Here is a 57671-nt window from a genome sequence, read left to right on the forward strand (position 1 = left end):
GGCGGAATTGGCAGACGCGCTAGACTTAGGATCTAGTGTCTTTGACGTGGGGGTTCGAGTCCCTTCACCCGCACCATTCTTACTAACATTAGTGAATAGTACATAAAAGCAAAAAAGAGTTACCTCGTTGGAGGTAACTCTTTTTTCAGTAGTGCCAGGCACCCTCTTTTAGTCAAGTTGGTGAGGGGGGGCACCATTTTCGTGTTTTCGTGTTTTAGGTTCTGTAAAAAGTGTTGGCGTTGTATTTAAGTGGGTAATATTTGGGGGTGGTGGGCTTACTGGGTGGGTTGCATGAATATAATCCAATAGGGTCTGAATATCCTTTTTAGTAGCCAGTTGACTTTGTTCATCTAAAATGAGACCAAGCTGACCACTTACTTCCACAGTTGCCCATTTTACTTGACTGATGTGTTGGACATTCGATTGGCGTAAGCGCATTTCAAGTTGATCAACAGTTAGTCGTAATTTCTTTAAGTTTTTCGTATTTATAACACCGTCTTCTATAACAACGATGGCTTTTCCAGTAAAAAAGCTTTCAACCTTATCTGATTTCACTTGGAGAAATTCAATAAATATTAAAGTAAGAACGAGTAAAAGTGCTATTAAAAAGGTTATCCAAATATTGCGCTCACTTACAGGTTGAATCATTAAGTTTCCAATGGAAATCATAATTACTGTTTGTGAAACAGTCAATTGAGAGATTGATTTTCTGCCACCTAGTCTTAATATCATAATTCCAATAAAAACAATTATTATGGCTTTCCATACCCAATGAAAATCCAAAAAAATCCCTCCAACCCTCAAGTTCATTCGAGGATAGGTTATGCAAAAATAGTAAATTATACACAATGAGAGGTGGGAATAAGGTGTCACTAAAACTACGAAGAGGGTTATGTTATCTTATAGGACTTTTAATACTAGCAGTTGGAATTACATTTACGATAATTTCAAATCTTGGTGCAGGTGCTTGGGATGCACTAAGTGTTGGTTTGTCGACGCGTTTTGGTTTAACCGTAGGTACATGGGTCATCTTAATAGGAGTTATTTTAATTATAGTGAATGCTCTTTTGTCTTGGTCACGTCCAGAGATCCATTCATTAATTACTGTCATCATTTTAGGATATTTTATTGATTTTTGGCTTTTATTTGTGTTTCAAGATATCCGATTATCCGAGTTAGCTCTTCAAGCAGGTGTATTACTTTTAGGCGTTATTTTAATGGGAATTGGTATTTCTACATATCTACAAGCTGATTTTGCGATCATTCCAATTGATCGTTTTATGTTAAATTTAAAACGAATTTTTCGGTTACCATTAATGGGAGCAAAAACAGTAGCAGAGATAGTTGCTTTAGTCTTTGCCTTGCTTGTTGGAGGGCCAATTGGTGTTGGGACGATTGTTGTTACCTTAAGTATCGGCCCGCTTATACAGGTGTTCTTTAAGAGAGTAAAAAAAGTAGTTAATGTTTAATGTAAAGGCTTCGTAATGAAGTCTTTTTTAGATGGATAAATTTTTATAGATTGAAAAAACTAAGATCAAATCGCACAGTAGTTATCGAAAGAAGGAGGAAAAGTCGATGCGAAAGGTATCGCTATGTGTTTTTGTTTTACTTATATTTTTGTTGTTACCGTTAACGGGGTTAGCTGAAGAAAATAAAGAGGAAGAGAAGATTACAAAAATTCCTGATTACGTATTAGACATTTCAAAGGAAAATACGTATCCAAATCCTACACAAGATCTTCCATATTTACAACCAAGTGAATTAACGCAGGAGTTATTGGATTCATCAGAGGTAGAAATTACAAATCCAGAATTAATTCGATTATTAAACGAGTCATCAATTAATAATTCGAAAACAGCATTACTGTTCAAAGCGTCTATTTATTTAGGTCAATGGCCACTTAATTATGAATCAGGTAAGACGAACGTAAACTGGGAATATAACAGAGTGAATACTAACTATGTGGATAACCGTGGTGGACGTTCTCCGCAAAAGTTAACTTATACACAGGAGCAGCAAAAGAAAGTTTCAGGTGGATTAACGGCTGAAGTTCCGAACAGTGAAGAAGTAAAAAAGATGATGATGATGAAAGCAGCTGAAAAAACTGGCTTACCGTTAGCATTTGACACCATAATTGGTTACGGTACGAAAAAGGGACAAGTTTATAAAATTGCTCCTAAAAATGTAGGTTATTTATATTCTTATGTACCAGCAGCAAATGAAAAAGGTAAAGTTACGTATGGAGAGGTTTATTTAACAATTAAGAACGGGAAGAGAAAGCTTGAGGTAAAGAATGTGACCCAACAAGGTATTGGTGCTTGGATTCCTGTTCAGGATCATTTAAGCTTTAAGTTTTACACAGCTAATCAACCACGTTAATAATGTTTATATTCTTTATAAGCATATAATACTGGACGACGAAAAAGGAGTACCGACACATGAACGGTACTCCTTTTTAATTATATATTCGATTTATTGTTTTTAAAGGATACGTTTTGATAATAAGTATCTTTGACAAGAATGTTTGGCCCTAAGCATTTAACTGCTGGGCAATGACAGTTTAACTCGGCAGCGAGTGTAGAAGCATTCCACGTTTCATATGCTTTTTGTAATGGTGTTGTTTGGATGTTTCCTAATGGTGGTGCGTCACCAAAGTCTGTCACGATAATATTTCCATCGAAGATATTTACATTTAACCTTGAACGGCCATCTGGGTCGTTACGGACAGTGACATTTTTAGCAGAGTATAACCGTTTAAGTAGACGTAAATCTTCTTCATTGCTACTACACGCATAAAACGGTAGTGTTCCAAACAGCATCCATACAGCATCTTTTCTATAATCTAGAAGTCGATGCACGGCAGAACGGATTTCTTCAAGACTTGCTACTTGTAGACCACTCGCAAAGTCACTCGGATACATTGGGTGAACCTCATGGCGTTGGCAACCCATATCCACAATTTGCTGATGTATCTTTTCTAGATGTGGTAATGTCCGTTTATTTATCATCGTTTCAGCAGAGACCATGACTCCAGCTTTTGTTAATGCTTGTGTATTTTCAATCATCCGTTCAAAGTAGTTCGCACGTTGTTGATAACTAGGCTTTTTCTCCATAACAGCAAAGCCAATATCCACAAAGTCATCCACACTTCCATAGTTGTGTGAAATATGAAGAACATCTAGGTATGGAATAATTTTTTTGTACCTCGCCAAATCAAGGGTTAAATTTGAGTTTATTTGCGTCCTTACCCCACGTTCATGAGCATATTTTAATAAAGGAACGACGTACTCATTGACCGATTTTAAAGATAACATCGGTTCACCGCCTGTAATACTTAATGCCCTTAGGTGAGGTATTTCTTCTAGTCGGCGAATGAACAGATCTAATGGCAATGGTTCTGGATCTTTTGAAGTTAACGTATAACCAACGGCGCAATGTTCACAACGCATATTACAAAGTGTTGTTGTGGTAAATTCAACATTTGTCAGTAATGGTTTACCAAATTCCTCTATATCTAAATAAGCTTCCCAAGGATCATATGATGGTTGAATTTGTATCGTTTTTTGGTCAATCAAGTTAAGTAACTCCTTTTAATCGTTGTTTCATATCTATTAATCATAACTGAATTAAACAAATAGCAAAAGAACTATATTGAAAATACATTGAATTGCCAATACTAATACTGTATGAGAGAGTTTTTAACCAATTACAAGTGAAGCGGTATTTTCTTGAGTGTCTTTCATATTTTTGTTAAAGTTACGATGACATGAAATAAAGGAGAGATTTTGATGGGTGGAGCAGTAAACGATAAAAATGAGCAATTAAATTATTTAAATCAAAAAATACAAATGATTGGAGATTTACTGGATGCAATAGAACCAGAGGATACAACAGTTGAAGATATTGACCGTATTCTAGAGATGCTTGATCAACTAGAAGGCAAGTGTAAAGTGTTCCGCAATTCATGGGAATCAAAAGGAGCGGAGTAGGTTGTATTTATATTTTATTCGCCATGGTGAATCTGAAGGAAATAAATTAGGGATTATTCAAGGAACGAAGGACTTTTCCTTATCTGGCCTTGGTCAGAAGCAGGCAGAGCAGCTGGCTCGTTATTTAGAGAACCAGCAGCTTGATTATATCTATAGCAGTGATTTAACACGAGCTTATGAAACAGCTAGTGCTGTTGCAAATAGAAAGCAATTAACAGCTCATAAGTGGGATCAGTTAAGAGAGATCAATTTAGGTCCACTAGAGGGGAAAACACGTCAAGAGATATATGCCGAATATCCAGAAGTTAAGGAGCATTCAATTCTTACTTCGGGAGTGACAGGGACAGAAACTATAGCTGATATTACAGCGAGGTGTCATTATATAATAGATCAAATGAAGCTAGCTCATGAAGGTAAGCATGTTGCATTAGTAGCTCATGGTGGTTTAATTAGTATTGCGCTAATGTACATCTTATTAGGTGAGGACTGGCATTTGCACCATCGCCCTTTTCAAATCGAAAATACGAGCATTAGCTTAATAGAATTTAAGAGTGATCGACAGCCGCTCATTCATTATATAAATAAGACGATCCACTTAGAGCTAGATATTCTTAAAGGAAACGACTCATTACATAATAAAGAAGCCTAGCAACATAGAAGGGGGACGTTGTGAAAGCCTATGTGTTAATCATCATTGCCATCTTATTTTTTTCGGGGAACTTTATTGTGGGAAAGCTAATGGTAGGAAACATTCCTTCCTTTACTCTATCGTTTCTTCGATGTAGTCTTGCCTTCTTAATTATGGTTATTATTGCTCGAAATGATTGGAAGAATCATAGACAGATTTTACTTCTTAATTGGAAGCCAATCTATGCGTTGTCACTAACGGGAATTGTCATATTCATAGGCCTTGTTTATTTTTCTCTACATTACACAACGACTATTAATGCATCGATTGTAGAAGCGTCAACACCGATTTTTGCTTCAATTTTAGGGTTACTTTTATTAAAAGAGCGCCTCTTAGTATGGCAATATGTAGGTATTATCATTTCTTTTGTTGGCGTTCTTTGGATCGTGACAAACGGTTCAGTGCAACAATTGCTAGCCTTGCAATTTAACATTGGCGATTTAATGATGGTTGTTGCTGTTCTAGCGTGGTGCATCTATTCGATCCTCGTAAAAATACATATGGGTGGCCTACCGACGAAAGGAACACTGATGGTTATGCTTGGTATGGCATGTGTGACATTACTACCTTTTGTTGTAATTGAGTGGCTTATTTTAGACATCGCGATTGTATGGGATGCTCCGACAATTCTATCGGTTATATACCTCGGTATTTTCCCTTCTATTATTGCGATTATTTGTTGGAACAAAGGTGTCGAAGCTATTGGCGCCTCTAAGGCTGCAGTACTTTTAAATCTTATTCCTGTTTTTACAACGATCCAAGCGGTTCTAATATTAAAAGAAAGCATTTATATCGAGCAGTTATTTGGTGGACTTTTAGTTATTATTGGTGTCCTTGTAACAACAAAACTTAAATCGGAAATAAGGGTAAGAGAGCCGTTAAAATTAGGAAATTGATTAATGCGCTTTCATACCCCCTTTCGAAATTTTTTGACAAGGCGTATAATAGGAGATGTGTAAAAAATTCGTATCTGTAATTCCGAGGGGGAGAGAACAGGATGGAGAAATTTAAAGATAGTATGTACAAGCTGATTGTAGAGACATCTACGAATCTACCATACGATGTACGCCATGCGATCAAGGCGGCAAAAGCAAAAGAAAATGCAGGGACTCGTGCTGCATTATCACTATCAACGATTACTGAAAACATTCAAATGGCAGACGAGAAGATCTCGCCGATTTGCCAAGATACAGGTATGCCAACATTTGAAATTAAAGTGCCTGTTGGTGCTAACCAAATTAAGATGAAAAAAGCAATTAAAGAAGCAATCGTTCAAGCAACGAAAGATGGTAAGCTTCGCCCGAACTCTGTAGACTCACTAACTGGTGCAAACAGCGGTGACAATCTAGGTGAAGGAACACCTGTATTCCACTTTGAACAATGGGAAGAGGATTATATCGATGTTCGCTTAATTTTAAAAGGCGGCGGCTGTGAGAATAAAAACATTCAATACAGCTTACCGTGTGAACTTGAAGGGCTAGGCCGTGCAGGTCGTGATCTTGATGGAATTCGTAAGTGTATTATGCATTCGGTTTACCAAGCACAAGGACAAGGCTGTAGTGCTGGGTTCATCGGTGTAGGTATCGGTGGAGACCGTTCTGCTAGTTACTTATTAGCAAAAGAACAACTTTTCCGTACAGTTGATGATGTTAACCCGAACGAAGATCTTCGTAAACTAGAAGACTATGTAATGGATAATGCAAATACACTAGGAATTGGTACAATGGGCTTTGGTGGAGAAGCAACGTTACTTGGCTGTAAAGTTGGGACAATGCACCGTTTACCAGCAAGTTTCTTTGTATCTGTTGCTTATAACTGTTGGGCATTCCGTCGCTTAGGTGTGAAAGTTAATGCGGAGACAGGAGAAATTAACGAGTGGTTATATAAAGATGGTGAAAAAATCGACTTTGGTTCATTAGCAGAAGAAGAAGCTGCTGCAACAGCTGAAGTGACTTCTGATGTTCGTGAGGTGGTTTTACAAGCACCAATTACTGAAGAGCAAATTCGTGAGCTAAAAGTAGGTGACGTCGTTATTATTAACGGTATGATGCATACTGGACGTGACGCGATCCACCACCACTTAATGGACCACGATGCACCGATCGATTTAAACGGCGAAATCATCTATCACTGTGGACCAGTTATGCTGAAAGATGAAGAAGGCGAGTGGCACGTAAAAGCGGCTGGACCAACAACAAGTATTCGTGAGGAGCCTTACCAAGGTGACATCATGAAGAAGTTTGGTATCCGTGCTGTCATCGGTAAAGGCGGTATGGGACCGAAGACGTTAAAAGCTTTAGAAGAGCATGGCGGCGTGTACTTAAATGCAATCGGTGGAGCAGCTCAATACTATGCTGACTGTATTAAAAAAGTTAAAGGTGTAGATTTAATGGAATTCGGTATTCCTGAAGCGATGTGGCACCTAGAAGTAGAAGGATTTGCTGCAATCGTAACAATGGACTCACACGGAAACAGCTTACATGCAGATGTAGATAAATCTTCATTAGAAAAGCTAGCACAATTTGCTGATCGTGTATTTTAATAACGAACACACTAAAAAGTAGGTAAACATAAGTTTACCTACTTTTTTCGTTTAGGTGAAACCTTTTCTGAGATAATTCGTAATCAGTCATAAAGGGTTTTTCTTAATCTAAGCTTGGTTTAGTTTGAAAAGCGGAAAGGATATACCGATGGCACTTCAAAAGCACCATAAACAAATGGCGGTCTTTCTATTTTGGTCAGGTAGTATTTTATATTTTATAGGGTTGATCGTTCTATTCTACGGTACACAGGGTATATCTTTAGACAAGATTTTAATTTACTTTATTACGTTTGGTCTTGGGACGATCACATTGCTACTAGCTTATTGGCGAGTAAAGCAAATGAACGAAACTGCATCTCAGATGGATACTGTCGTGAATACGGAAGAATTTTTTAAAGCGAGACGGTTAATGTTTGTTTCGTCAGTAAGCTTAAGGGAGCCGTATACCTTTTACACATTAGATGGAAATGTCGTTGCAAAGTTTCAGGAAGAAGTTATGTCAGCACAACAATTTTTACGGTTGATTGTGAATATCGTCTTTCCTTTTAATGTGTTCCCGCTCGTTATGTATTTAAAGGCTGGCAAGCGGACACTAACGGTCGAGAAACGAGGTGGTTTTTTTCGTCCTTTTGAAGTTTACGATGAACACCGTAAGCTTTTAGGAAAATTTGAATTAGGTAAGAAAATTATTGCTCGTTACACATTAAATATCTTTGACGAAAAAGGCCAATACTTAGCAAATATAAATGATGTAAGTACACAATCAGCATATACAGTCAAATTAAAAGATGAAAAAGAAGCTATGTTTATTCGAATTGGCGGTATACCAACAGAGGCACTTCAATTGTTTGGAACGATCGAAGGGGATATTGTCGATATTGAACGCGAGCATTTAACTGAAGAAGAGTTCTTACTAATGATTATAACACCACTAATTATTAAATATACGACAGCAAGATAGCACACTTTCCTAAGAGCTGAACGAGGTTCTGCATAGTTTTTTATTTGTGTGAAAAGCTAATAAAAAACTTAGGGGAGTTAGGTGTTGAAAATGAAAAAACTACTTACGTTTATAGCTATCATCGCGTTCATTTTTACTGGTCTAGGTTCGGCACAGGCCTACGACACAAAAGTTTACCACTGGAATTATAAACCAGAGAAAGATAATAAACCAGTTACGACTGAACCCCATTACTTACAATTACTTGAAAAGTACGGTGGCTATTTTATTGGTGATACAACAAAGAAAGAGCTGTATTTGACTTTTGATAATGGTTATGAAAATGGTTACACGGCAAAAGTATTAGATGTATTAAAAGAAAAAAAGGTGCCTGCAACGTTTTTCGTAACTGGACATTACTTAAAAAATGAGGCAGACCTCGTAAAGCGGATGGTAAATGAAGGGCATATCGTCGGAAATCACTCTTGGCATCATCCGAGTTTGCCTGAAGTTAGTGAAGCGAGGTTAAAGGAAGAACTTGAAAAAGTAAAAAAAGAGTATGCAAACATAACTGGCCGTCATGATATGAATTATTTAAGACCACCAAGAGGTACATTTAGTGAAAAATCGTTAGCTCTTTCGAATGATTTAGGTTATACGAATGTATTTTGGTCAATGGCATACAAGGATTGGGAAGTCGATAAACAAAAGGGCGCCGATTATGCCTACAATCAAATCATGAGAAGAATTCACCCGGGTGCCATTATGCTTCTACATTCTGTTTCAAAAGACAATGCCGAGGCATTAGGGCGTGTCATAGATGATTGTCGTAAGCAAGGATACACGTTTAAAAGCCTAGATGAATTGTTATTAGAGAGATTGATGATGGAGCAAGCTCGAAATAATACATCTTCATAAAAATGATATAAGCTGATAGTTCAAAAAAAAAAGGCTGACAAATGTGTCAGCCTCTTGCTTATAGTAATCTCTAGTTGGCAAAGCTTTCTTGACCAATTGCTTCTGCAATCGTTTCTAATGTAGTAACATCGGTAACGTCAAAGGCAATCGCCTGCATGCTTCTAACAATCATGACTCCAATTTTTTGTCCCATTGAATTGGTAATTGGAAACTTTAATTCAGCATTACTTTCCCACTGGAGATCATCTTCGTCTGATGCAGCGACTAATTTGCTTGAACCCTCTTCGAAAATTAGGATACCGACCCAATCTATGTATGGGACTTCACTCACTAAACTTTCACAAGTTTTCTCAAAAACAGATTGAAGGCTCATTTTTTTGTATACATGGGCCATTATTTGTAGGGAAGCTACATCTGTTGCAATCGACATGAATATCTCTCCTTCGCAGAACGTTTTACTTCTCTTATTGTAGCAAATTCTATACGTTTACGAACTAGTAAGTTTAGGCAGTGTTGGAGAGGCATGCTATAATAATAGAACAATTTTCATGAAATGACGGAGTGAACCAAATGACAGATAAAAAAACTGAAACTATAACGATTAAAATAGGCCAACAATTTCCACTGACGATTAAGAGGCTCGGTATTAATGGGGAAGGGGTAGGCTTTTTCAAAAAAAAGATCGTCTTTGTTCCAGGAGCACTACCAGGAGAGATTGTAGTGGCTGAAGTAACGAAAGTAAACCCTAAATTTGCTGAAGCTAAAATTAAAAAGATGAGAAAACCATCAGCGGATCGCATCAACCCGCCTTGTCCAATATACGATAAATGTGGTGGGTGCCAACTTCAGCATTTAAGCTATGAGGCACAACTACGTGAAAAGAAAGATATCGTTAGACAAGCATTTGAGCGCCATACGAAGATCATCCCAGATAAGTTACCATTGAATGATACAATTGGAATGGAAGAGCCTTGGAATTACCGGAATAAAAGTCAATTACAGGTAGGAAAGCATAAAGAAAAAGTGTTAGCAGGACTTTACGGTATGAACTCTCATCAATTGATTGATATATCAGACTGTATGATACAGCACCCAATGACGAATACAGTCACACAACAAGTGAAGAGAATACTAGAGGATCTAAACATTTCAATCTATAACGAGAAAAAGCATAAAGGAATTATTCGCACGATTGTAACTCGTGTTGCTTTTGCGACTGGTCAAATTCAACTCGTGTTAATCACAACACAACAAGAAATTCCGAAAAAAGAGTTACTCATTGACGAGATCAAGAGGAGGATACCTGAAGTTACGTCCATCCTCCAAAACGTAAATGGAAAGAGAACATCATTAATTTTTGGCGATGAGACGATCCATTTAGCTGGAGAAGAAGTCATTCAAGAAACACTAGGTGATGTTTCCTTTGAGCTATCAGCTAGGGCCTTTTTCCAGCTTAACCCCATTCAAACTGTAAAGCTATATGACGAAGTAAAAAAAGCTGCACAGCTTACGGGTAAAGAAAAAGTCGTCGATGCCTACTGCGGGGTAGGTACGATCGGAATGTGGGTTGCAAAAGAAGCAGGAGAAGTAAGAGGAATGGACGTCATTGCTGAAGCAATCGATGATGCGAACGCCAACGCCAAAAAACATGGGATCAGTAACGCACGTTATGTCGTTGGGCCAGCTGAAAAGCTCCTTCCAAAATGGGTCAAAGAAGGTTGGAAACCAGACGTTGTCATCGTCGACCCACCTCGTACAGGATGTGACGATGCCTTGTTACGCACTATTATTGAGGTGAAACCGAAGAAAATGGTGTATGTCTCCTGTAATCCGTCTACACTGGCGAAAGATGTTAATCAGTTGATGAAGGCTGGGTTTAAGTTGAAGTCGCTTCAGCCAGTGGATATGTTTCCGCATACCTCGCACGTGGAATGTATCTCGCAACTCATTTTAAAAGAAGGCAACTAACCCTTATGGGCGTTGCCTTTTTACGTTTTTTGTAATGGATATGAAAAGAACTTGGAGAACTTCAAGGGAAATATGCTTTAACTCTAGGGATGCGACGTTATTTACACAGAAGGTTTCTCTTGTTCTATTTTTTCCGCCACAGCGATAGTCATTTTGATTTGCTTTAACCACATTCCCTTTTCGCATTTATAGAACATTTGTAAGGAGGTGTTTTTTTGGAGTAGTTGCTTTTCTTGTTCGGTTGGCCATCATCTCTTGAACAGTTTAAACGTTTCTTTGGAAATGGTGCGATACTTGAATAAGCTTATTTTTAATGCACTAGCTATATTGCTTTACCGCGGTGGGGGGACTTTTTTTGTATTCTTTAAGCGCCAAAACAAATGCTAAGTTAAACATTTCCAGTAGTTATGGAGGACCTGAAGGCTGGACCATCGCAACCAATCTTTCTCTTGATCATCGATACGTTAATGACAACGCCTTTAGAAGAAGCGGTGCAAACAGGTTGCCTGATAATGGCCATGCATCGATGGGCTCATTTTTTACTAAGCTTAATAAACTTTTTGTGTAGTGTTTTTATCATACCGCTTATAAAACGACACTAGTTATCCTCATCAACTTCTTTTCCAATAATAATTCTTTAAATAAATCCCTTCACCTTTCTATAGAAACTACAAATCTTCCCCTGAATTTGAAAAACATATTTTCCTTTTCGACATATAATGTATGGTTTATGTGGTTTACTTTTTTATCAATATTAAATTTAATAATGGAGGTTATGTGATGAAATTCTTTTTACCTTTTGTAGCTGGACTGCTGTTGTTTTTTCTAATTGGGTGCGGCAATTCTCCAGCGGAGGAAGCAGGTAAAGAGGCCAATGATCCCAAAGTAGAGGAAACAACAGAAGAACAAGATTCTGAAGCTAACCCACAAGAACCGAGGAATGATGGAACTTCAGAAGCAGGAGAGCAAGAGATAGAGAATTTAGCAATGATGCCAGACGAAGAGCAAATGATTCAAGTGGTTAAAGATAATTTGCTAGCTGCTAATAATAAAAATATTGATGATTATATGGCTACTATACATGTAGAGTCCCCCGTATATCAATCGACGCGGGATACCACGTTAGAAATATTTAGTGTTTATGATTTAGAGTACTCTTTTGTTGAAATCGAGGTCATTGACGTTTCTGGAGATACAGGGGAAGTATGGTTTATTCAAACAACGCGAAAAATAAATGGCCCTGAATTTAATGACAACCAAATAGAAGGTATTAATATTATGAAAAAGTATAATGATGAGTGGAAGATATACAATACAGAAGTTCTAGACATTGTTTATTTGGACTCAGAACAAGGAGAAGCCAATGCTGGAGCGTCTACAAATAGGGAAGATGCTCACATAATAGCAGAATTTTTTGCCATGGCAATTCCGTTAGTTGACGAAATAAACGGAAATACCCCTGGTCAGGTAATTCCGAATGACACATATGCTTTTATTAACCAACACCCCGATTTATTCCCTGCAACGGAAGAAACTATAGAAAAAGGGCTAGACTTAATAAATATTAAAATTGACTACCGTCATTTGTCCAAAAGCTTACATGATTATACTTCAACAATGTTTTTTGATGCAGGCTATGTCATCGAAATTTATGAGAATTTTATACCAGATATTAATGATTATCTGTCTGAGCTTCTCGTCATAACGAATTACGGCGAAGTTTATCAGATAATTTATCCTGGCCCGCTAGACGGTGTGTTTTATGATGATTATGTAGAATTCATCGGCTTACCAGTAATTCACTCGAGATTTGCCAACTTGGGTGGTGGATATACGAATGTCATTGTTGTCATTGCTAGTCATGTGGAATAAAAGCATAGAATGTTGAGAGGCGTTAGGTAAAATGTGACTATAACATTAAAGGTAAAATTCACTGAGAAAAGACCGTCGGTACGTCCCCGTAGATCCTAATAATCTATGACAGGGATTTTGGGAATTGTTAGATGTTTATCCAATCTATTTCACCTCAACAATCTTTTATCTAATAAATAATGAATTAACTAGCTTCTGGGACTTTACTGAAGAACAATATAACATATTAGAAGCTATGCTTGTTAATGCGTAAAACACAACAACACCCCATGTGTTGCCACATACTGGACATGTGGAGTGTGTAGCAAGGATATATAGGACTTAAAAAAACGTTGATATAGGCTCCCATTTCGTGCTAATCGTGAAAGTTCTTTTGCAATAATTACATCAAACTTTCTTTTCTTAGCATCCTCAATTAATTTTTGGAGATTATCACGCTTTGCAGTTGTACCAGATTCGATATCAATGTAAAAATCATGAATAGTCCAAGATTGTTCTTTGATGTAATTTACAAATAAATTCTTTTGATTTTGGATAGAAGGCTTTTGTTCTTCTTTATCTGTTGAAACCCTTATATATGCAGCACACCTCATATTAGTATTCCCCTTTGATGAGATGTAATTACTCTATTTTTCCTTGTATGTTATTAATTTTAAAAAAACAGAATATTAGGTCAACAAAAAAACATCCTTATATTTGGATTAACGGATTCAGTTTGAGAAATAACAAAAAGCAATAGAAATAGCATACCAATTCGCAAATTATTTGGTACGCTTGTTTTTTGATAGTATATCAACGTATTATTAAAATTCCCACTAAAATCAGCAGATGTACCGTGTTATTTTTAGAGGAACCTAATCTTTAGTTATTATGTAATAGTAATTTGATGGTAGGGTTAGCAAGGACAATGTTTTTCAACTAACGCATCCCATATATACAGTATCAGCAAAAAAACATTGATGTGATGCACCCTTTATCTTTGTTTATATGTATTCATAGATAAGCGTTTAAGGACTTGACTTGGAGCCTCTGTGGGTACGATTTGTCTTGAAAGGCTGAAGCAGTTGTTTCATCAGGCAAACGAGCCTATCATACCCACCTCTCCAAGTAAAGTCCTATCGTTGTTTACGTTGAAAACTATAAATACTACTTACTGAAACTATCCCTTTTATTGACCCATTAAATGAAATAAGAAGTAGACATTGATGTATTGTTTTTAATTAAAGCTGTAAATACAGTAAAATGTATAACTGTATTTACAGCTATTTTCACCTCTAATGGGAACAATAAAGCAATAACTTCTAGTATGTGTGTTAGCATACACTTATAAGTTCGGTAGAAATTTGCTCTATTTTATCGTAAATCTTCTTTTGTATATAAGAGAGATATTAATTTAATCCCTTCTAGCTTTACGTGCGAGGACATTTCCGAGTGATTGAATACCTTGTACGAACAGGATGAGTACTAGACAAGTAGAGATGACGACAAAAGTATCAAATCGTTGATATCCATAAGATATTGCGAGATCTCCAACTCCACCGGCACCAACAACACCAGCCATAGCCGTCGCTCCAATAAGCCCGATGGTCGCTGTTGTAATACTCAAGATAAGTGATCCAAATGCTTCTGGTAATAAAAAGTACCAAATGATCTGAAAAGGTGTCGCCCCCATGGCTTCTGCAGCCTCCACAATCCCCGGGTTAACTTCAAGTAGTGAGTTTTCAACTAGTCTTCCAATGTAAGGCGCAATATATAATGTTAAAGGTACAATTGCTGCACTTGTTCCAATGGATGTATTCACAATAAGTTTCGTTAATGGAATAATAGCAACAAGTAAAATAATAAAAGGTAAGGATCGAACAATATTAATAACTGGATTTAATATACCATACACCCATTTGTTTTCAATAATGCCATTTGGTCGAGTTATTACTAACAAAATTCCTATTGGAATACCAATTAGAGATCCTAGCAATAAGGAAACACTGACCATATGTATCGTTTGATAGATTGCTAACATAAATTGCTCAGAAGTTATCGTTGTTGAAATCACTAGTTATCCATCTCCTTTACGATTACATCATGCTTCTGCAAGAAATTAATGATCTCTTTTATTTCTAATTCATCTGCGTTTAACTGAAGGATCATTGTTCCTATTAAAGTTCCTTGAATTTCGGTTGTATTTGCTAACAGAATATTGGTTTTCACATTAAATCTTTCAATTAAGGAGTGAAGTATTGGCTCTAAAGAACTTTGTTTTAAGAAATTCAATTTTAGTAAACGATGGGATTTATCGTTAATAATCGCTTGTTTCATCGTACTAGGGATGTCTGTTTGAATGACAGTACTAACGAAATTTTGAGTTGTCAGATGCTGGGGGTTTCCAAAGACGTCAAGAACCGATCCTTGCTCAATAATTTCTCCCTTTTCCATTACAGCAACATGATCACAAATCTTTTTCACTACATCCATCTCATGTGTGATCATCAACACTGTAATCCGGTACTCTTCATTAATTTTTTTTAGAAGTTTCAAAATAGAATCTGTTGTTTGAGGATCTAGAGCTGATGTTGCCTCATCACACAACAAAATAGAAGGATTGGATGCTAGCGCACGAGCGATACCTACTCGCTGTTTTTGTCCACCTGATAATTCATTAGGATAATTGGTTGCTTTTTCTTCTAATCCAACAAATTCTAATAACTCCTCCACACGCTTTCGAATTTTTTGTTTATCTTGTTTTATGAGTACAAGTGGTAAAGCGACATTATCAAAGACGGTCCTTGTTTCTAATAGATTAAAATGCTGAAAAATCATACCGATTTGCTTTTTTTTGTTACGAAGCTGCTTCGTATTATAAGAAGCTAAATCAACGCCATCAATGAGTACCTGTCCTTCTGTTGGCTTTTCAAGATAGTTAACAAGGCGGACTAATGTACTTTTTCCAGCGCCACTATAACCAATAACACCTAAAATTTTTCCTTTTTCAACTTTCAAGTTGATATTTTTTAATGCAGTAATTGTCGATGTTTTCTGCAAAAATGTCTTCGTTATATTTTTTAATTCAATCATGCCAAATTTCATCTCCTTCTAATTGAAAGATAATCCTTAGTAATCAGATATGTTTTAATGATTATGGTAGCGTTCTTTTCCTTTTCTGTCAATTTAATTTAAAATTGAAAAATTAATTGACGAATTGTGGAAATGGTGCTAATATCTTATCATTCCGATTAAACAACTATGATTTAAAGGATATCAAAAATTAGCGGATAAGATGGAGAGGGGAAAAGGTTATTATGAAGAAATTAGTATTTGTTATGCTTGCAGGATTATTACTATTTGTTACTGCTTGCTCAAGTAATGAAAAGGTAGATTCGCAGGCTGAAAATGAAGACAAAAAAGAAATTAATGTAGGCTTCGGAGTAGGTACATATGAAGAACAATTTCGAAATGGAATTTTGCCTATATTAGAAGAGAAGGGTTACAAAGTAAATATTAAAACATTCTCTCAAAATATGCAGGTAAACCCAGCAATGGATGAAGGATCTCTAGACGCAAGTGTGTTTCAAAGTACGGCCTACATGGAAGGGATTAATGAACAATTGAAAATGAATATGACAGGAGTTGCTTTTGTTCCAAGTGCTCCGCAAGGGTTATATTCAACTCGACATACAAGTCTAGATGCTGTAGGGGATGGAACAACAGTTGCTTTTCCAAATGATCCTGTGAATCAGGAACGTGCTGCAAGAATTCTTGAGGAATTAGGATGGATAACCGTTGATGAAAATGCAGGAACAACAGATTTTAATGTAAATAGCATTAAACCAGGTGCATATGATATTGAGATTGTAGTATTAGACCCTGCGCAAATTTTAGTTTCATTAGATGATGTGGATTTTGGAGTTGTTAACGGTAATTATATTGCAAATGCAAACCGTAAAATTACAGAAGCATTAAAAATTGAAAATACACCTAAAGAACATCGTATTATTGTTTCCATTAATAAAGAGGATGAGGGTGCACAATGGGCGAAGGATTTAATTGCAGCCTATGAGTCACGAGAATTCGAAGACTATATCCATAGTGAAGAAAAATACGATGGATTTATTCTGCCAGAGGCTTGGGAATATAACTAAATAGGTGTTTAATAAAGAATAGGGTATCTCAAAAGGTAAAATCACCTTTTGGGACACCCTATTTTAACAAATCGCTGTCAAGGGGAGAAATGAGTATGGATCTTTTTATAAAAACGGATGAACAAGAGAGGCTGATTGAAAAAATTAATGAATTAATCCCAACTTTTCAAAAGAGAGAACCGGAATTAGACGAACTAGGATCTTTTCCTTTTCAAAATATAGAAGACCTTAAAATGATTGATTATCATACTTTAACATTGCCGAAAGAATATGGTGGACAGGGATTCGGTTTGTATGAATTTATCTTAGGTCAAGAAGCTATTTCAAAAGGCTGCGGCTCGACAGGTCTTTCCATTGGATGGCATACTGGAACTGTTTTAGAGTACGCGGAAAATCGTCATTGGTACGAAGATGCTGCAAGTTGGGTTTTAGAGGATGTCAAGAATGGAGCCCTTATTAACACAGCGGCTTCAGAAAATAATGCCGGTAGTCCAACTCGTGGTGCTCTTCCGAGAACAACAGCAGTTCTCGAAGGAGATGAGTGGATAATTAATGGAGAAAAAACATACACTTCTTTGTCCCCTGTTCTTGATTATTTCTTTGTTACGGCAACAAAGGATAATGAAGAAGTGATGACGGTTATCATTCCAAAAACATCTCCAGGTGTCTCGATCGATGAATCATGGGATATGTTAGCGATGCGAGGAACCGCAAGTCATACACTTGTTTTAGAAAATGTAAGAATTCCTAAATCTCATATTTTGAAAGATCCTAAATTAAAAAAAGTGAAAGCAAATGGATGGTTACTTCACATACCTGCTTGCTATTTAGGAATTGCAGCAGCAGCTAGAGATTATGCCATTGAGTTTGCTACATCATATGTTCCATTATCACTTGGGAAGCCAATTGCGGAAGTTCCACATATTAAACAAACGATTGGTGAAATTGAATATGAGCTATCAACGGCAAGACATCTTCTATACGGAACCATTGAACGTTATGAGCGAGCAGAAAACAAAGGAGACTATGAAGAAGCCTTAAGTATTAATAAAATAGCGATTACTCATGCTGCGATTAACATCGTTGATAAAGCAATGAAAATTGTCGGGTCAAGAGCACTGTCCGCCTCAAATCCGATGCATCGTTATTATTTGAATGTTAGGGCGAGTTTATATAATCCGCCAATGGAAGACTTAGTTAAAAATCAATTAGCTAGTCGTGCGATTCAATCTTTTTATAAAAAGTATGGAAAATGATGAATATAGGGGGATGTGAGGAGTGGTTGTAGTAAAAGGTTTCTATCTTTTACTACAACCTTTTTTAAACTGGAGGTACGGGGAGATTTCAAATGGTTGATTTATTAGGCGGCAAGGCTATTTTTTCACTACTTATAAGTAGGCTTATGTTAGTTTTAGAGATAGTAATTATCGTAATTGTTTGGGTAATACTATATATCTTTTTAGCACTTAGAAGAAGCCTTGTGTTTTATAGAAAAGCAAAGCGAACTAGTTTAAGCAAGCTGAAACATTGAATATTCAGGGGGAGTCTCGACTCCCCCTGAATTGAAGTTCCCACCTAAGCAGACGCTTTGAGGTGGGGGTCTATAACCCTTTATATTCCCCTAGACGAGTGTTGGGGGAATATTTGATTATGTGGGTCCAATTACTACGGAGAATGCAAAAAACAGTAGAATTTTTATATAGACAGTAGTTTTTTTACTAGTTTTTCTCGTGCATCTTTGACTTTTAAAATTTATACTATCTCGAAAGTATATGCAATAGCTAAAGCCTCATCGTAAACGCCTTCAATATTTTCATGATATTTATAATTTTTCCCAACGCTTTCTTCTATTACATTTGTCCAAAATTTGATGGCTACTGGGTTTTTAGGATGTACTGTCATTTCCCATTTCCCCTTATGTAATTTAAATACCTCTTTTGCAGCAAACTTACCAATGTCCTGTTTTCTATATTTTTTCATTACAAAGAATTCTGACATAAATAAAGTGTCTGGGTCCTTAGATATATAGCAATAATCACATACCATCACAAAGCCTGCTAGCTTACTATTTACCTTAATAAAATAAGGGAAACGCCCCTTCTCAGTCCAATAATAGTCCAAGTATGAATATCCATAGAGCCCCAGGGCGTTAACATCACTATTTTCAAACTCTGAAAAATCATATTCGTATAATTCTATTAGACGAGCTAATATTGTCTTTTCTTCCTCCAACACAGGAATAATCTCAATTTGCATTTATATCAAGCTCCTTTCTCATTATTCTATTCTTAACTCTCACCATTAGTTTTATATTAAACCTATACTAAGTTAGATCAAGTGGCAAAGCGGAACTTGTTACGTCTGGAGTGGGGTTTTCTTATGGGGCTGAAAAGAAAGTGGGATACTTAGATAGCTAACATCATATCTATTAATTAGTTTTGCTCTTTCTATTGACTAAAATTGTAAGAACATTCAAACTATAGGTAGCTACATAAGATTGCAAAAAGGACATTTTAATTGAGGAGTGAAGATATGGAATTTCTATCATTAAAACAAACTGAGGATATTGCTTATGTCACCCTAGAAAACCCAATGGAGTTCAATACATTATCAATGCAGTTGCTTGAAGAATTAAATTCAGTATTAAAGGAAATAGCAGAAAAAAGAGAAGTGAAAGTCGTTGTTATTGAAGGTTCTGATAAGGTTTTTTGCGCTGGCCATAGTTTAAGAGAAATAGAATCTAAGACAGAGAATGAAGTATTAGCTCTTTTTCAAACATGTCAAGTTTTAATGAGAACAATGAGAGATATACCACAGCTTGTAATTTCAAAAGTTCGAAAGGCTGCTGTAGCAGCGGGTTGTCAGCTTGTAGCTGCTAGTGATTTGGCGGTAGCTAGTGATGAAGCAAAATTTGCAACTCCAGGCATTAATAGTGGACTATTTTGCAGTACTCCAGCTGTATTTTTAAGTAGGAATATTGGAAGAAAAAAAGCAGCTGAATTATTATTTACTGGGAACTTTATGTCAGCAGAGGAAGCATTACAGTATGGACTAGTAAATAAAGTTGTGTCTGCTGACTCTTTAGATGAAGAAACAGAAAAGCTAGCGAAAGATGTAACGAAGCAAAGCTTAAATATCATTGAGTTAGGGAAGAGACAGTTTTACCAGCAAATTAATATGGAGGATTTCCAAGCACTTAATTACTCGACAGAGGTCATAGCCCTAAACAGCAAGCATCCTGATGCACAAGAAGGGATTCGTTCATTCTTTGAAAAAAGACCTCCTGTATGGAATGATACTAAAAAACCAGTTTGATTATGACCGAATGAAAATGAAAGCGGATTAAGTCTTTAGGAGACTTAATCCGTTTTTATTAAAAACATTAAGGTTTCTGTCTAAATAAGGGCTTCTCTGATCGCAAAACATCGGCCAAATATCATATTAGTCGATCATGGTGTGAGTAGCTCTGATAATATTTAAACTGATAACTACCAACATTTGTAAGTGTTAATAAGTTACTTAAAATTGGTCAATCCTCAATGCATCGTGCCACTGGTTCCTTACACTTTTTACATTTTCCTTTAAGTAGTATGCCAGCTGAGTCATTATCAAGTATACTATAGTCGATAATGGTTGTTACTCCACAGTTTAAGCAGAATACATTATTTAGAAGGGTTTGTTTGAAGTCATCAGGAATTGCTTTCCATTTTCGCTAGCATTAATATCTATTGTGGACATTTTATTGCTCCTTAATTTTTGGTATTTAAATAACTATGTACCTTATTATAAAGAACTGTATAGGGGGAATTCTAGATGAGTCAACATAAACATGTTCTAAGTATAACCGATTTTCAGGATACGCAACACAATACGACTTTTGTGATATTTTCAGTGTACGATGATATTTTGGGCAAATATTTTGAAGGTGAAGTAAAGTTTTTGGGTGGTAGGCCATATGGAGATATCATTCATGAAGAGAGGTCTTCCTTATCAACTGAGTGCAGGCAATTTGTGCAAGAGACGTTGTTGGAAAAATATAATAACATGGAGTTTCATTAATACAATGTTATAAATGTAGCAAATTATAAAACGACTTTTTATAGTTGAAAAAGCCGTCTTTGTCATATGAAATTATTTTGTTTGTAAATAATAATTGCTCTTTTATACTTTTTCCTCCCACCAGCCAAAGGCTACTTTTGCATATACTTGCCTATTTCCTTGGGACAAAAAGAATAAGGAAAAGGAACTTCCTGGTGGTAAGATAAACATACCTTGAAAATCATGTTTTGTAAGGGTCACAATAGGTTCAACCCTTCTTACAAAGGCGTGTGTACCGCCTCTAGGTTTTCCTGATACAAAGCTAGCATTTTTAATTTTAGCCTTGGGCATTGGCGGCGGAGTAATGGCTTGGTTTCCAGCAGCAAAATATGGCGATGTTTTTCCTTTACCAGGAAGGATGCTGCTAAGCCAAGCTTCAGCTGTTAATGGTTCATTCGAATAGTTTGAAATGGTATAGGCATTCAAATACATATTTACCTTGGAATCTACTGGGTTCACTAGTCCGCCCCATCCATTGTATTCTCCTCCTAAGGATATGATATCCGTTTGACCTAGAAAGTACTCACCAAGGTAAGATCGATATACATTTTCTGGAAGTATAGTGACCTCGTGAGGTTGTTTTTCATTATCCATTGATACAAAACTCATATTTTGCCTCTCATAATCATGCATTGACCTATTATTCATTTGTTTCCTCCCACCAGGTGAAAACGATTGTCCCTGTGATGTATTCAAATCCTGGCGATCTTAAAAGTATTGAGAAGGAGCCTCCAGGACCTATAATGATGGAGCCATTGTGTGAATCGCTTACAAGGGTGGAATTTTGAGTAACAATTCTATCAAAAATATTTACACCTTTAGTCATGGGTTCAGTGGAATAACCAGAATATTTCATTACCGCCTTTGGTTTTGGAGGAGTTAAAATTGCTTGATTTGTTGGTGTTACATCGTAGGAGATAACTGCATTTTTAGGTGGATGGGCATTTAACCAAATTTCACTGATAAAATTTTGAGTTGTAAAGTTTGTTATAGTAAAAAGATCGATATATAGATTGACTCCAGAATTACTAGGGTTTACTATTCCCCCCCATGCATAATATCCGCCACCGAAATTCAGTACTTTGGTTTTACCAATAAAATATCTTCCAAGCTTTGAATTCAAGGCTGGACTGGTGATATTCACCAATTTGATTGGCTGTTTATTCGTTTCATTTTCCATCTTATTACTCCTAACTGTGCATTAATGATGATTTTATAATATGAAACAGTATAGGTAGATGTGTAAACTTAATTTTTCTAAAATTTCTTTAAGACAACATCCTCTAAGAGGTCAGGTGTTTGTCGATCAACAAAACCATATTATTCTACACCTCGCTGTAGGTATTTCAAAAGTAAATATAAAGGAACCCAAAATTTTAGCTAATCTACTATCTTTTTACATTCATTTATAGGTGAGGATTTAAATGGTCTAGCATAAAAGAACTTGGTTATAAGCACTTTTTTGCAAAATTGGGTTTCTTGTCTAACTCCTCTCTTATCTATTGAATATAAAGATAATAGCTGTTTTTTCTTTTATAGGATAAAGCTAGGGAGGAAGAATTATATGGGAGAGGGAAAAGAAATAAAAATTGGAGCCATTTATCCTTTTACAGGCTCTCTCGCTACTGTTGGAGAAGATATTCGCCAAGCCATTGATTTGGCTGTTGAAATAGTAAATAATCGATACGATTTGCCTTTACCTTTAGCTCGTACTATTGGACTTCCTTTATTAGGGAATCGAAAAATTAAAGTGATCTATGGAGATTCTCAAGGTATACCAGCAATTGGTCGGGAGGAAGCCGAACGCTTAATTGAACAAGAGAAAGTTGTAGCACTAATTGGCTCTTATCAAAGTAGTGTGACTTTACAAGCTTCTGCTATAGCTGAAGCGAAAAAAGTTCCTTTTGTAACCCCAGAAGCATCTGCACCGTCGCTTACAGAGAGGGATTTTCAATATTTTTTTAGAACAGCACCAAATGATCATTTGTATACGAATCTTTTCTTTGAGTTATTTCATTTTCTTAGAAGGTATAGAGGTAGAGATATTAATAATTTTGCTATTTTGACTGAAGATTCTATTTTTGGACTAGAAGCAGCTGCGATCGAAAAAAGTCTGATTCGAAGGTTCTCAGGAGAACTTGTAGAACTTGAAATGTACACCCCGACTGTTACATCGCTATTGGATGAACTCGCTAGGATTAGAAATAGTAATGCACAAGTCGTTTTTGGGCAACAATTCCTTTCTGACGCTATTCAAGTGGTTCAAGATCTTAAAACGTTAAATTGGTTTCCTGAAGGACTAGTTGTCCAAAATGCAGGTTACACAATACCTGATTTTCTAGAAGCGGTAGGAGAAGATGGCAATTATATTATTAGTCGTGTTGCTTGGGCACTTGGTTTAGGGAGAGTCAAACCAATTGTAACGGAAGTCAATGAACTTTACCGCTCAAAATATAATGAAGATATGAATGAAACCAATACGCGAAGCTTTACAGGGTTGCTCGTCCTAGCTGATGCAATTAATCGAGCTGCAAGTATAAATAGAGATGAAATAAGAAGAGCTCTTCGTCAGACCAACATTCCAGGACAACGTTTAATTATGCCATGGCAAGGCGTCCGCTTTGATTCCACTGGGCAAAACACACTAGCAGGTGCATTGCTAGCTCAAATTATTAATCAGGAGTATAAAATTATATGGCCATTATCTGTTGCCGAGGCAAAAATCGTATGGCCAGCACCATCATGGGATGAGAGATAGCATTGGTAAAAGTCATATACTCATTACGGTTGGCGTCTTGAAGAATTCTTTCGGATGGTGGGAAGAAAAAGATAGAATAAACCTACTTGAAAGGTGCCTGGCACCACTAAAGGATATTGGAGCAAAGATAAAATTAAATAATAGTTTTAAAACAGTATAAAACAAGTTTCAGTATTCAATTTTTAGGGTATGAGAGAGGTAGTGTTACCTCTTTCATACCCTTTTTATATTGTTTGTCTATTAATTTATATTTTTATTTAATAATTATTATAAATAAGTATTGATTTTTAATTGAAATCTGTTATCATTTAGTTATAGCAAATGAGCTATAACATTTTACGAGGTGATAAGCTTTTAGCTGGAGTTGGGTTAATTATTCCATTAACTCTCTCTAAACAAAAAGAAGTATGAACCTCTGGTTTACTAATTATTCCTCAAATTTCAACTGGTCTATCCTACTAGGTACGAGAATAAACATATTTAAGTGAAGGGACCAAGCTCTTTGTATGAAATCATGGAAAGTAGACTTCCACCAACTGTGTCATTATTTCTATAAGTTTGAATAACTTTATAATAATAATTATTAAAAAGTTATTATTATATCTATTTTTATAAGTTACCTTCGACTAGTGGCTAAATGCTTTACTACTTTATTTACTTGGAAAGGGGAAAAATTATATGGATACTAAAAACAATGCTAACACTGGCGGATGCCCATTTCACGGAGGTGCTACTAGCAGTAAATCTAGTGGTACATCAAATAGAGACTGGTGGCCAAATCAGTTAAACTTAAATATTTTACATCAGCATGATAGAAAAACTAATCCTATGGGAGAGGACTTTAATTACGCTGAAGAATTTCAAAAATTAGACTATGATGCTCTCAAACAGGACCTTCAAAACCTAATGACAGACAGTCAAGATTGGTGGCCTGCTGACTACGGTCATTATGGACCATTGTTTATCCGTATGTCATGGCATGCAGCGGGTACATACCGTACTGGTGACGGTCGTGGTGGTGCAAATACAGGAAATCAGCGCTTTGCTCCACTTAATAGCTGGCCTGACAACGGTAACCTAGATAAAGCTCGCAGATTATTATGGCCGATTAAGCAAAAGTATGGTAACAAGATCTCTTGGGCTGACTTGCTCGTTCTAGCAGGTAATGTTGCTATTGAGTCAATGGGTGGTAAGACTTTTGGTTTTGGAGCAGGACGTGCAGACATTTGGCATCCAGAAGAAGATATTTACTGGGGTGCTGAAACAGAATGGTTAGGAGATAAACGTTATTCAGGTGATCGCGATCTTGAAAATCCGTTAGCTGCTGTTCAGATGGGTCTAATTTATGTAAATCCAGAAGGACCTAACGGAAAACCGGACCCAGTTGCAAGTGGTAAGGATATCCGCGAAACATTCGCTCGTATGGGAATGAATGATGAAGAAACGGTTGCTCTAATAGCTGGTGGTCATACGTTTGGTAAGGCACATGGTGCAGGAGATGCTGCTCACGTTGGTCCAGAACCAGAAGCTGCTCCTGTAGAAGCGCAAGGATTAGGTTGGTTAAGCACGCACGGCAGCGGTCAAGGGCGTGACACAATTACGAGCGGTATTGAAGGTGCTTGGACTGCTAATCCAACACAGTGGGATAATGGTTACTTTGAACTATTATTTAAATATGACTGGTGGTTGACAAAGAGTCCTGCAGGTGCTTATCAGTGGCTTGCGGTTGATCCTGACGAGGAAGATCTTGCACCAGATGCAGAAGACCCATCTGTTCGTGTTCCTACGATGATGACAACTGCGGATATGGCATTACGTTATGATCCAGAATATGAAAAGATTTCTCGTCGTTTCTATGAGAATCCAGAGGAGTTTGCAGACGCATTTGCTCGTGCATGGTTTAAACTGTTACACCGTGATATGGGTCCTAAAGCAAGATATTTAGGTCCAGAAGTTCCAGAAGAAGATCTTATCTGGCAAGACCCTGTACCAACAGTTGATTATGACCTAACAGATGCAGAAGTAGAAGAACTTAAAGCAAAAATCTTAGCTTCTGGACTTACAGTTAGCGAGTTAGTAACAACGGCTTGGGCTTCTGCTAGTACGTTCCGTGGTTCAGATAACCGTGGTGGTGCTAACGGTGCTAGGATCCGTCTTGCCCCGCAAAAGGAATGGGAAGTTAATCAGCCAGTACAACTTGCGAAAGTTCTTGCTGTGTTAGAAGACATTCAAAGTCAATTAGATAAAAAAGTCAGCATGGCTGATTTGATTGTATTAGGCGGAAGTGCCGCTATTGAAAGAGCTGCACAGGATGCAGGCTTTGATGTTACAGTTCCTTTTGCTCCTGGACGTGGTGATGCAACACAAGAGCAAACAGATGTAGAAGGATTTGAAGTGCTAGAGCCTATCGCTGATGGTTTCCGCAACTATCAAAAGAAACAGTATAGTGTAAGTTCAGCAGAGCTTCTAGTAGACAAAGCACAACTACTTAAACTTACTGCACCAGAAATGACTGCACTTATTGGCGGTATGCGTGTACTAGGTACAAACTACGGCGACACAGAGCATGGTGTTTTCACTGATCGTGTTGGAACTCTTTCTAACGACTTCTTTGTTAACTTGCTTGACATGGGAGTAGCGTGGAATCCAGTAGAAGGGGATGTATTTGAAGGACGTGACCGCAAGACAGGTAAAGTAATTCGTACAGCAACGAGTGTTGACCTCGTATTCGGTTCAAACTCTGTTCTACGTGCGATTGCAGAAGTTTATGCTCAAGACGATAACAAAGGAAAGTTTGTAAATGACTTTATCGCTGCATGGGTTAAGGTCATGAATGCAGACCGTTTTGATCTTAAGCTTGATAAAAAGGCTCAAACAACAGGTAAATAAATCAAAGGTAACCGCCGTCAGTTTATTGATGGCGGTTTTTACTTCTGAAGTTTCTGCAACCTTAAATTAACACAGAGTTTTTAACACCGAAATTAGAGTTGAAGTAATTATATGTAAGAGAGAAATCAGCTTAACGGTCATAAACTTCCCTGTACTTTTAAGCCGTTCTAGAAGTTTACAAACATTTTTATTTCACAGACAGTCACTTAAAGTATAACAATTGTACTTCTTTTATGTTCAAAATTTGATCACATACTAAAGCGGTTTCGAAAATATTTTTAAAAAGTATTGCGTTTAAATTTATGGGCATATATAATTAATTTACGAAAGCGGTTTCTAGAAAAAATGATACAGTAAAGGTATTATTTCGGTTTATTTTACAAGATAGTTGAAAATGTAAGTGCTTTCCTATTAGTATTAAGATAAAAAACGGTGAGTAGTAATCAACAGAAAACATTTTTACGAAAGTGCTTTCATATTGTGTAAATTAATTATTTTTGGTTTTTTTTTACTAGTTTACGAAAGGGGTTTCGAAATGTCTATTATACAATTTCCGAAAGACATGAAGTGGGGTGTCGCTACAGCATCTTATCAAATTGAGGGTGCTGTAAATGAAGGAGGAAGAGGGGTGTCCATTTGGGATACGTTCTCTAAAACTCCTGGGAAAGTCGTTAATGGTGACAATGGTGATGTGGCTTGTGACAGCTACCACAGATACAATGAAGACATTGAAATTATGGAAGATTTAGGAGTTGATTTCTACCGTTTTTCAGTGGCTTGGCCAAGAATTTTTCCGAACGGTACAGGTGAATTGAACCAAGAGGGATTAGATTATTATCATGGATTAGTTGATAGTTTGCTAGAGAAGGGAATTGAACCCATGTGTACCCTCTATCACTGGGATCTTCCTCAAGCACTTCAAGATAAGGGTGGCTGGGGCAACCGTGAGACGATTGATGCTTACATTAACTATGCAGAAGTAATGTTTAATGAATTCAAAGGGAAAATTAAGCATTGGATTACTTTTAATGAACCATGGTGTGTTTCATTTTTGTCTAACTTCGCAGGTATTCATGCACCAGGGAATCAAGACCTTCAATTAGCTGTCGATGTGGCACACCACTTACATGTTGCTCATGGGAAGGCGGTCATTCGCTTCCGTGAGCTTGGACTGGAAGGGCAAATTGGTTACGCACCGAATGTGGAGTGGAACGAACCTTACAGTAATAAGCAAGAGGATATTGAAGCTTGTAAACGTGCCAATGCTTACTTCATGGACTGGTTTTTTGATCCAGTATTTAAGGGGTCATACCCACAGTTCATGGTAGATTGGTTTGAAAAGAAAGGTGTTACGTTAAACATCGAAGAAGGTGACATGGAAATCATCCACCAGCCAATTGATTTCCTTGGTATCAATTACTATTCAGGCAGTGTCGGTCGTTATAAGGAAAATGAAGGATTATTCGACCATGAACGGGTTGACACTGGTTATCTGAAAACGGATATTGGATGGAATGTCTACCCCGAAGGTTTCTACAAGGTATTGACGCATATCGGAGAGACTTATGGAGATGTGCCGATCTATATCACAGAAAATGGATCTTGTTACAATGACGAACCAGAGCATGGACAAGTGAAAGATAACAAGCGTGTTGACTATTTAAAACAGCACTTAGTATCTTTACACAGAAGTATGGAAACAGGTGTAAATATTAAAGGATATTTAACTTGGTCCTTACTAGATAACTTCGAGTGGGCTGAAGGATATACTATGCGTTTTGGAATAGTTCACGTCAATTATCGAACAATGGAACGTACGAAGAAAGATAGCTTCTATTGGTACAAGCAAACGATCTCAAATAATTTCTTCGAGGTAAAATAATTTGTTTTCACTGTCATAAAGGCAATTCAAGAGGCGCTCCCTGCTTTGATAGTCTATCAATTACTAGTTGAAACGGGGAGTTTCCACAGAATTTCCGCGACAACTAAAGCGCTTTAGTTAATGGTGTGAAAATGTTCCTATAGTAAGCGCTTACTACGAAGAAACTAGAAGGGACCGAGATTATAATGCCAGTTACAACAAGAAGGAAACTAAGATCGGACCCTTTTATATGAAAGTTTGCTCTTTAGAAAGAGATCTTTTGAGGAGGTGATGGAGCAGCGGATTACGATAGGGGTTACTTGTTTCACTAGATAAAAACAAAAATTAAATTCATTCAAGGGGGAAAAGAAAAATGTCTAAATTTTTGAAACTAGCAGCATCGACAGTATTAGCTGTTTCATTCCTAGCGGCGTGTGGTGGAAACGACGATGCTCCAGAAGAGAACGTAGTTGACGACGCAGCGACAGAAACAATCGGTGATGGTGATGTCGAATTAGTATTCTGGGAGTTCGGTAACACTGGGTACGATAAATTAATTGAAGAATACGTTGCAGAGAATCCGCATGTATCTATCAACCTTCAAAACAGTGACATGAATGACTTACACGACAACTTATTTACTTCTATCTCTGCTGGATCTGGTGCGCCAGATATCACAATGATTGAGGAAGCACAAATTGAGAGATATCGTAATGCAGAGCATGCATTTACAAATCTATTTGACCATGGTGCAGAAGCTGTAAGAGATAATTATCTTGATTGGGTATTCCAAAACGGTGAAAATGCTGATGGCGACTTCCTATTTGGATTACCGACGGATATTGGTCCAACAGTAATGTTCTATCGTACAGATGTTTTTGAAGAAGCTGGTTTCGAGTCTTCTCCAGAAGCTGTTTCTGAATTAGTTGCAACTTGGGATGATTTCGAAAAAGTTGCTGAGGAAATTAAAGAGAAAACGGGCAAACTTATGACAGACGCTGGTGAGCTTATTTACAACGCACGTCGTGATCAATCAACGCAACAATATTTTAATACGAATGACGAGTTAATTATGACAGAGCACAACCAAATTAAAGATGGTTTTGAGTATGTTGCTAATCTACTTGATAAAGGTTTAGTTGGAGATATTCCTCTTTGGACTCCAGAATGGTTTTCTGGTATGGGTGAAGGAACTTACGCAACAATGTTAGCTCCAGCTTGGATGCAAGGTGTAATCAAAGACAACAGTCCAGAACCTGGAGTTTGGTCAATCACGACAATGCCTGAAGGCGCTGGAAACTGGGGTGGGTCATACCTAGCTGTACCAGCTGAAAGTGAGCATGCAGAAGAAGCTTACAAGTTCATTGAGTGGTTAACAGCACCTGAACAACAATTAAAAGCATTTTTAGATTACGGATTATTCCCATCAGCACCTGCTGTGTATGATATGCCAGAATTCTTGGAGTATGAAGATGCTTACTTCGGGGGTATTGCTACGGCTCAAATATTCTCAGAAGCTGCGCAACAAGTAGTACCAGTTTACAAAGGACGTTTATACTATCCAGTAGATGATGAAATGAAAGAAGCACTTGATAACGTAGCTGCTGGTGCAGACGTAGGCCAAGAGTGGGACTCTGCCCTTCAAAGAATTGAAAGAATTATAGGACGCTAATAGCTTCATTAAAGAATAGTAGGTGTCCCATAATACTTTTTCAAACGATGGCAGTGGCTTTCGTTGATCCTTTCCCACTATGAGAATACTACTCATAGTGGGGTTTTAAAAAAAGTGTCTACTTCTCTTATTGCTTACAGGTTGTCGTAAGAGGTCTGGAGATAACCACCATATAAAATTAAGTATTTCCATAAAGCTGTTCTAACTAGTAACCTTGTTGGTTTCGAGGATGGCTTTACTATAGAGATATTCTGGAAACTGATAAGAAGTATTGTATTCCTATCCAAGGACATTCTCGAAAACCAACAAGAAAAGTGTCATTGCCAATGGTTAGCTGCCGACTGAGGCGAGTAAAGTGTCTCAACGTCTATGGGCGGTCAAGCTAGACTGTTTTTTTAATTAAAGAATTTATCTTTACATTCATAGTAAAAACATAAAAATATTTCCGTGAGGGGGTACCAACGTTGGAGACGACTAAAAAGGCCAAATGGCTAACTGAGAAACGACGAACCGCTTTATCAGCATATTTATTTATCTCTCCATTCTTTATTTTATTTGCCATTTTTGGATTGTTCCCAATGATATTCAGCTTCTATTTATCGTTCTTTCGCTGGGACGGTTTGAACCCGATGACATTCAACGGTTTCGATAACTTTAAATTTATTCTTAATGACCCAGTATTTTATTCGGCGATAAAAAATACGTTTATTATCGGGTTGCTAGGAACATTGCCACAAATCATAGTAGCGATCATCATCGCTTTTGCTTTAAATTCAACACTTATACGTTTCCGTAATACATTTAGAACGTTCATTTTCTTACCATATATCACATCTATTGTAGCTGTGGCCATTATCTTCGGGGTTGTATTTAATAATCAGCCATTTGGATTTGCCAACTACGTTCTGAGCTTTTTTGATATGGGTCCAATCCGTTGGAATGCAGAATATTGGCCGGTAAAGATTGCTATTGCCACAATGGTATTTTGGCGTTGGGTAGGGTACAACACAATTATTTTCTTAGCTGGGATGCAGAGTATTCCTAGAGAGCTATACGAGGCAGCAAAGATTGATGGAGCAACTCTCTTTCAGCAGATTCGTCTCATTACACTCCCGATGCTGAAGCCTATTACAATGTTTGTTGTATTCACAGCAACGATCGGAAGTTTGCAGTTATTCACAGAGCCATTAATTTTCTTAGGACGAGGCTTGCGTGAAGAAGGGATTACAATGGTAGCTTACCTATGGAGAGATGCATTTGTTTACAATTCATTTGGAACCGCATCTGCAGCAGCAATTGTCCTGTTTTTCATCATCATTACACTTACGGCAATTAACCTATTCATTACGAATCGAATTGGCCGTTCGAAAAAAGTTAGTTAGGGGGGACTATTATGGCAGTCAAAAAAGAAGTTGGAGAAGGGAAATTCTCAATTAAAAAAGCATCTATCTACTTATTTTTAACCGTTGGATCTTTAGTTTCCCTGTTTCCATTCTATTATATGTTCGTGATGGCGACTCGCTTAAATAGAGAGATTAACGCAGTTCCACCACCGTTTACACCTGGGAAACATTTGGTGGAGAACTTTCAAAAGGTAACGAACAATATCGATTTCTTCGGAGCAATGTGGAACTCCTTTTACGTTGCCACAACGATTACGATTGGGACATTATTCTTATGTTCACTCGCCGGTTATGCGTTTGCTAAACTTGAGTTTAAAGGGAAAAATGTATTGTTCGTAATGATTTTAGTGACGATGATGGTGCCGCCGCAGTTAGGATTAATTCCACAATACTACATCATCACTACTCTTGGCTGGTTGAATGACTTTAAAGCACTTATTATACCTGGACTTATTAATGCATTCGGAATCTTTTGGATGAGGCAGTACATTAAAGACGGTGTGCCTTATGAAATTATTGAGGCAGCGAAAATTGACGGATGCTCTAACTTCCGAATTTATTGGAATGTTGTAGTACCAATGATACTTCCTGCTTTTGCAACGCTAGGGATAATCGTGTTTATGCACGTGTGGAACGACTTCTTATGGCCGCTTGTCGTGTTACGCGATCCGTCAGTGCACACGCTCCAAGTTGCATTACGTGCGTTGAATGACGCTCGTCAAATGGACTATGGTATGATTATGTCTGGAACGTTCTGGGCGACAGTTCCGTTAATTATTGTATTCTTATTATTTAATCGATTATTTATTCAAAGCTTGTCAGAAGGTGCTGTGAAGAGTTAATAGGTTTATTGAGACAGTTGGGCAAGTTTAGAATGCTAAACCTTTATTCGAAAGTCTACGGTGTTTCTGTCACCTAGGTTACAGGAACACCATATAAATTCTCTACACCATACATCGAGAAAAAACGGGGTGACTAAGTTGGGCAGAATAATTTATTTAATCGCAGATACGGTCTATCGCTTCATAGCGTTAAACATTTTATGGTTGTTGTTCTTTGTAATGGGACTAGGTGTGTTTGGAATTATGCCAGCGACGGTAGCCTTGTTTCGAGTGGTAAGAGAATGGATAAAAGGAGATCCGCATTTCCCTCTTTTCAGCAACTACTTAAAATTTTATAAAGGGGAATTTATCAGGTCGAATCTTCTAGGTGCATTCTTTGCAATAGTGTTTTATATTATTTATGTGAACTTCTCATTTGTTACGTACTTTTACCAAGAGTCGATTCACTTCTATATCTATCTCGTTATATTCGGAATTGGAACCATCGCAGTGATGACCTTTTTAAACACTTTCTCCGTAATGGCCCATTTCGAATATAAAAAGACGAGCCAATATTTAAAAGCAGCTGCAGGACTTGTGTTTGCCCGTCCGTTGACTGCATTGTTGCAGCTATTTTGGCTGTTTGCTTACTTGTTGGTAGCTATTAATTTCCCAAAAATTTTCATTGCCATTGGTATCAGTGTCTTTGCCTATGTGCTGATGAGTATTAACTATTCGGTCTTCAAAAAATATAACGCAGTCTAAACGTAGATGTTGAGGAAGCTATGCAATAGCTAAGAGAAAGGGGGAACTAAGTAATGGCTACGATTTATGATATCGCCAAAAAGACAGGCTATTCCATTAGTACTGTTTCAAAGGTTTTAAATAACTACTCCGATGTAGGAGAAAAAGCTAAGAAAATAATAAACGAAGCTGTAGAAGAATTAGGTTATTTTCCTAGCTCTAGTGCCAGGACGCTCTCGACCAAGAAATCTTGGACAATTGGGGTCGTTTTCGTAGAGGATTCAGGAATTGGAATGGAACACCCTTTCTTTAATGCTGTTATTGAGAGCTTTAAAAAATCTGCTGAGAAGGAAGGTTATGACCTTCTTTTTGCATCCAACAATATAGGAAATGAACCGAAATCCTATTTAGACCACTTCCGTTATCGAGGTGTTGATGGGGTTGTAGTCGTTTGTTCCAAAATGAATTCACCAGATGTGGAAAGGTTAATGGAGTCGGATATCCCATCTGTTGTGATCGACCTCGATATGAGAGGAGCTAGTGCCGTATACAGTGATAACATCCATGGCAGTGAGTTAGCGGTGGATTACTTGTATTCTTTAGGACACAAAAAAATAGCACATATTTCCGGAAGTAAGAAATTGTATGTAGGAGAACAACGTTTGAAGGGCTTCCAGAGTGCCATGAAGAAGACTGGGCTCCATGCTCCAAAGGAATACATCGTGGATGGTGGAGTGTTTACCTACGATGGTGGAAAAGAAGCAATGGAGAAGCTCTTGAAGCTAGAGGATAAACCAACAGCCGTTTATGTGGCTGGAGACTTGATGGCCATTGGTGCTATTACGGCCATTCAAGAAGCGGGGTTGAAGGTACCAGATGACATTTCCGTCATCGGTTTTGACGATATTCAAATTGGAAGATACATGACCCCTGGTTTAACGACGATCAAACAGGATACAACGCTTATTGGTAAAACGGCGGCAAGCCTCCTTTTCGAACAAATTAATTCGAAGGAAAAGCAGTTTATGTCTATAAAAATACCAGTTAGATTGATTGAAAGAACATCTTGTAGACCAATAGAGTAGTTTATTGGTCTACAGATATATTTTTTTATTGGTTACGAAAGCGCTTTAGTTGCTTATGATAAGTAGATGGAACACTTGGTATTTTCGTCTTCAGAAAAAAAGTGGGAAGGTGATACGATGTACAAATTAACGGAAAATCAAACGTTTGAAATTAGTAATTTTCAAGAACAAGCCCCTTTTTCTAGTTTTTTACCAGGCATTGCAGGAGTTAATGGAATCCCTATGTGGGTGTTCTATGTGAACCGTGGCCAAGGGATTGCTAGCTTTGGGGTTCAAGATAAAAATCATGCCATGATGGAGTTTCTGCCAGCAGATAAATCCTATCAAAACGTGCAAGTACAAGGCTTCCGGACATTTATTAAGGTGATAGAAGAGGACAAGGTGACCTTCTTAGAGCCCTTCTCCCCACAAAGCAGTGCGAGCGAATCAATTGAAGAAAAAATGACCATCTCTGAAAACGGCCTAGAATTAGAATATGTTCATCATGAAATTGGTCTAATGGTCAAGGTAGAATACTTTATATTACCTGAAGCAGCCGTTGCCGGACTCGTTCGACAGGTGACGCTTAAGAACATTTCAAAAAATGAGCGAACAATTGAATTTCTCGATGGTTTACCCTCCCTTTTTCCGAGTGGTGTGCCGAACGCAGCTTATAAAGAATTAGGGAATACAATCAAAAGCTGGTTTGATGTAGAGAATTTAGAACAAAATATCCCTTTTTATCGATTACGAGGAAGCATAGAGGATTCATCCGAGGTGAAGGAAATTCATCAAGGGAATTTTTATGTCAGCTTTTCCCGTGGCCCAAATGGTGAAAAAATCGTTCGACCGATGATTGACCGGGACATTATTTTTGGGACAGATACGTCTTTGCATGTACCACGCCAATTTTTAACAACATCGATTGAAAACCTACGATCTCAACCTCAACAAACGACAAATAAAGTTTCTTGTGGTTTCTCTGGGGAACGAGTTACGTTGAAGCCTGACGAAGTGTTTGAGTTTCATACAGTCATTGGCCATGGAAGAAGTCTTCAAACCGTGCAATTATACGTAACGAAGGAACTTACCATCAGCAAGCTCATGGAGATGAAGGAAAAGGCGAAGTCGATTACGAAACCGATTACGGAAAAAATAAAAACGCGTTCTGGGCAGCCTTTGTTTGATGCTTACACTCAGCAAAGCTTCTTAGATAATGGCCTTCGTGGCGGTTTTCCTATCACATTTGAAAATGAGACAGCAAAGAAAGTGTATTACTTGTTTTCAAGGAAGCATGGGGACTTAGAACGGGATTATAATTTCTTCTCCATTAGTCCGACGTACTACTCTCAAGGGAATGGAAACTACCGCGATATTAACCAAAACCGCCGTTGTGATGTTTTCTTTGAACCGAAAGTCGAGGACTACAACGTGAATTTATTTATGAATTTAATTCAGCTCGATGGTTACAATCCTCTAGCTGTAAAAGGAGTGCGGTTCCGTTTAACAGGGGAGCTGGATCTTTCTAAAGCCAGTCATGTTGGTCATCAAGAAAAGCTAAAGGCCTTCTTTGCTTCAAGCTATACGCCTGGGGAACTGAAGCATTTTGTGGAAGAGGAAGGAATTGACCTTGCCGACAGCTTCGAAGCCTTTTTAACAAATGTGCTGCTTGCGTCTGAAGAAGAGCAGAAAGCTGAGTTTGGCGAGGGATACTGGATGGATCACTGGACATACAATTTAGATTTAATTGACAGTTATTTAGCGATTTATCCTGATAGGAAGGATGACTTTTATTTTAAACCTACCTACCGCTTCTTTGAAAGTCCAGTTCGTGTAAAGAGCCGAAAAGAAAAGTACGTGGTGAACAATGGAAAGCTAAGGCAGTATCATGCCGTGGAAAAAATAGAAGAAAAGGCTACGAAAGCAACGGCCAATGACGGTGTTCTTTGGATCAGAGATAACTTTGGTAACGGCGACATCTACCAAACGAACTTATACTCTAAGTTATTTATCCTTGGGTTAGTGAAAGCATCAACTCTAGCTCCATTTGGGTTAGGCGTTGAGATGGAAGGGGATAAACCTGGCTGGAACGATTCATTAAATGGTTTGCCTGGGATGTTTGGATCAAGCACCTCAGAATTGTTTGAGTTAAAAAGATTGCTACAGATACTACTGGAGGTGGAAAGTGGCGGAGAACTTGTCCTGCCAGTGGAAGTAGACGCATTTTTGAAAAGCATCGTGGAAGAGATGCAGACCCTTGAGAGGGAAGATTTGTATCGAATCGAGCACTCCGACCTTGACAAAGAAATGGATAGCAGGCCTGATGCGGACCAGTTGGAGCTTAGCTATTGGGATCGAGTAACGAAGCATAGGGAAAATTACCGTGACGCTATTTATGCAGGTATAGCCGGAGAGGAAGTTGTTTATTCCCTTGATAAGGCGAAACAGATTATTAACATCTTGAAAGCCAGAGTGGACAAAGCGGTTGAAAGAGTCGAAGCCTATAGCACCCCGTTGATCCCAACTTATTTTTACTTTGAGGCACAAGGAACGGTGGATGATGAGTTAAATACAGCAGCTCTACAATGGGTTCCAAGACCTGTAACTCCGTTTTTAGAGGGAGTAGTCAAGCAGTTTAAGGTTACTGAGGACCAAGGTCTTGCAAAGGAACTTTACGATAAAGTGAAGGCTTCTGATATTTATGATAAAAAACTTCACATGTATAAAACGTCCATGAGTATTGCAGAAGAACCGTTGGAGCTAGGTCGTGCGAAGTCATTCACGCCAGGTTGGCTGGAGAATGAGTCGATTTTCCTCCACATGGAATATAAATATTTGTTAGCTACGCTCAAGACTGGGTTAACGGATGAATTCTTCGAAGATATGAAAAAAGTGATAATTCCATTTCTCGATCCAAAGGTATATGGCAGAAGTACTCTGGAAAACTCTTCGTTCATTGCCAGCAGTGCTAATCCTAATGAAGAGTTACATGGACGAGGGTTTGTCTCACGCTTAAGTGGTTCCACTATTGAGTTTATGAACATGTGGTTTTTCATGATGGCAGGGGAAAAACCATTCCGTTTTGAGGATGAGATTGGAAAAGACGGGAAGCTTGTATGTCAACTTAAGCCGACACTTCCGAGCTGGATGTTTGATGAAAACGGCGAGGTCTCATTTAAGTTCCTTGGAAAGACCGATGTTACTTATGTCAATAAGAAGAAGAGAAATACTTACGGAACCGATGGCGTTGTGCCGGTTTCAGTAGAGTTGAGTTTTAAAGATGACGCTAGCCTGACGCAGCGAGTGGGAGCCGATGAGCTAGTGGGTGATTTTGCCGTAGCGATCCGAAATGGAGAAGTTACAAAGATGGTGGTAGAGCTAGGGTAAAGGCTTTGGGAGAGGGGCGTAACTGTCTCTCTCTTAACCCATCACTTACAATTCCATGGTCAGTTCTTGAAATATACGAAAACGCTTTCGTAATGTTGGGGTGAATAGTACAGAGCGTTTCACTTTATTATTCCATGACTTAAGTATGGATATGAGGTTGTTCCATACCGTACATAGTTTCAGGATGTGTAAGGTTAGTATAAAAATTTACATTAAAAAGGGAGAATTAGAATGCTAAAGAAATCGTTTAGTTTGTTCTTATTATTTTTGTTACTTGGCTCCAACTTCAACTTTATCAAGAATACTGCTAGTGCGGAAGGTACCAGTGGCGGCGGAGATGAAAGGGATTGGTCACTTGTCTGGGAAGACACGTTTGAAGGTGAGCAGTTAGATTTAAGTAAATGGAGTTATGATATTGGAAATGGTTTTTATGATAACGGCACGTTTATTCCTGGATGGGGGAATGAAGAACTACAATCCTATCAGGAAGATAATGTGCGTGTGGAAAATGGACAGTTGATTATTCAAGCGAAAGAGGAAACGGTATCTGATGACACGGGGACATATCACTACACCTCTGGGAAAATTCATACCCAAGGTAAATTCAGTCAGAAATATGGTCGGTTTGAAGCGAAAATGGCACTCCCTGCTGGACAAGGATATTGGCCTGCTTTTTGGATGATGCCTGAAGATGACGTGTATGGTGGCTGGGCGGCGTCCGGTGAGATTGATATTATGGAAAACGCTGGGGCAACTCCACATAAAATTGGTGGAGCGATTCACTATGGCGGACAATGGCCAAATAACACGTATACTGCTAAGGATTATTATTTTCCAGAAGGAAAAGATGTAACCGATTTCAATGTCTATGCTGTCGAGTGGGAGCCAGGGGAAATTCGTTGGTATGTGAATGGGGAGTTATATCAAACATTAGATAATTGGAGTGCAACAAGCACTGGTAATCCAGCTAAATTTGCTTATCCAGCACCGTTTGACCAAGAGTTTTACCTTATTTTAAATCTTGCTGTTGGTGGTTGGTATGGTGGAAATCCTGATGAAACGACTCCGTTGCCTGGGGAAATGGTAGTTGACTATGTACGAGTATATGAGTTACAGGAAGACCAATATAGAGAGCCGGTAGAGCCAGCTTTTGAAGTAGTGGATCTTCCTAGTAATGCAAAAATAGCCATAGACGGAAATTATGTTTATGACCCGAATTTTAAAGAAGGGTTCACAACGATTTCCAATAATCAAGAATTAACAAATGATTGGGGCCACCTTTACTGGAATTTAGTTTATTTGCCGGATTTTAATGGCAGAGGGATAGCGAAAATCGACACTCTTGAAGGGGAGCAATTTGCAAAGGTGGATATTACCCAAGGTGGTAGCCAAACCTATTCCGTTCAGCTCATTCAGAATGTGACGCTTGGAAAAGGACGTTGGTACAAGCTTAGTTTTGAAGCTAAGTCAACAGCTGACCGTAATTTGAACGTGAAGCTAGGTGGTGGACCAGAGCGCGGATACACAGCCTATTCTCCGAACCGTGATTTTAAGTTGACGAATGAGCTTCAATCCTATGAGTTAGCTTTCCAGATGCAGCATGATACGGATGTAGCATCTCGTTTGGAATTCAATATGGGACTGAATACCAATCCAGTATGGATAGGGAATGTTAAGGTGGAGGAAATTGACCCGTTAGATCCTTATCAAGAGGATGGGGTGAAAAGGCCGTTACGAAATGGGAATCATGTCTATAATGGAACCTTCGATTTAGGTCGCATGGATAGAATGACATACTGGAACTTCCATGTGGATAGTGCCACTGCAAAAGCGTCTGTTGACCCTAGTACGAGGGAGCTTGAAGTAACCATCGTGGATGGAGGCGCTAGCCCAGATGAGATTACCCTTGTTCAAAAAGGGATCAATTTATTAGCAAATGATGAATACAAACTGACTTTCAGCGGGCGAGCAGAAGCTCCACGGGAAATCCAAGTTGCTTTGTTAAGTAAAGACGGAACAATTAATTACTCTGGAGTTGAGCCAGTGACACTTTCTACAGGGATGGAAACTTTTGAGGTAACATTTACCATGCCTAATGTCACAGATGTGGAAGGACAGCTTGTCTTTTTCTTTGGAGGAAGTGATAAGAATGTCTTTCTGGACGATATTACAATGGTTCGTATAACAGACAACAATGCTGTGTTAGATTTCGACGCTATTTTTCCACTGAAAAATGGTGATTTCTCTAATGGCTTTTCAAACTGGGAAAAGCATATTCAAGGGGACCACGAGCCAGGAACCTCAACGGCAGTGATTGAAGTGGTTGATGGTGAGGTTAAAGCCAGTATTGAAAACGAAGGCTGGGAGCCGTGGCATGTCATTTTGATGCAAAACAATATGAAACTACTTTCGAATCAAACGTATGTGATAAAATTTGACGCAAGCTCGACGATTGATCGCAAGCTCGAAGTAGTGCTGGAAAATGCTTCTTACAATAGGTATTTTTCTGAAGTTGTTGAATTGTCTACTTCCATGGAAACGTATCAGTTTGAGTTCCAAATGAGTGCCGATGACACGGTGGATTTGAAATATCTGTTAGGCCAGGTTGCAAACGGCAGTGCTATCGGTGATCACGTGGTTACGATTGATAACGTGAAGTTAGAGATTCAAGGAGAAAGGGAGAAGTTGTTCCCATTAGTAAACGGCGGTTTTAATGCTGGACTTTCTAGCTGGCAGGAGCATTACCAAGGGTTGTACGATGGACCGTCCCGAGCTAGCTTTGTAGAGGAAATGGGAGAAGCGAAGATTACCATCGAACATGAAGGTGTAAATCCTTGGGATATCTCCCTATCACAAGAAGAGCTCGCTATGTATGAGGGTCAGACCTATGTTTTAGCGTTTGAGGCAAGATCTACGTTAGAGCGAAAACTCGAGTTGGTAGTGGATAATGGTGCACCAAGCTACCACCGTTATTTTGATAGGATAATAGATTTAACGGACTCGATGCAAACGTTTAGCTTTGAGTTTGAGATGCCAGCTGATGATTTAATTGGATTGAAATTTTTAGTAGGAAGAGTAGCTGGTATTACGATTGAACAGGAACATGAAATTTTTATTGATAACGTAAGACTGGAAGTGAAAGGTGCGAGAGAAGCCCTTGGCGGTTTGAATGATTCAGGCGATCAAGAGTCAGAACCGAGCAATCCAGGTGACTCATTGGAGCCAATAGAGCCAATAGAGCCAATAGAGCCAGTAGAACCAATAGAGCCAGTAGAACCAGTAGAGCCAGTAGAACCAGTAGAGCCAGTAGAGCCAATAGAGCCTGTAGAACCTACAGAGCCATCAGACCCTGCAGACCCTGCGGAAAAACAGTGGAGGGAAGTTGGGGAAAACTTGTTATTTGACGGCTCGTTTAAATCGACAACGGAATTTGGCTTTGGGGAAAACTTGCTTGAAGGTTGGAATATTCATAACCAAGGTCTGTACGAGGAGTGGGCAGGTCTCGCTGAATTCTCAGTAGTTGATGAAGCCGTAAATATTACGCTCCAACAAGTAGGTTGGGATTGGTGGCAAATTCAATTGTTCCAAGAGGGAATTGAAGTACCAAATGGCATGTACAAAATTGCCTTTGATATGAAATCTGAATTAGAGCGTCCAGTTTATGTTGAGTTAGCAGACTCAGGAGTTCCAATCCAGACATTTACAGTGGGAAGTGAACTTCAAACCTATGAATCTATCGTTGAGGTAGGTGAAGAAGGAACGTACAAGTTCTTGTTCGGACTTGGAAGATCGGGAGAAGATGCTGTACTGGAAGTTCCTTACACGATTACCATCGATAATGTAAGGCTGGTCACTGTGGAGGAAGTGGAAGAAGAGCCAGGAAGCGGTGAACCAGGTAAAGAGGAAGAAGAGCCAGGAAGTGGTGAACCAGGTAAAGAGGAAGAAGAGCCAGGAAGTGGTGAACCAGGTAAAGAAGAAGAAGAGCCAGGAAGCGGTGAACCAGGTAAAGAGGAAGAAGAGCCAGGAAGCGGTGAACCAGGTAAAGAGGAAGAAGAGCCAGGGAGCGGTGAACCAGGTAAAGAGGAAGAAGAGCCAGGAAGCGGTGAACCAGGTAAAGAGAAAGAGGAGCCAGGAAGCGGTAAACCAGGTAAAGAGGAAGAGTCGGCTCCAGAGACTACTGTAAAGAAAGAAAAAGAAGAAAAAGAAAAAATGGAGGTCATAGAAACAGAAAAGAGTAGTGAGAAAGGGAAAGAGAACAAATTACCTAATACAGCTACAGCCGTCTATAATAACCTAGCGATAGGTTTGATCTTACTTGTTATAGGTACTACTCTGTACTTGGTAAGAAAACGAAAAAAGCAAGTAGAGATGTAAGGTGAAAAACGAGAGTGCCGTATTTAAATGGTACTCTCGTTTTATGTGACAAAAATGAGTAAGTATAAGGAAATGGATGGAAAAGAAGTGCGCATATTAGGAGTCGGGGAAAGGAACCCAAAATTAACTGTTAGAGAATCGAAAGGTTATTGTAAGAAAAAGGGGTAACCTCTGTTAAAATACTTAAGGCTGTTGATGAAGTGTTCTCAACAGCCTGTTGTTTTGAGTGGAAGGGGAGGCTATCTCTTACTGTACCCTTATCCTCCATAAAATTTGTAAACTCCAGTGAAACTTTGTTGCAGCGGGAAAGCAAGGTCAGGGATGCTCACACAGACGAGATGTATAGTAATCGCGTTTAAAAGCGATAGAGGAAACCTATGACTTTGATGATGTATTTTGTAATCACGCGGGTCATATGAACAATGGAAGAACGGCATTAAAAAACAAACTAAATTATTTATTGGACATACAAGGAAATATATTAAAGCTGTATGAGGGAGGGAAGACCCCAGAGGTAATTAATAATGAGCTGTTTCCTAGAAAATATCCGATAACGTTTTTTTCTGCTGGGGAATGGGACTCCATCCATATTGTCAATTCCATCATTAAACAGGAACCTTTGTATCACAAACATTGTAATTGAATAACAAAGTCAAACTAAGTGGATTTATAAATAATCGTAACCCTCAATACTTCAGTTACCAATACCATTTTGCTTTATATTAAAATTTTAGTTGGGGAAGCTATATATATTAAAAGCAAGCTCTCTTTGATGGGAGGACGAAACATGAAAGTATTGTCAATGATTCAGCCCTGGGCCAGCCTTTTTGTTCTACGGGAGGCCCAGTATGAGACGAGGAGTTGGAAGACTAATTATCGCGGGCCCTTATCGATACATACAAGTAAAAAAATTGATAAGGCTGTATGTAACCATCGTGCCGTACAGTCATTATTAGCCAAGCACGGGTATACAGTTCAGGATTTACCAACAGGGCAAATAATTGCAGTATGCCAGCTTAAAGAGTGCCTTAAGGTAATGGAAAACCACCAAACTTGGGCAGTCTTAGAAGATGGACGACAAGTATCTGGTAATGACTACTTCTTAGGAGGTTATCCTGAAGGCGGCTATGTTTGGGTCGTTGAGGGTATGCGTATGTTAGATCACTTTATTCCAGCTAAAGGAAAACTTGGGCTATGGGAGCATGATGTTTAATTCTTTTTAAGAGCTGAAGAATCAAAAATGAAGTTCTAACTACTGGCATCATTCATAATGGATGGTGTTTTTTATTTGCTGAATTAACTGTATAGAGACCATAGGACTATAAAAGGGGTGGGGACTACTAATTTTTGTGACTTTTCTCACATCTACAACAGTGCTTCTTCTATATAATGTTTATATATATTCAACCGCACACTAGGTGAATTTGGTTAATAAGTAATAGATCTTCTAACAAATACGTGATCTTAGAGTGCGCAGAAGGAGAAGACAATGAAATGAGAAGATTATCGATCTTTGGCTTAGGTGTCCACATCATGAACAGGCTTACCTACCTAAAAAAGTTTGGATTAATATTACTATTATTTTTAGTCCCACTACTTGTCGTATTATTCTTTTTGATAGATGACGCCAATGACAGAGTTACCTTTGCTGAGAAGGAACGAGAAGGAATTGAATATATTAGTGAATTAAGTCAATTTGTTCAATTTGTCCAGCAACATAGAGGTCTTTCTGTCACGTACTTACAAGGAGGAACCCAGGTTAAAGAGGATATGGAACAAAGACAGAAAAATATCACAGAGGTTATTCAGAACATTGATCAAATTAATGAGCGCTTAGGTAAGGATTTACTTGTGGAACATAAGTGGGAGGAGATGAAGCAAGATTGGAACGGAATCCATTCCAACGTATTTTCCTATAACTCTCAAGAATCGATTACCGTACATAGTAAATATATTAGAGAGCTAGTAGATTTTCAGATGTATATTGCAACGACTTCGAACTTAATTTTAGATCCAGAAAAGGCCAACTCATTTCTGGTTAGTTCACTATTAGAGGATCTCCCTAATATGGCAGAATATATGGGGATGTCACGTGCGATTGGTACTGCGATTGTAAATAATAAGGAAATGTCAGATAAAGAACAACTAGATTTGTTATTCAATATAAAGACAATGGAGAATTATCTTAATTCTACGAATAGAAAATTAGCATTTGCATTTACAGCTAGTCCAGATGTTGAAAGACAACTTGCAAATGAATATAGAGACGCCGAGTTAGCAGCCGAAAAAGCTATTCACTTAATTGAAGAACAAATAATAAATGCTTCGTCAATCCAAGTCGATCCCAGTACATTCTTTTCTACAATTACCGAATCACTTGATAACGTGTACGTATTAATGAACAAGGGAATGGTTGTTATCGATAGTCGCTTAGACCAGCAAATTAGTGAATTAAAAACGAGAATGATCATGGTTATCGCGATTTCAATTTTTGTAACATTATTAATCATTTACTTCTTTGTCTCTTTTTATTTTGGTGTTCGATTAACAATTACACATATTAAGGAAAAAATGGAGCAGTTTTCAAATGGAGATCTTACTGTTAAGACCAATTTGGAAACGAAAGATGAGTCAACTCAAATTGGAGAAGCTTTTAATAAAATGGCTACCGAGTTTCAAGAGATCATCCTAAGTAATAAAGAAATATCGGAGCTAATCGCGGCATCATCTGAAGAACTTACAGCAAGTATTGATCAAACAACGGATGCAGTAAAACAAGTAGCAACCGTCATTGAAGAAGTTGCAAATGGAGCAGAAACACAAGTAAGTAGTGCAACCGAAAGTGTGGTAGCATCTGAGGAAATGGCTGAAGGAATTCAAAAGATTGCGGAGGCATCTGCAACAGTATCTGACTTTTCTACGAAAACAACAGAAAAAGCGAAAGCTGGAAGTAATGCTGTTAATGAATCAGTACATCAATTTAATATCATCAAAGATTTTGTCCTGAATGTTTCTCAAGTAATCAATGATCTGAGTAACCATTCGAAAGAAATTGGTAATATCACGAGTTTGATCAATGGCGTAGCGGAGCAAACAAATCTACTAGCACTGAATGCAGCCATTGAAGCAGCAAGAGCAGGGGAACATGGAAAAGGATTTGCTGTAGTGGCTAACGAGGTACGTAAGCTAGCAGAAGAAACGAAGACTTCTACTGCTCAAATTTCCAAAATTATCCTTCAAGTTCAAGACCTAACCTCGCATGCTGTAGAAGTAATGGAAGAAGGGACTTCGCAAGTCGAAGCAGGTACACGAGTGATTGAAAGCTTAGGATTAGACTTTAGTGAAATCATGTCATCTATTGATGAAGTCAGTAACCAAATTCATGATGTATCTGCTGTATCACAACAGCTATCTGCAAATTCAGAGGAAGTAGCTGCAACAATGAATGAACTATCAAAGATTGCCCAGGAGAGTTCAATGAATTCGCAAAATGTAGCTGCATCAACCGAAGAACAGTTAGCGACAATGGAAGAAATCAATGCATCGGCAACTGAGCTAAGCAAAGTTGCTCAACAGTTAAATGATATGATTAATAGGTTTAGATTATAAAATACCGATTGTATAGGGCTGGATCGTATTCAGTCCTTTTTTAACGTAAGTTTGTACAGAAGTAGAGTTCTATGGATATTAGGTTTAGGTGAAAAAGATTTGTTGTTGTATTCAATATCTGTTGAGGGGTATAGAAGATCATTTTAATAGAAGAAGAAGGTCTCTAATAAGGTATTAGCTCCACCTATTCCAATGGGAGCCGAGAATAGGCAGTGAAAGCTATAGCTGCCATCATCATATAAACATTCTATACCTTAACTATTTTAATAAAAAAGACTGAAATCTGCTATACTTTCTTTTACTATATACAATATAATTTTAAGCTTAGATTTATTAAAAGGGGAGCTTTTGCCCCCCCTTTCTCCAAACATTTTTAATTAATATTCTTAATTCCTACGATCCTCAAACCAGCCAATAATATGCTGTAAACGCTCTAACCGGTGCTTTGGCTTACCAGAGCGTGAAAGGTTATGGTCTTCATCTGGGAAGCGGACTAGCATTGTTTCTACACCTAGACGTTTAAGCGCCACATACCATTGTTCTGCTTGTTCCATTGGACAACGTAAGTCTTGTTCACTGTGTAAAATGAGCGTCGGTGTTTTTACGTCACGGGCGTAATGAAGAGGTGATAGCTTGATTAGTTTCTCTACATCGTCCCATAAGTCTGCATGCCCATGCTGCCATTCAGTAAAAAAGAAGCCAATATCACTCGTGCCATAAAAACTGTGCCAGTTACTAATACAACGCTGGGTAACGGCTGCTTTGAAACGATCTGTACGCGTAACGATAACGTTTGTCATATATCCGCCGTAACTTCCACCAGTCACAAATAATTGATCGTGATCGATGTAGTTAAAGTTGTCTAAAGCATAATCTACACCAGCCATAATATCCTTATAATCCATTCCGCCGTAATCCCCGATAACAGCATTTACAAACTCATGCCCATATCCGTGGCTTCCTCTAGGGTTAGTGTAAAGGACGACATAACCTTTAGCGGCCATTAATTGCATTTCATGGTGCAACCCATTACCATAGGCTGTTGCTGGACCACCGTGAATTTGAAGGATCATCGGATAAGTTTTCCCTTCCTCATATCCATAAGGCTTCATAATCCATCCTTCAATATCCCAACCATCCGTGCTCTTGTAGTGGAAATTTTCAGTGGTACTTAAGTGTACCTCGTTATAAAGCTCTTGATTCCAAGCTGTTAACGTATTAATGTTATTCACATTAGTTAAATCTTGAGTTACTAAATCCCCTGTAGAATGAGGAGTAGCAAGAGTCAGGACAGCTTGATTATCGTTTACGATATCAAATGAAGTGACTGATGCAACAGTAGGAGAGAGGGGAGGTGAAACCTCTCCATCTAGGTTCACTTTAAATAACTGACAGTCTCCGCCAACAGTTGCATAAAAGTAAATGTTGGTGCTAGTAGAGTCCCAAATTAATCGAAGCGCTGCTGTGTCATACTTCGCATCCACACCAACAAGGTTACTAACCGTATAATCAAAGCTTTCTGTTAAATTTGTTAAGGCACCTGTCTCAACAGAAAGTAGGAGGACATTCGCGTTACCTTGACTTCTTTCTCCTCTTGTATGACCTGCAACAGCTAACCACTTACCATCTGGTGAGAAGGAAGGCGCCATAATATACCCATTTCCTTGATAGAAAAGGCTCTCTTTTTTTGAAGAGATATCAAATTTCCAAATGGCAGGAAGGTAGCCCCACTCTTTATCTTCAGCCTTCGTTCCAATATAGAATAAGCTTTTCCCGTCTGGAGAGAAACGAGGTTGCGAGAAATCATGCTCTCCATTAGTAACCTTCGTAAAAGATTTTGTATCCATGTTAAATAAATAAACATGTTTGCGGTCGTCGTTGTAAATACCAACTCCATCACCTTTATAACGAAGTCTAGTAATCACTTTAACATCACTTTTTTCTTCGGCCTTTACTTCTTCCTTATCAGAAGTAAGCTTCAATTCACCGGTAATCGTTAAGGCGAGCTGGTTTCCATCTGGAGACCAGGCAAAGTCTCCAACTCCTTGCTTCACATCGGTTATTTGAACAGCCTCACCACCGTCAATAGGTAAAAGCCATATTTGATTTTTTCCTGAACGGTTTGAGCGGAAGGCAATCAAGCTTCCATCTGGAGACCACTTAGGAGCAGTGTCTTTTATTAATTTATCTGTTGAATAATGAGAGGTAAACTGTTTACCGTTTCCATTTAGGTCAGTTACATAGATATAAGAATAATAGCCATCTTTCTCTTTATCGACGTGAGTTAAAACATAGGCTATTTTGTCTTTTGTAGGGGACACTTGAGGGTCTCCTACAAAATTAAATTTACATAAATCTTCTGCTGTTATTGGACGTTTAGTCATCATACATTCCTCCATATTTAGCAATCTACAATTCTATCTTAACATTTCGGGATTCGAAATAAAATAAAATTATTTTCGTATATTTAAAATAGAAGGAACATTACATATGATGACCACGTGCCTAATTCATAAAAGAGAAGCTCAACCCTTAAGTGAGCTTCTACTTGTTATTTGATTCGTTTCGAGAAACATTTTGTGGAACAAGGTTTTTCGGGGTATCAAAGTGATTCTCTCAATAATTCCATTTCCTTCTTAACCAGGCACAGGTCGTTGGAGAGCCAACGGAAGTGGATTAAGCCGCCATCTAGTGTAGCTGCACCGACGCGGTGATTTTTGCTCTTTTCAAACGAGGATAATAATTCTTGTAAGTTGATGTGGTCTGTCTCGGGTGAGAAGTACCATACTGAGCCTAAGTAACTCGCCATCTCAAAAAAACCAATCTGTTGAGGAGCTACTTCTGACCAATTTAGGTTGGTGCTATCGAAGCATTGGCAGACACCATCGACGTATATTTTCATCGCTGTTTTAACTCGCTTATATCGAAACGACTCATTACTTTTTTCACGACCAGAAGACAGGATCTCGCCATAAAAAAACGTAGACTCCGAAGTTAAAGAAACGTTTGTTTCCGAGTGGAAAATGGCATCCTGGAAGGGGATTGTTGTTTCTGGTAACCACTCCAAAACAGCATTTTTTCCCACTTCTACCGTTGTCTTAAGAGTACTGGCTCTATCTGAAGTTGAAGGGTATATTTTTAAAGCTGATTGAGGGATTAAGCAGACGTGACTGCCTTCATCGAGAGTCACGTCTACTTGATTATCATCACCAGAAACCATTCCTCCTGATGTTTCTACTAAATAGACCGTCGCTTTATTACTATCATCTAAGTATAAAGCACGACCTGCTTTCAATGGCGGAACTTGCTTACAATTTACGAGTCTCGTTTTCTCGCGTTTGGGAGTAAAGTGTAAAGAAAGCTGACCAGAAAGGTTGTTCATCTTTAACTTCCTATCGTTTCATTTCTTAGATCTTCAAGGAGCAATTGGTGCTTGATCCAAGCAATTACTTCATTTACCCCAATATCTTTCTTCTGATTTGTAAAAATAAACGGACGACCATCTCTAGCGCGGGTTGCGTCCTCTTTCATGACGTCTAGATCAACCTCAACATACGGTGCAAGGTCAATTTTATTAATTACGAGTAAATCGGAACGAGTTACTCCAGGGCCGCCTTTTCGGGGGATGTCCTGGCCTTCAGCAACGTCGATGACGTAAATAAAGCCATCCACAAGTTCTGGACTGAATGTAGCTGATAAATTGTCACCGCCACTTTCTAGAAAGATAATATCAAGGTTTTCAAAACGTTGCTCGAGTTCACGAATTGCTTCAAAGTTCATGGACGCATCCTCTCGAATGGCAGTGTGAGGGCAACCGCCCGTTTCTACTCCAATAATTCGGTCAGGTGAAAGTACACCATTTTTGGTTAGGAACTCGGCATCTTCTCGTGTATATATATCGTTAGTAATAACCGCTAAATTATAGTCATTATGCATCGCGCGAGTTAAGCGTTCAACTAAGGCTGTCTTTCCAGAGCCAACAGGGCCTCCAATTCCGATACGTACTGGTTTCATTAGTAAATCTTCCTTTCTATATTCAAAGTTTATTTTTTAAGAGATAAACAAGCGTGAAAATAAAAATTGGTGCTCCATTGATGCTAATTCAATCCCAATGGAATTGTTGGCAAGGTCATCCTCTGTTAGTTGCAGAACATGATGGGCTGTTTTTTGAAAATCGTCTAACAAAGAATGAATTGCTTTTACTCCGTCAGTTTGTCCTAGCGGTATCGCTCTTACAGCATTATGTATTAAAGAGCTAACCGATGAATAAAAGAACGTTGAGATTGATAGTGATAAAGGGATATCAAGTAGGGCAGCATAAATTCCATATGTGACGGCAAAATGCCCCTTTGTTCTTTTTTCAATAACTTCACGATTCCACCATGAGAATAGATCTCCATCTTCGATATTGGAGAGCGTTTGTAGAAATTGTCTGCCCATTCGCATACTTCCATTTCTTGATTCTGTAGCCACTTTCATGCTATTACATAGAAAATCGAGTTCACGCAACGCTTCAAGATTTTCCTGTTTCGTATGAAGATAAGCTAATTTCACAATAATGCCATCGCCACAAGCTAAATTGGCCTGTAAGTATGTTTTACAAAATGACAACAATGTTTCTCGATTATGGATTGATCCTTTTTGAATAAATGTCTCCATCCCAAAGGAATGCGTATAGGCACCAATCGGAAAAGCCGAATCGTGTATTTGCATTAAATGAAGAATGTTCGGATTAATGGTGGTGTCCGTTGTATTTAATTGGTTGTGAAAATCTTCTTTCCGTCTTTTCAAATTGAACACCAACCTTTTTAAATAGAGGGACTAATGTTTCATCATATCTTAAAATGATCTCATTGTTCTCGTAGACAGCAGGCGTATGGCGATTGCCAATCTCCCATGAGATTTTACCCATTTCTTCAATTGTTTCAGGTTTGACGACATAAGCAGGCTCAAGCTTTGTACGAATAGCAATCATCACATTATCATCTTTATACACGATATCACCAACATGGAGATGATGGTCTTCGTTTTCAAACGTAATGGCTACCTCTCGACCTTTATTAGTCGTTTTTCTAAGAATACGCTTCGTTAACTCTTCCCAATCCAACTCAATCCATTCAATCGTTTCATTATTTTCAATATCCTTTACGTTCCCAATAATTGTTTTTAAGATCATAGTTTTCGTCTCCTTTATATATGTTCTATTCATTGTTTAAAATAAGAAATACCGTTGTGTCATAGCTACTTCTTTAAATGGCTCGCACTCAATTCGTGTTCCATCAACTTTTACTTCATAGGTTTCGGGATTAATGTCAATTTCAGGTGTGCCGTCATTCCATTTCATATCCTTTTTAGAAATATTTCGACAATTTTCAACGACCCCAATCAATTTTTGTAGGCCGAGTGTATGATGGACATTTGCTTCAAATGCGGACTGTGAGATGAACGTCATGGAAGTTGCAAAACGTGCTTTTCCAAAGCTAGCAAACATCGGTCGTTGGAAAACTGGCTGTGGTGTAGGGATAGAGGCATTTGGATCTCCCATTTGTGCGTGTGCTATGAGACCGCCTTTCAATATGATTTCTGGTTTGACACCGAAAAAGGCAGGTTCCCATAAAACAATATCTGCTAACTTTCCAATCTCTATAGAGCCAATCTCATGTGCCATTCCATGAGTAAGAGCAGGATTGATCGTATATTTCGCTACATAGCGTTTAATTCTAGTATTATCATTTTCATTTGCAGCATCTTCAGGGAGGTAACCTCTCTGTTTCTTCATCTTATCTGCTGTTTGCCAAGTTCGTAGAATGACTTCACCAACACGTCCCATTGCTTGAGAGTCTGAGGCGATCATACTAATGACACCTAAGTCATGTAAAATGTCTTCAGCAGCAATTGTTTCAGGACGAATTCGTGAATCAGCAAATGCAACATCTTCAGGAACATTAGGGTCTAAGTGATGACAAACCATTAACATATCTAAATGTTCATCTATGGTGTTAATAGTAAAAGGTCTTGTAGGGTTCGTTGATGATGGAAGAACATTATTGAAGGAAGCAATCTTCATAATATCTGGAGCGTGCCCGCCGCCTGCACCTTCTGTATGGTACGTATGAATGACTCGATCATTGATAGCGGCAATCGTATCTTCAACAAAACCAGCTTCATTTAATGTGTCAGTATGGATAGCAACTTGAACATCTAATTCATCAGCAGTTGTTAAGCATGTATTGATGGCTGCAGGTGTTGTACCCCAATCTTCATGAAGCTTTAATCCAATAGCACCTGCGTGAATTTGTTCTCGAAGAGGATCTAATGCAGAAGCATTACCTTTTCCTAAAAAACCGAAATTCATCGGGAATTCCTCGACTGCTTCAAGCATACGATGGATATTCCAACGTCCTGGTGTACATGTTGTTGCATTGGAACCAGTCGCTGGCCCTGTTCCACCGCCAATCATGGTTGTCACTCCAGAAGCGATCGCTGTATTAATTTGTTGGGGAGCAATAAAGTGAATATGGGCATCGATCCCGCCAGCCGTGACAATAAGTCCTTCGGCTGCAATGGCTTCAGTACTAGCTCCAACAATCATATTAGGATCGACACCATCCATTAAGTCTGGATTTCCGCCTTTCCCAATCCCTGAAATGCGCCCATCTTTTACTCCGATGTCTGCTTTATATATGCCTGTGTAATCAATAACGGTTGCGTTGGTAATAATTAAATCTAATACGCCTTCATCACGTGTTAGCATTCCATTTTGTCCCATCCCATCACGTAGGACTTTTCCGCCACCGAATTTACACTCATCGCCATATACGGTGTAATCCTTTTCGACCTCAGCCCATAGATCAGTATCAGCAAGGCGGACTCTGTCACCAGTTGTAGGGCCAAATAAGTTTGCGTATTGTTTTCTCGTCAGCTTCATTTTCCTCACCTACCTTTAAATCCGTTAGATGATATCACAGCTGCAATGTTATCTACATCTGTTACTGATCCATCAGTTAGATTATTAATACCGTATACCTTTTTGTCTCCACCGATTTCAACTAGTTCAACATCTTTTTCTTCCCCAGGCTCAAACCTAACGGCTGTTCCTGCTGCAATGTTTAAGCGCATCCCTATAGCAACTTTTCGATTAAAGGAAAGAAATCGATTAGCTTCTGCAAAGTGATAGTGAGAACCGACTTGGACTGGCCGATCACCAGTGTGGGAAACTCTTAACACGATTGTTTTTCGACTTTGATTGCATTCAATATGGCCTTTTGCTACTCGATATTCACCAGGTATCATTGAAAACCTCCTTACATTCTTGGTTCTTATCGTTATGCAATAAATTATTTATTGAATAGGTTCATGAATAGTGACAAGCTTTGTACCATCTGGAAAGGTTGCTTCAACTTGAATTTGATCAATCATTTCAGGGATGCCTTCCATAACATCATCTGCAGAAAGGACTCTTTTGCCTTCCTCCATTAATTCAGCTACTGTTCGTCCATCTCTTGCTCCTTCTAATATAAAGCAGCTAAGAATTGCACAAGCTTCAGGATGATTTAGTTTGAGTCCGCGTGCTTTTCGCTTTAATGCAAGTTCACCAGCTGTAAATATCATTAATTTCTCAATTTCAACAGGTGTTAATTTCATGCTTACTCGTTCACTCCTTCCTAACATCATATGTGAGGTTTTGTTTATCGTATTTGATATTACTAATAGGGAGCAAGGTAATTGTTAGAAAATCTTACATAAAAATTCCTAACATCGTTTGTAAATTGTCTGTCAGATTAGATGACATAAAGAATGAATATTCGCACTTTTCTGTTTAGAGTGTTCATTGTGGAAGGAAAACACAATACAGAAAAGGGGAGATATCATGAAAAAGAAAAAGGGTAGGGTTAGTAAAGTTTTAAAAACGATCGCAAGCTCTGCTGTCTTATTAGGTTTACTGACGGCATGTGGAGGAGGAGAAAGTAGCAGTACACCTGCAGCAAGTGATGAAGGTGAAGCTGTTGAAGTAGGTTCTGATGAAATTGCGGTCGGAATTCTTCATTCATTAAGTGGGACGATGGCTATGAGTGAAACATCATTAAGAGATGCTGAGCTTCTAGCGATTGAAGAGATCAATGCAGCTGGAGGTGTTTTAGGAAAACAGCTTGTCCCAATTATTGAAGATGGTGCTTCTGATTGGCCGACATTCTCGGAACGAGCAACAAAACTGTTGCAACAAGATGAAGTAGATGTTGTGTTTGGAGGTTGGACTTCTGCAAGTCGTAAAGCGATGCTACCAGTCTTTGAAGAAAACAATGGATTACTTTTCTACCCTGTTCAATATGAGGGTATGGAGGCTTCACCTAATATCTTCTATACAGGAGCAGCACCAAATCAACAGATTGTTCCAGCAGTTGACTGGCTACTTGAAAATAAAGGAACTGAATTTTTCCTATTAGGATCTGATTATGTTTTTCCTCGTTTAGCTAATCAAATTATTAAAGCGCAGCTCGAGGCTAGCAATGGAACAGTTGTTGATGAGCAATACACACCTTTAGGTCATACGGATTATAACACAATCATTTCTCGTATTCGTGACTCTAAACCAACAGTTATTTTCAACACACTAAATGGAGATAGTAACGTAGCGTTTTTCAAGCAATTAGCTGATGCAGGAATTTCGCCAGATGATATTACGATCATGTCTGTAAGTGTAGCTGAAGAGGAAATTCGAGGTATTGGTGCTGATGTTTTAAAAGGGCATTATGCTAGCTGGAACTATTACCAAACAACAGATACTCCTGAAAATAAGGAGTTTGTAGAAAAATATAAAGAAAAATTCGGTGCTGACCGTGTGACTGGTGACCCGATTGAAGCTGCGTATATAGCGGTGTACTTATGGGCAGCTGCTGCAGAAAAAGCAGGATCTACAGATGTGGATGCAGTTAAAGCTGCTGCTGACGGAATTGAATTTAATGGTCCAGGTGGACTCGTTAAAATTAATGGTGAAAACCAACATATTTATAAAACAGTTCGTATTGGTCAAGTGCAGGCAGACGGTCAGTTTAAGGAAGTTTGGAACTCTGGAGAGCCTATTAAACCAGACCCATTTTTAGAGAACTATGACTGGGCTAGTGGAATTAGTGGAGCTATACAGTAATACGTGTAATGGCTGATAACGTTAGTTGTCAGCCAATCTACTACTATTAACAAAGGATGTGCGAGATATGGAAGGGGTTATTGTCCAAGCGTTTAATGGAATTAGTCTAGGGTCAATCCTTTTGTTGATTGCCATGGGCCTAGCAATAACATTTGGATTAATGAAAGTTATAAATATGGCCCATGGAGAATTGATCATGATTGGGGCTTATGCCACTTATGTCGTTCAAATGACATTTCAAAAATATCTACCAGCAGGCTGGTTTGATATGTACTTCTTTCTAGCAATCCCGTTTGCCTTTTTGGTGGCAGCATTAATCGGAATGCTATTGGAGTTTCTCGTCATTAGGCATTTATATGGGCGTCCTCTAGATAGTTTGTTAGCTACATTTGGTGTCGGCTTAATCTTACAGCAAGCGGCGCGTTCAATTTTCGGTGCACCTAATGTGGGCGTTGAGTCACCAGGTTTTTTACGAGGTGGTGTTCAAGTGATGTCGGTCACACTACCATACACGCGATTATTCATTATTTTACTAGTGCTTATTAGTATCGGTTTACTCTTTATCTATTTGTATAAAACAACAAATGGTAGACGTATTAGAGCCGTTATGCAAAATCGGAACATGGCGCTTTGTTTAGGAATTTCATCAAGACGAATCGACTCTACAACATTTGCGATTGGAGCAGGCTTCGCTGGTGTAGCTGGAGCAGCATTAACACTTATTGGGCCAATTGGTCCTTCCATTGGAACGTATTATATCATTGATGCGTTTATGGTCGTGGTCGTTGGAGGAGTTGGAATGTTAATCGGAACTGTCATTGGAGCAATGGGTATTGGGATGTTTAACACGGTACTTGAGTATTGGACGAATGCGTCAATGGGTAAAGTCTTAGTATTTGCTCTAATCATTTTATTTTTACAGTGGCGCCCTAATGGGATCTTTTCTATCCGAACACGCTCACTTGATTAATAGAAAGGAAAGGAGAGAGATAAACAGTGGAAGCATCCTTATCAAAAGTATTATATGATCGCAGATGGTTATTTTTAGCGATCGTTGTCATTCTCTTATTATGTCCTTTGTTTCTATCGGACTTTCGCTTAAATTTACTTGGTCGCTTTTTAGCATTTGCTATTTTAGTTATTGGTTTAGATTTACTCTGGGGATACACAGGTGTTCTAAGTCTTGGACATGGGATTTTCTTTGGAATCGGCGCTTATATTATGGGAATGTATTTAAAGCTCGAGGCAACAGCAACAGTACCCGACTTTATGATGTGGAGTGGAATTACAGAGTTACCGTGGTTTTGGGTAATCTTTCAAAATCCGTTGATCGCTATTTTAGGGGCGATTCTACTTCCGATGATTATAGCTTCCATTTTAGGTTTTGTAATCTTTCGTAATCGTATAAAAGATGTTTATTTCACAATCCTTACCCAAGCATTAGTGATCGTAACCGTAACTTTGATTGTTAGTTGGCAGCAATACACAGGAGGAACTAATGGATTAACAGGATTTTCTACCGTATTAGGCTACTCTCTAGCTGCTCAAACGACACAGAAGGCTATTTATTTTATTAGTGTTGCTTGCCTAGTTGCTGTGTTCTTCCTCTGCTATAGACTCGTAAATAGTCGATTTGGAAAAGTGCTCATCGCTATCCGTGATGGGGAAAACCGACTTCGTTTTTCAGGATACGATACATCTATTTTTAAAGTATTAGTTTTTACAATATCAGCAGGAATTGCAGGATTAGCAGGGATGCTGTTTGTTTTACAAGTCGGTATTATTTCACCAACAATGATTGGAATTGTCCCTTCGATCGAGATGATTTTATGGGTGGCGATTGGAGGTCGTGGAACGTTAATTGGACCAGTGATCGGGGCAATTGTTACGAATGTAGCAAAGACGCATTTTAGTGAAGCTTACCCAGACATGTGGTTGTACTTTGTTGGAACTGTCTTTGTAGTTGTCGTATTATTTTTACCTGGGGGCTTAATGAGTTTAGTCAGCAAAATAAAATCAAAATTAAGAAGGGGTGAACGTAATGTCACAAGTAAAACAACAAGTGAACGAAACAATCCTGCAGTGTAAAGATATAACCGTGGCGTTTGGAGGCTTTGTTGCAATTAATAACTTTTCCTTTTCGTTAAAGTATAATGAGCTTCATTTCATTATTGGTCCAAATGGTGCGGGGAAAACGACGTTTCTTGATGTGTTATGTGGAAAAACGAAGATGGTAAAAGGAGATATTCGCTTCAAGAACGATGAAAAAATTACAAATTTAAAAGAATACGAGATTGTTCGCAAAGGTATCGGGCGGAAGTTCCAAGCGCCATCCATTTTTCCTAACTTAACTGTTTTAGAGAATTTGGAACTTGCGATGAAGCAAGATAAGCGATTGCTTGCTATCTTGAGAGCGAAGAAAAAGGAACAGGAAGAGAAAAAGATTTATGAGATGCTAGAGTTGATAGGGTTAACAAAGGAAGAAGATGTCGAAGCGAAAAGTTTATCCCATGGGCAAAAGCAATGGCTTGAAATTGGCATGGTCATGATGCAGGAGCCAGATCTTCTATTACTAGATGAACCGATTGCTGGCATGACAGAGGAAGAGGAACATAAGACGGGTGAATTACTATTAAAGTTAAAAGAAAAGTGTACGGTCGTTGTTGTTGAACATGACATGGATTTTGTTCGTCAATATGCTGAAAAAGTGACTGTCATGCACGGCGGGCAATTATTATGTGATGGTAAAATGGAACAAGTCCAACGAAATGAACGTGTCATGGAAGTGTATTT

At 38.4% G+C, this 57671-nt stretch carries 48 protein-coding genes (1 of these 48 running past the window's edge); 31 read left to right on the forward strand and 17 right to left on the reverse strand.

The features are described 5' to 3' along the window. Positions 1-168: 168 nt before the first annotated feature. Positions 169-783: a DUF421 domain-containing protein gene (locus GKP30_RS17625; RefSeq protein ID WP_216830785.1), complete on the reverse strand. Its 615-nt coding sequence runs from the start codon at positions 781-783 to the stop codon at positions 169-171. A gap of 83 nt (positions 784-866) precedes the next feature. On the opposite strand from GKP30_RS17625, the gene GKP30_RS17630 reads away from it, so the two are divergent. Both GKP30_RS17630 and GKP30_RS17635 read left to right on the forward strand, forming a co-directional pair. After that, complete coding sequence (locus GKP30_RS17630; protein ID WP_236035172.1) at positions 867-1469, forward strand: YczE/YyaS/YitT family protein; 603 nt, start codon at positions 867-869, stop codon at positions 1467-1469. Between the two features lie 106 nt (positions 1470-1575). After that, on the forward strand, positions 1576-2379 hold the full coding sequence (locus GKP30_RS17635; protein WP_216830787.1) for a YfkD famly protein: 804 nt from the start codon (positions 1576-1578) through the stop codon (positions 2377-2379). Between the two features lie 80 nt (positions 2380-2459). On the opposite strand, the gene yfkAB is transcribed toward GKP30_RS17635, so the two are convergent. Continuing rightward, complete coding sequence (gene yfkAB, locus GKP30_RS17640) at positions 2460-3572, reverse strand: radical SAM/CxCxxxxC motif protein YfkAB (protein WP_216830840.1); 1113 nt, start codon at positions 3570-3572, stop codon at positions 2460-2462. A gap of 216 nt (positions 3573-3788) precedes the next feature. Here yfkAB and GKP30_RS17645 point away from each other — a divergent pair, with 216 nt between their 5' ends. The 6 genes from GKP30_RS17645 (at position 3789) to pdaA (ending at position 9077) form a co-directional block, all read left to right on the forward strand. Then, a complete protein-coding gene (locus tag GKP30_RS17645) occupies positions 3789-3989 on the forward strand; it encodes an SE1561 family protein (protein ID WP_216830788.1) in 201 nt (66 codons plus the stop codon). 1 nt (position 3990) lies between these two features. Beyond that, complete coding sequence (locus GKP30_RS17650) at positions 3991-4638, forward strand: histidine phosphatase family protein (RefSeq protein ID WP_216830789.1); 648 nt, start codon at positions 3991-3993, stop codon at positions 4636-4638. Between the two features lie 20 nt (positions 4639-4658). Then, a complete protein-coding gene (locus tag GKP30_RS23915; protein ID WP_216830790.1) occupies positions 4659-5573 on the forward strand; it encodes a DMT family transporter in 915 nt (304 codons plus the stop codon). A gap of 101 nt (positions 5574-5674) precedes the next feature. Continuing rightward, on the forward strand, positions 5675-7219 hold the full coding sequence (locus GKP30_RS17660) for a fumarate hydratase (protein ID WP_216830791.1): 1545 nt from the start codon (positions 5675-5677) through the stop codon (positions 7217-7219). 148 nt (positions 7220-7367) lie between these two features. Then, positions 7368-8180, forward strand: coding sequence for a hypothetical protein (locus GKP30_RS17665; protein ID WP_216830792.1), 813 nt, complete (start codon positions 7368-7370; stop codon positions 8178-8180). A gap of 90 nt (positions 8181-8270) precedes the next feature. Further along, on the forward strand, positions 8271-9077 hold the full coding sequence (gene pdaA / locus GKP30_RS17670) for a delta-lactam-biosynthetic de-N-acetylase (protein ID WP_216830793.1): 807 nt from the start codon (positions 8271-8273) through the stop codon (positions 9075-9077). Between the two features lie 70 nt (positions 9078-9147). Here the strand turns inward: pdaA and GKP30_RS17675 are convergent, their stop codons facing one another. Further along, the gene (locus GKP30_RS17675) at positions 9148-9507 is read right to left on the reverse strand and encodes a GAF domain-containing protein (protein ID WP_216830794.1); all 360 of its coding nucleotides are present in this window, start codon (positions 9505-9507) and stop codon (positions 9148-9150) included. A 140-nt stretch (positions 9508-9647) separates the two neighbouring features. On the opposite strand from GKP30_RS17675, the gene rlmD reads away from it, so the two are divergent. From rlmD to GKP30_RS17690, 3 genes are all read left to right on the forward strand, one after another. Beyond that, positions 9648-11045, forward strand: a complete 1398-nt coding sequence (gene rlmD / locus GKP30_RS17680; protein ID WP_216830795.1) for a 23S rRNA (uracil(1939)-C(5))-methyltransferase RlmD — start codon at positions 9648-9650, stop codon at positions 11043-11045. 355 nt (positions 11046-11400) lie between these two features. After that, positions 11401-11613 (forward strand): hypothetical protein, encoded by a 213-nt coding sequence (locus GKP30_RS17685; protein WP_216830796.1) that lies wholly within the window; start codon positions 11401-11403, stop codon positions 11611-11613. A gap of 212 nt (positions 11614-11825) precedes the next feature. After that, a complete protein-coding gene (locus tag GKP30_RS17690; RefSeq protein WP_216830797.1) occupies positions 11826-12917 on the forward strand; it encodes a hypothetical protein in 1092 nt (363 codons plus the stop codon). A gap of 242 nt (positions 12918-13159) precedes the next feature. On the opposite strand, the gene GKP30_RS17695 is transcribed toward GKP30_RS17690, so the two are convergent. The 3 genes from GKP30_RS17695 to GKP30_RS17705 all read right to left on the reverse strand — a co-directional run bounded on the left by GKP30_RS17695 (position 13160) and on the right by GKP30_RS17705 (position 15989). After that, a complete protein-coding gene (locus GKP30_RS17695; RefSeq protein ID WP_216830798.1) occupies positions 13160-13510 on the reverse strand; it encodes a recombinase family protein in 351 nt (116 codons plus the stop codon). An 800-nt stretch (positions 13511-14310) separates the two neighbouring features. Next, on the reverse strand, positions 14311-14937 hold the full coding sequence (locus GKP30_RS17700) for a methionine ABC transporter permease (RefSeq protein WP_216830841.1): 627 nt from the start codon (positions 14935-14937) through the stop codon (positions 14311-14313). A 32-nt stretch (positions 14938-14969) separates the two neighbouring features. After that, complete coding sequence (locus GKP30_RS17705; protein ID WP_216830799.1) at positions 14970-15989, reverse strand: methionine ABC transporter ATP-binding protein; 1020 nt, start codon at positions 15987-15989, stop codon at positions 14970-14972. A gap of 224 nt (positions 15990-16213) precedes the next feature. On the opposite strand from GKP30_RS17705, the gene GKP30_RS17710 reads away from it, so the two are divergent. Both GKP30_RS17710 and GKP30_RS17715 read left to right on the forward strand, forming a co-directional pair. After that, positions 16214-17053 carry a MetQ/NlpA family ABC transporter substrate-binding protein gene (locus GKP30_RS17710; protein WP_216830800.1) on the forward strand — a complete coding sequence of 280 codons (840 nt, stop codon included), beginning with the start codon at positions 16214-16216 and terminating at the stop codon, positions 17051-17053. Between the two features lie 95 nt (positions 17054-17148). Next, positions 17149-18309: an acyl-CoA dehydrogenase family protein gene (locus GKP30_RS17715; protein WP_407928634.1), complete on the forward strand. Its 1161-nt coding sequence runs from the start codon at positions 17149-17151 to the stop codon at positions 18307-18309. A 496-nt stretch (positions 18310-18805) separates the two neighbouring features. Here GKP30_RS17715 and GKP30_RS17720 read toward each other — a convergent pair whose 3' ends face one another. Further along, positions 18806-19309, reverse strand: a complete 504-nt coding sequence (locus GKP30_RS17720; protein ID WP_216830802.1) for a GNAT family N-acetyltransferase — start codon at positions 19307-19309, stop codon at positions 18806-18808. A gap of 276 nt (positions 19310-19585) precedes the next feature. Here GKP30_RS17720 and GKP30_RS17725 point away from each other — a divergent pair, with 276 nt between their 5' ends. Together GKP30_RS17725 and GKP30_RS17730 are read left to right on the forward strand one after the other, a co-directional pair. Then, the gene (locus GKP30_RS17725) at positions 19586-20368 is read left to right on the forward strand and encodes an enoyl-CoA hydratase-related protein (RefSeq protein ID WP_216830803.1); all 783 of its coding nucleotides are present in this window, start codon (positions 19586-19588) and stop codon (positions 20366-20368) included. A 498-nt stretch (positions 20369-20866) separates the two neighbouring features. Next, entirely contained in the window at positions 20867-21112 is a 246-nt protein-coding gene (locus GKP30_RS17730) for a hypothetical protein (RefSeq protein ID WP_216830804.1), read from the forward strand. Positions 21113-21214: 102 nt separating this feature from the next. Here GKP30_RS17730 and GKP30_RS17735 read toward each other — a convergent pair whose 3' ends face one another. After that, complete coding sequence (locus GKP30_RS17735; protein ID WP_216830805.1) at positions 21215-21799, reverse strand: DUF6143 family protein; 585 nt, start codon at positions 21797-21799, stop codon at positions 21215-21217. Beyond that, positions 21792-22331 (reverse strand): DUF6143 family protein, encoded by a 540-nt coding sequence (locus GKP30_RS17740; protein ID WP_216830806.1) that lies wholly within the window; start codon positions 22329-22331, stop codon positions 21792-21794. The genes GKP30_RS17735 and GKP30_RS17740 overlap by 8 nt, the downstream gene beginning before the upstream one ends. A gap of 384 nt (positions 22332-22715) precedes the next feature. On the opposite strand from GKP30_RS17740, the gene GKP30_RS17745 reads away from it, so the two are divergent. The 12 genes from GKP30_RS17745 to GKP30_RS17800 all read left to right on the forward strand — a co-directional run bounded on the left by GKP30_RS17745 (position 22716) and on the right by GKP30_RS17800 (position 45733). Beyond that, complete coding sequence (locus GKP30_RS17745) at positions 22716-23909, forward strand: ABC transporter substrate-binding protein (RefSeq protein ID WP_216830807.1); 1194 nt, start codon at positions 22716-22718, stop codon at positions 23907-23909. 678 nt (positions 23910-24587) lie between these two features. Continuing rightward, positions 24588-26798 carry a catalase/peroxidase HPI gene (katG, locus tag GKP30_RS17750; RefSeq protein WP_216830808.1) on the forward strand — a complete coding sequence of 737 codons (2211 nt, stop codon included), beginning with the start codon at positions 24588-24590 and terminating at the stop codon, positions 26796-26798. A gap of 535 nt (positions 26799-27333) precedes the next feature. Further along, a complete protein-coding gene (locus tag GKP30_RS17755) occupies positions 27334-28680 on the forward strand; it encodes a GH1 family beta-glucosidase (RefSeq protein ID WP_216830809.1) in 1347 nt (448 codons plus the stop codon). A 352-nt stretch (positions 28681-29032) separates the two neighbouring features. Then, positions 29033-30331 (forward strand): ABC transporter substrate-binding protein, encoded by a 1299-nt coding sequence (locus GKP30_RS17760; RefSeq protein ID WP_216830810.1) that lies wholly within the window; start codon positions 29033-29035, stop codon positions 30329-30331. Between the two features lie 464 nt (positions 30332-30795). After that, the gene (locus GKP30_RS17765; protein WP_216830811.1) at positions 30796-31713 is read left to right on the forward strand and encodes a carbohydrate ABC transporter permease; all 918 of its coding nucleotides are present in this window, start codon (positions 30796-30798) and stop codon (positions 31711-31713) included. An 11-nt stretch (positions 31714-31724) separates the two neighbouring features. Continuing rightward, positions 31725-32576: a carbohydrate ABC transporter permease gene (locus tag GKP30_RS17770; protein ID WP_216830812.1), complete on the forward strand. Its 852-nt coding sequence runs from the start codon at positions 31725-31727 to the stop codon at positions 32574-32576. A gap of 138 nt (positions 32577-32714) precedes the next feature. Then, positions 32715-33320 carry a YesL family protein gene (locus tag GKP30_RS17775; RefSeq protein WP_216830813.1) on the forward strand — a complete coding sequence of 202 codons (606 nt, stop codon included), beginning with the start codon at positions 32715-32717 and terminating at the stop codon, positions 33318-33320. A gap of 53 nt (positions 33321-33373) precedes the next feature. Further along, positions 33374-34384, forward strand: a complete 1011-nt coding sequence (locus GKP30_RS17780) for a LacI family DNA-binding transcriptional regulator (protein WP_216830814.1) — start codon at positions 33374-33376, stop codon at positions 34382-34384. Between the two features lie 75 nt (positions 34385-34459). Next, positions 34460-37750, forward strand: a complete 3291-nt coding sequence (locus GKP30_RS17785; RefSeq protein WP_236035174.1) for a hypothetical protein — start codon at positions 34460-34462, stop codon at positions 37748-37750. Positions 37751-37981: 231 nt separating this feature from the next. Then, positions 37982-42124: a carbohydrate binding domain-containing protein gene (locus tag GKP30_RS17790; RefSeq protein ID WP_216830815.1), complete on the forward strand. Its 4143-nt coding sequence runs from the start codon at positions 37982-37984 to the stop codon at positions 42122-42124. Between the two features lie 787 nt (positions 42125-42911). Next, positions 42912-43337, forward strand: coding sequence for an ASCH domain-containing protein (locus GKP30_RS17795; protein ID WP_216830816.1), 426 nt, complete (start codon positions 42912-42914; stop codon positions 43335-43337). A 281-nt stretch (positions 43338-43618) separates the two neighbouring features. Further along, a complete protein-coding gene (locus GKP30_RS17800; RefSeq protein WP_216830817.1) occupies positions 43619-45733 on the forward strand; it encodes a methyl-accepting chemotaxis protein in 2115 nt (704 codons plus the stop codon). Between the two features lie 386 nt (positions 45734-46119). On the opposite strand, the gene GKP30_RS17805 is transcribed toward GKP30_RS17800, so the two are convergent. The 8 genes from GKP30_RS17805 to ureA form a co-directional block, all read right to left on the reverse strand. Continuing rightward, entirely contained in the window at positions 46120-48120 is a 2001-nt protein-coding gene (locus GKP30_RS17805; RefSeq protein ID WP_236035175.1) for a S9 family peptidase, read from the reverse strand. A 215-nt stretch (positions 48121-48335) separates the two neighbouring features. Beyond that, entirely contained in the window at positions 48336-49115 is a 780-nt protein-coding gene (locus tag GKP30_RS17810; protein WP_216830818.1) for an urease accessory protein UreD, read from the reverse strand. 2 nt (positions 49116-49117) lie between these two features. After that, complete coding sequence (ureG, locus tag GKP30_RS17815) at positions 49118-49747, reverse strand: urease accessory protein UreG (protein WP_216830819.1); 630 nt, start codon at positions 49745-49747, stop codon at positions 49118-49120. A gap of 36 nt (positions 49748-49783) precedes the next feature. Further along, a complete protein-coding gene (locus GKP30_RS17820) occupies positions 49784-50524 on the reverse strand; it encodes an urease accessory protein UreF (protein WP_236035176.1) in 741 nt (246 codons plus the stop codon). Then, positions 50466-50909, reverse strand: a complete 444-nt coding sequence (locus GKP30_RS17825) for an urease accessory protein UreE (protein WP_216830820.1) — start codon at positions 50907-50909, stop codon at positions 50466-50468. The genes GKP30_RS17820 and GKP30_RS17825 overlap by 59 nt, the downstream gene beginning before the upstream one ends. Before the next feature lie 36 nt (positions 50910-50945). After that, positions 50946-52661 carry an urease subunit alpha gene (gene ureC / locus GKP30_RS17830; RefSeq protein ID WP_216830821.1) on the reverse strand — a complete coding sequence of 572 codons (1716 nt, stop codon included), beginning with the start codon at positions 52659-52661 and terminating at the stop codon, positions 50946-50948. Between the two features lie 5 nt (positions 52662-52666). Then, positions 52667-53026 carry an urease subunit beta gene (locus tag GKP30_RS17835; RefSeq protein ID WP_216830822.1) on the reverse strand — a complete coding sequence of 120 codons (360 nt, stop codon included), beginning with the start codon at positions 53024-53026 and terminating at the stop codon, positions 52667-52669. Positions 53027-53074: 48 nt separating this feature from the next. Next, entirely contained in the window at positions 53075-53377 is a 303-nt protein-coding gene (gene ureA, locus GKP30_RS17840) for an urease subunit gamma (protein ID WP_216830823.1), read from the reverse strand. Between the two features lie 226 nt (positions 53378-53603). Here ureA and urtA point away from each other — a divergent pair, with 226 nt between their 5' ends. From urtA to urtD, 4 genes are all read left to right on the forward strand, one after another. Next, positions 53604-54878 (forward strand): urea ABC transporter substrate-binding protein, encoded by a 1275-nt coding sequence (gene urtA / locus GKP30_RS17845; protein WP_216830824.1) that lies wholly within the window; start codon positions 53604-53606, stop codon positions 54876-54878. 67 nt (positions 54879-54945) lie between these two features. After that, on the forward strand, positions 54946-55848 hold the full coding sequence (gene urtB, locus GKP30_RS17850) for an urea ABC transporter permease subunit UrtB (RefSeq protein WP_216830825.1): 903 nt from the start codon (positions 54946-54948) through the stop codon (positions 55846-55848). A gap of 26 nt (positions 55849-55874) precedes the next feature. Further along, positions 55875-56966, forward strand: coding sequence for an urea ABC transporter permease subunit UrtC (urtC, locus tag GKP30_RS17855; RefSeq protein ID WP_216830826.1), 1092 nt, complete (start codon positions 55875-55877; stop codon positions 56964-56966). Then, positions 56920-57671: the 5' portion of an urea ABC transporter ATP-binding protein UrtD gene (gene urtD / locus GKP30_RS17860; protein ID WP_216830827.1), read on the forward strand. Its footprint extends 46 nt past the window's final position; only the first 752 of its 798 coding nucleotides appear in the window; it begins with the start codon at positions 56920-56922; its stop codon lies beyond the right edge, outside the window. The genes urtC and urtD overlap by 47 nt, the downstream gene beginning before the upstream one ends.

Origin of the sequence: Alkalihalobacterium elongatum, from assembly GCF_019024285.1 — a bacterium.
Classification (GTDB): Bacteria; Bacillota; Bacilli; order Bacillales; family Bacillaceae_F; genus Alkalihalobacterium; species Alkalihalobacterium elongatum.

Bases quoted from the DNA above. Each gene is read 5' to 3' on its own strand.
- GKP30_RS17665 (WP_216830792.1), top strand. From the start codon at position 7,368: ATGGCACTTCAAAAGCACCATAAACAAATGGCGGTCTTTCTATTTTGG.
- GKP30_RS17695 (WP_216830798.1), bottom strand. From the start codon at position 13,510: ATGAGGTGTGCTGCATATATAAGGGTTTCAACAGATAAAGAAGAACAA.
- GKP30_RS17770 (WP_216830812.1), top strand. From the start codon at position 31,725: ATGGCAGTCAAAAAAGAAGTTGGAGAAGGGAAATTCTCAATTAAAAAA.
- GKP30_RS17755 (WP_216830809.1), top strand. From the start codon at position 27,334: ATGTCTATTATACAATTTCCGAAAGACATGAAGTGGGGTGTCGCTACA.
- GKP30_RS17715 (WP_407928634.1), top strand. From the start codon at position 17,149: ATGGATCTTTTTATAAAAACGGATGAACAAGAGAGGCTGATTGAAAAA.
- GKP30_RS17735 (WP_216830805.1), bottom strand. From the start codon at position 21,799: ATGAATAATAGGTCAATGCATGATTATGAGAGGCAAAATATGAGTTTT.
- GKP30_RS17790 (WP_216830815.1), top strand. From the start codon at position 37,982: ATGCTAAAGAAATCGTTTAGTTTGTTCTTATTATTTTTGTTACTTGGC.
- GKP30_RS17800 (WP_216830817.1), top strand. From the start codon at position 43,619: ATGAGAAGATTATCGATCTTTGGCTTAGGTGTCCACATCATGAACAGG.
- GKP30_RS17725 (WP_216830803.1), top strand. From the start codon at position 19,586: ATGGAATTTCTATCATTAAAACAAACTGAGGATATTGCTTATGTCACC.
- GKP30_RS17645 (WP_216830788.1), top strand. From the start codon at position 3,789: ATGGGTGGAGCAGTAAACGATAAAAATGAGCAATTAAATTATTTAAAT.
- GKP30_RS17705 (WP_216830799.1), bottom strand. From the start codon at position 15,989: ATGATTGAATTAAAAAATATAACGAAGACATTTTTGCAGAAAACATCG.
- GKP30_RS17740 (WP_216830806.1), bottom strand. From the start codon at position 22,331: ATGGAAAATGAAACGAATAAACAGCCAATCAAATTGGTGAATATCACC.
- GKP30_RS17660 (WP_216830791.1), top strand. From the start codon at position 5,675: ATGGAGAAATTTAAAGATAGTATGTACAAGCTGATTGTAGAGACATCT.
- GKP30_RS17745 (WP_216830807.1), top strand. From the start codon at position 22,716: ATGGGAGAGGGAAAAGAAATAAAAATTGGAGCCATTTATCCTTTTACA.
- ureG (WP_216830819.1), bottom strand. From the start codon at position 49,747: ATGAAACCAGTACGTATCGGAATTGGAGGCCCTGTTGGCTCTGGAAAG.
- pdaA (WP_216830793.1), top strand. From the start codon at position 8,271: ATGAAAAAACTACTTACGTTTATAGCTATCATCGCGTTCATTTTTACT.
- GKP30_RS17720 (WP_216830802.1), bottom strand. From the start codon at position 19,309: ATGCAAATTGAGATTATTCCTGTGTTGGAGGAAGAAAAGACAATATTA.
- GKP30_RS17675 (WP_216830794.1), bottom strand. From the start codon at position 9,507: ATGTCGATTGCAACAGATGTAGCTTCCCTACAAATAATGGCCCATGTA.
- GKP30_RS17795 (WP_216830816.1), top strand. From the start codon at position 42,912: ATGAAAGTATTGTCAATGATTCAGCCCTGGGCCAGCCTTTTTGTTCTA.
- katG (WP_216830808.1), top strand. From the start codon at position 24,588: ATGGATACTAAAAACAATGCTAACACTGGCGGATGCCCATTTCACGGA.
- GKP30_RS17635 (WP_216830787.1), top strand. From the start codon at position 1,576: ATGCGAAAGGTATCGCTATGTGTTTTTGTTTTACTTATATTTTTGTTG.
- rlmD (WP_216830795.1), top strand. From the start codon at position 9,648: ATGACAGATAAAAAAACTGAAACTATAACGATTAAAATAGGCCAACAA.
- GKP30_RS17805 (WP_236035175.1), bottom strand. From the start codon at position 48,120: ATGATGACTAAACGTCCAATAACAGCAGAAGATTTATGTAAATTTAAT.
- GKP30_RS17690 (WP_216830797.1), top strand. From the start codon at position 11,826: ATGAAATTCTTTTTACCTTTTGTAGCTGGACTGCTGTTGTTTTTTCTA.
- ureC (WP_216830821.1), bottom strand. From the start codon at position 52,661: ATGAAGCTGACGAGAAAACAATACGCAAACTTATTTGGCCCTACAACT.
- GKP30_RS17730 (WP_216830804.1), top strand. From the start codon at position 20,867: ATGAGTCAACATAAACATGTTCTAAGTATAACCGATTTTCAGGATACG.
- GKP30_RS17710 (WP_216830800.1), top strand. From the start codon at position 16,214: ATGAAGAAATTAGTATTTGTTATGCTTGCAGGATTATTACTATTTGTT.
- GKP30_RS17835 (WP_216830822.1), bottom strand. From the start codon at position 53,026: ATGATACCTGGTGAATATCGAGTAGCAAAAGGCCATATTGAATGCAAT.
- urtB (WP_216830825.1), top strand. From the start codon at position 54,946: ATGGAAGGGGTTATTGTCCAAGCGTTTAATGGAATTAGTCTAGGGTCA.
- GKP30_RS17780 (WP_216830814.1), top strand. From the start codon at position 33,374: ATGGCTACGATTTATGATATCGCCAAAAAGACAGGCTATTCCATTAGT.
- GKP30_RS17760 (WP_216830810.1), top strand. From the start codon at position 29,033: ATGTCTAAATTTTTGAAACTAGCAGCATCGACAGTATTAGCTGTTTCA.
- ureA (WP_216830823.1), bottom strand. From the start codon at position 53,377: ATGAAATTAACACCTGTTGAAATTGAGAAATTAATGATATTTACAGCT.
- GKP30_RS17810 (WP_216830818.1), bottom strand. From the start codon at position 49,115: ATGAACAACCTTTCTGGTCAGCTTTCTTTACACTTTACTCCCAAACGC.
- urtA (WP_216830824.1), top strand. From the start codon at position 53,604: ATGAAAAAGAAAAAGGGTAGGGTTAGTAAAGTTTTAAAAACGATCGCA.
- GKP30_RS17700 (WP_216830841.1), bottom strand. From the start codon at position 14,937: ATGTTAGCAATCTATCAAACGATACATATGGTCAGTGTTTCCTTATTG.
- GKP30_RS17825 (WP_216830820.1), bottom strand. From the start codon at position 50,909: ATGATCTTAAAAACAATTATTGGGAACGTAAAGGATATTGAAAATAAT.